This window comes from Nonomuraea sp. 10N515B (assembly GCF_052245915.1).
GTDB lineage: Bacteria > Actinomycetota > Actinomycetes > Streptosporangiales > Streptosporangiaceae > Nonomuraea.
The window spans coordinates 1-43,800 of sequence record NZ_JBQQBQ010000071.1 but is presented as its reverse complement, the minus strand read 5'-3'; the positions used below and the strand labels follow the sequence as shown (position 1 = coordinate 43,800).

Annotated in this window: 50 protein-coding genes and 2 pseudogenes; 27 read left to right on the top strand and 25 right to left on the bottom strand. The window is 70.9% G+C overall.

The window, feature by feature from the left end:
• Positions 1-202 precede the first annotated feature (202 nt).
• Together ACTWQA_RS50530 and ACTWQA_RS50525 are read right to left on the bottom strand one after the other, a co-directional pair.
• Positions 203-1,240: a tyrosine-type recombinase/integrase gene (locus ACTWQA_RS50530; protein ID WP_443165977.1), complete on the bottom strand. Its 1,038-nt coding sequence runs from the start codon at positions 1,238-1,240 to the stop codon at positions 203-205.
• A gap of 161 nt (positions 1,241-1,401) precedes the next feature.
• The gene (locus tag ACTWQA_RS50525; protein WP_443165976.1) at positions 1,402-2,118 is read right to left on the bottom strand and encodes a DUF5005 domain-containing protein; all 717 of its coding nucleotides are present in this window, start codon (positions 2,116-2,118) and stop codon (positions 1,402-1,404) included.
• 370 nt (positions 2,119-2,488) lie between these two features.
• Between ACTWQA_RS50525 and ACTWQA_RS50520 the strand changes: the two genes are divergently transcribed.
• On the top strand, positions 2,489-3,547 hold the full coding sequence (locus ACTWQA_RS50520) for an amidohydrolase family protein (protein ID WP_443165975.1): 1,059 nt from the start codon (positions 2,489-2,491) through the stop codon (positions 3,545-3,547).
• 59 nt (positions 3,548-3,606) lie between these two features.
• Complete coding sequence (locus ACTWQA_RS50515) at positions 3,607-4,317, top strand: Clp protease N-terminal domain-containing protein (protein ID WP_443165974.1); 711 nt, start codon at positions 3,607-3,609, stop codon at positions 4,315-4,317.
• A 14-nt stretch (positions 4,318-4,331) separates the two neighbouring features.
• On the opposite strand, the gene ACTWQA_RS50510 is transcribed toward ACTWQA_RS50515, so the two are convergent.
• Entirely contained in the window at positions 4,332-4,994 is a 663-nt protein-coding gene (locus tag ACTWQA_RS50510; protein ID WP_443165973.1) for a response regulator, read from the bottom strand.
• Positions 4,991-6,118 (bottom strand): sensor histidine kinase, encoded by a 1,128-nt coding sequence (locus ACTWQA_RS50505; protein WP_443165972.1) that lies wholly within the window; start codon positions 6,116-6,118, stop codon positions 4,991-4,993. Before ACTWQA_RS50505 ends, ACTWQA_RS50510 begins: the two co-directional genes overlap by 4 nt.
• A gap of 221 nt (positions 6,119-6,339) precedes the next feature.
• On the opposite strand from ACTWQA_RS50505, the gene ACTWQA_RS50500 reads away from it, so the two are divergent.
• Together ACTWQA_RS50500 and ACTWQA_RS50495 are read left to right on the top strand one after the other, a co-directional pair.
• Positions 6,340-6,807 (top strand): DUF6223 family protein, encoded by a 468-nt coding sequence (locus ACTWQA_RS50500; RefSeq protein WP_443165971.1) that lies wholly within the window; start codon positions 6,340-6,342, stop codon positions 6,805-6,807.
• Positions 6,808-6,987: 180 nt separating this feature from the next.
• Positions 6,988-7,233 (top strand): hypothetical protein, encoded by a 246-nt coding sequence (locus tag ACTWQA_RS50495; protein WP_443165970.1) that lies wholly within the window; start codon positions 6,988-6,990, stop codon positions 7,231-7,233.
• On the opposite strand, the gene ACTWQA_RS50490 is transcribed toward ACTWQA_RS50495, so the two are convergent.
• Together ACTWQA_RS50490 and ACTWQA_RS50485 are read right to left on the bottom strand one after the other, a co-directional pair.
• Positions 7,194-8,402 (bottom strand): cytochrome P450, encoded by a 1,209-nt coding sequence (locus ACTWQA_RS50490; protein WP_443165969.1) that lies wholly within the window; start codon positions 8,400-8,402, stop codon positions 7,194-7,196. The genes ACTWQA_RS50495 and ACTWQA_RS50490 overlap by 40 nt on opposite strands.
• 158 nt (positions 8,403-8,560) lie before the next feature.
• Complete coding sequence (locus ACTWQA_RS50485; protein ID WP_443165968.1) at positions 8,561-9,058, bottom strand: FBP domain-containing protein; 498 nt, start codon at positions 9,056-9,058, stop codon at positions 8,561-8,563.
• Between the two features lie 72 nt (positions 9,059-9,130).
• Here ACTWQA_RS50485 and ACTWQA_RS50480 point away from each other — a divergent pair, with 72 nt between their 5' ends.
• Positions 9,131-9,709, top strand: a complete 579-nt coding sequence (locus ACTWQA_RS50480) for a TetR/AcrR family transcriptional regulator (RefSeq protein WP_443165967.1) — start codon at positions 9,131-9,133, stop codon at positions 9,707-9,709.
• Positions 9,710-9,753: 44 nt separating this feature from the next.
• Here the strand turns inward: ACTWQA_RS50480 and ACTWQA_RS50475 are convergent, their stop codons facing one another.
• Positions 9,754-10,656 carry a LysR family transcriptional regulator gene (locus tag ACTWQA_RS50475; RefSeq protein ID WP_443165966.1) on the bottom strand — a complete coding sequence of 301 codons (903 nt, stop codon included), beginning with the start codon at positions 10,654-10,656 and terminating at the stop codon, positions 9,754-9,756.
• A gap of 70 nt (positions 10,657-10,726) precedes the next feature.
• Between ACTWQA_RS50475 and ACTWQA_RS50470 the strand changes: the two genes are divergently transcribed.
• Positions 10,727-11,443 (top strand): CTP synthase C-terminal region-related (seleno)protein, encoded by a 717-nt coding sequence (locus ACTWQA_RS50470; RefSeq protein ID WP_443165965.1) that lies wholly within the window; start codon positions 10,727-10,729, stop codon positions 11,441-11,443.
• A gap of 58 nt (positions 11,444-11,501) precedes the next feature.
• Here ACTWQA_RS50470 and ACTWQA_RS50465 read toward each other — a convergent pair whose 3' ends face one another.
• The 3 genes and pseudogenes from ACTWQA_RS50465 to ACTWQA_RS50455 form a co-directional block, all read right to left on the bottom strand.
• Positions 11,502-11,936, bottom strand: a complete 435-nt coding sequence (locus ACTWQA_RS50465; RefSeq protein WP_443165964.1) for an SRPBCC family protein — start codon at positions 11,934-11,936, stop codon at positions 11,502-11,504.
• A gap of 53 nt (positions 11,937-11,989) precedes the next feature.
• Positions 11,990-12,682, bottom strand: a complete 693-nt coding sequence (locus tag ACTWQA_RS50460; protein WP_443165963.1) for a hypothetical protein — start codon at positions 12,680-12,682, stop codon at positions 11,990-11,992.
• A 5-nt stretch (positions 12,683-12,687) separates the two neighbouring features.
• Positions 12,688-12,864 (bottom strand): annotated as a pseudogene (locus ACTWQA_RS50455) (transposase); the annotation flags it as partial.
• 525 nt (positions 12,865-13,389) lie between these two features.
• Between ACTWQA_RS50455 and ACTWQA_RS50450 the strand changes: the two are divergent.
• A complete protein-coding gene (locus tag ACTWQA_RS50450) occupies positions 13,390-13,992 on the top strand; it encodes a TIGR03086 family metal-binding protein (RefSeq protein WP_443165978.1) in 603 nt (200 codons plus the stop codon).
• Positions 13,993-14,286: 294 nt separating this feature from the next.
• On the opposite strand, the gene ACTWQA_RS50445 is transcribed toward ACTWQA_RS50450, so the two are convergent.
• Positions 14,287-14,982: a GntR family transcriptional regulator gene (locus ACTWQA_RS50445; RefSeq protein ID WP_443165962.1), complete on the bottom strand. Its 696-nt coding sequence runs from the start codon at positions 14,980-14,982 to the stop codon at positions 14,287-14,289.
• An 86-nt stretch (positions 14,983-15,068) separates the two neighbouring features.
• Between ACTWQA_RS50445 and ACTWQA_RS50440 the strand changes: the two genes are divergently transcribed.
• The 12 genes from ACTWQA_RS50440 to ACTWQA_RS50385 all read left to right on the top strand — a co-directional run bounded on the left by ACTWQA_RS50440 (position 15,069) and on the right by ACTWQA_RS50385 (position 26,098).
• Positions 15,069-15,608: a YbhB/YbcL family Raf kinase inhibitor-like protein gene (locus tag ACTWQA_RS50440; protein WP_443165961.1), complete on the top strand. Its 540-nt coding sequence runs from the start codon at positions 15,069-15,071 to the stop codon at positions 15,606-15,608.
• Positions 15,609-15,663: 55 nt separating this feature from the next.
• Positions 15,664-15,945, top strand: a complete 282-nt coding sequence (locus ACTWQA_RS50435; protein WP_443165960.1) for a hypothetical protein — start codon at positions 15,664-15,666, stop codon at positions 15,943-15,945.
• Between the two features lie 69 nt (positions 15,946-16,014).
• Entirely contained in the window at positions 16,015-17,316 is a 1,302-nt protein-coding gene (locus ACTWQA_RS50430; protein WP_443165959.1) for an extracellular solute-binding protein, read from the top strand.
• Positions 17,317-17,323: 7 nt separating this feature from the next.
• Complete coding sequence (locus ACTWQA_RS50425) at positions 17,324-18,244, top strand: carbohydrate ABC transporter permease (RefSeq protein ID WP_443165958.1); 921 nt, start codon at positions 17,324-17,326, stop codon at positions 18,242-18,244.
• Positions 18,241-19,122, top strand: a complete 882-nt coding sequence (locus ACTWQA_RS50420; protein ID WP_443165957.1) for a carbohydrate ABC transporter permease — start codon at positions 18,241-18,243, stop codon at positions 19,120-19,122. The genes ACTWQA_RS50425 and ACTWQA_RS50420 overlap by 4 nt, the downstream gene beginning before the upstream one ends.
• Positions 19,123-19,140: 18 nt before the next feature.
• Complete coding sequence (locus tag ACTWQA_RS50415; RefSeq protein WP_443165956.1) at positions 19,141-20,523, top strand: carboxylesterase family protein; 1,383 nt, start codon at positions 19,141-19,143, stop codon at positions 20,521-20,523.
• Positions 20,523-21,662, top strand: coding sequence for an ROK family protein (locus ACTWQA_RS50410; RefSeq protein ID WP_443165955.1), 1,140 nt, complete (start codon positions 20,523-20,525; stop codon positions 21,660-21,662). The genes ACTWQA_RS50415 and ACTWQA_RS50410 overlap by 1 nt, the downstream gene beginning before the upstream one ends.
• A 59-nt stretch (positions 21,663-21,721) precedes the next feature.
• Positions 21,722-23,266, top strand: coding sequence for a GMC oxidoreductase (locus ACTWQA_RS50405; RefSeq protein ID WP_443165954.1), 1,545 nt, complete (start codon positions 21,722-21,724; stop codon positions 23,264-23,266).
• Positions 23,263-23,871, top strand: coding sequence for a hypothetical protein (locus ACTWQA_RS50400; protein WP_443165953.1), 609 nt, complete (start codon positions 23,263-23,265; stop codon positions 23,869-23,871). Before ACTWQA_RS50405 ends, ACTWQA_RS50400 begins: the two co-directional genes overlap by 4 nt.
• Positions 23,868-24,812 carry a sugar phosphate isomerase/epimerase family protein gene (locus ACTWQA_RS50395; protein WP_443165952.1) on the top strand — a complete coding sequence of 315 codons (945 nt, stop codon included), beginning with the start codon at positions 23,868-23,870 and terminating at the stop codon, positions 24,810-24,812. The genes ACTWQA_RS50400 and ACTWQA_RS50395 overlap by 4 nt, the downstream gene beginning before the upstream one ends.
• Positions 24,809-25,864 (top strand): isopenicillin N synthase family dioxygenase, encoded by a 1,056-nt coding sequence (locus tag ACTWQA_RS50390; protein ID WP_443165951.1) that lies wholly within the window; start codon positions 24,809-24,811, stop codon positions 25,862-25,864. The genes ACTWQA_RS50395 and ACTWQA_RS50390 overlap by 4 nt, the downstream gene beginning before the upstream one ends.
• A 24-nt stretch (positions 25,865-25,888) precedes the next feature.
• Positions 25,889-26,098 carry a hypothetical protein gene (locus ACTWQA_RS50385; RefSeq protein ID WP_443165950.1) on the top strand — a complete coding sequence of 70 codons (210 nt, stop codon included), beginning with the start codon at positions 25,889-25,891 and terminating at the stop codon, positions 26,096-26,098.
• Here the strand turns inward: ACTWQA_RS50385 and ACTWQA_RS50380 are convergent.
• The 3 genes and pseudogenes from ACTWQA_RS50380 to ACTWQA_RS50370 form a co-directional block, all read right to left on the bottom strand.
• Complete coding sequence (locus ACTWQA_RS50380) at positions 26,095-26,430, bottom strand: nitrilase-related carbon-nitrogen hydrolase (RefSeq protein ID WP_443165949.1); 336 nt, start codon at positions 26,428-26,430, stop codon at positions 26,095-26,097. The two genes, ACTWQA_RS50385 and ACTWQA_RS50380, sit on opposite strands and share 4 nt — an antisense overlap.
• Positions 26,431-26,497: 67 nt before the next feature.
• A pseudogene (locus tag ACTWQA_RS50375) lies at positions 26,498-26,881 on the bottom strand (carbon-nitrogen hydrolase family protein); the annotation flags it as partial.
• A 4-nt stretch (positions 26,882-26,885) separates the two neighbouring features.
• Positions 26,886-27,035 (bottom strand): hypothetical protein, encoded by a 150-nt coding sequence (locus ACTWQA_RS50370; protein WP_443165948.1) that lies wholly within the window; start codon positions 27,033-27,035, stop codon positions 26,886-26,888.
• Between the two features lie 95 nt (positions 27,036-27,130).
• Here ACTWQA_RS50370 and ACTWQA_RS50365 point away from each other — a divergent pair, with 95 nt between their 5' ends.
• Both ACTWQA_RS50365 and ACTWQA_RS50360 read left to right on the top strand, forming a co-directional pair.
• Entirely contained in the window at positions 27,131-28,234 is a 1,104-nt protein-coding gene (locus ACTWQA_RS50365) for an epoxide hydrolase family protein (protein ID WP_443165947.1), read from the top strand.
• Positions 28,235-28,316: 82 nt separating this feature from the next.
• The gene (locus ACTWQA_RS50360) at positions 28,317-28,784 is read left to right on the top strand and encodes a nitroreductase family deazaflavin-dependent oxidoreductase (protein WP_443165946.1); all 468 of its coding nucleotides are present in this window, start codon (positions 28,317-28,319) and stop codon (positions 28,782-28,784) included.
• 83 nt (positions 28,785-28,867) lie between these two features.
• On the opposite strand, the gene ACTWQA_RS50355 is transcribed toward ACTWQA_RS50360, so the two are convergent.
• The 3 genes from ACTWQA_RS50355 to ACTWQA_RS50345 are packed head-to-tail and all read right to left on the bottom strand — an operon-like array spanning position 28,868 to position 31,204.
• On the bottom strand, positions 28,868-29,512 hold the full coding sequence (locus tag ACTWQA_RS50355) for a response regulator (protein ID WP_443165945.1): 645 nt from the start codon (positions 29,510-29,512) through the stop codon (positions 28,868-28,870).
• Positions 29,503-30,603, bottom strand: a complete 1,101-nt coding sequence (locus ACTWQA_RS50350; protein WP_443165944.1) for a sensor histidine kinase — start codon at positions 30,601-30,603, stop codon at positions 29,503-29,505. The genes ACTWQA_RS50355 and ACTWQA_RS50350 overlap by 10 nt, the downstream gene beginning before the upstream one ends.
• A complete protein-coding gene (locus ACTWQA_RS50345) occupies positions 30,587-31,204 on the bottom strand; it encodes a DedA family protein (RefSeq protein ID WP_443165943.1) in 618 nt (205 codons plus the stop codon). Before ACTWQA_RS50345 ends, ACTWQA_RS50350 begins: the two co-directional genes overlap by 17 nt.
• 101 nt (positions 31,205-31,305) lie before the next feature.
• On the opposite strand from ACTWQA_RS50345, the gene ACTWQA_RS50340 reads away from it, so the two are divergent.
• Together ACTWQA_RS50340 and ACTWQA_RS50335 are read left to right on the top strand one after the other, a co-directional pair.
• The gene (locus ACTWQA_RS50340) at positions 31,306-34,053 is read left to right on the top strand and encodes a DEAD/DEAH box helicase (RefSeq protein ID WP_443165942.1); all 2,748 of its coding nucleotides are present in this window, start codon (positions 31,306-31,308) and stop codon (positions 34,051-34,053) included.
• Positions 34,050-35,177 carry an SWIM zinc finger family protein gene (locus ACTWQA_RS50335; RefSeq protein WP_443165941.1) on the top strand — a complete coding sequence of 376 codons (1,128 nt, stop codon included), beginning with the start codon at positions 34,050-34,052 and terminating at the stop codon, positions 35,175-35,177. The genes ACTWQA_RS50340 and ACTWQA_RS50335 overlap by 4 nt, the downstream gene beginning before the upstream one ends.
• Here the strand turns inward: ACTWQA_RS50335 and ACTWQA_RS50330 are convergent.
• Positions 35,165-36,109 carry a helix-turn-helix transcriptional regulator gene (locus ACTWQA_RS50330; protein ID WP_443165940.1) on the bottom strand — a complete coding sequence of 315 codons (945 nt, stop codon included), beginning with the start codon at positions 36,107-36,109 and terminating at the stop codon, positions 35,165-35,167. The genes ACTWQA_RS50335 and ACTWQA_RS50330 overlap by 13 nt on opposite strands.
• Positions 36,110-36,171: 62 nt before the next feature.
• Here ACTWQA_RS50330 and ACTWQA_RS50325 point away from each other — a divergent pair, with 62 nt between their 5' ends.
• Both ACTWQA_RS50325 and ACTWQA_RS50320 read left to right on the top strand, forming a co-directional pair.
• Positions 36,172-36,546, top strand: a complete 375-nt coding sequence (locus tag ACTWQA_RS50325; RefSeq protein ID WP_327581770.1) for a YdeI/OmpD-associated family protein — start codon at positions 36,172-36,174, stop codon at positions 36,544-36,546.
• Positions 36,547-36,567: 21 nt separating this feature from the next.
• Entirely contained in the window at positions 36,568-36,900 is a 333-nt protein-coding gene (locus tag ACTWQA_RS50320; RefSeq protein WP_305918625.1) for a YnfA family protein, read from the top strand.
• Between the two features lie 7 nt (positions 36,901-36,907).
• Here the strand turns inward: ACTWQA_RS50320 and ACTWQA_RS50315 are convergent, their stop codons facing one another.
• Positions 36,908-37,546, bottom strand: coding sequence for an NAD(P)-dependent oxidoreductase (locus ACTWQA_RS50315; RefSeq protein ID WP_443165939.1), 639 nt, complete (start codon positions 37,544-37,546; stop codon positions 36,908-36,910).
• A 23-nt stretch (positions 37,547-37,569) separates the two neighbouring features.
• Here ACTWQA_RS50315 and ACTWQA_RS50310 point away from each other — a divergent pair, with 23 nt between their 5' ends.
• Positions 37,570-38,004: a recombinase family protein gene (locus ACTWQA_RS50310; RefSeq protein WP_443165938.1), complete on the top strand. Its 435-nt coding sequence runs from the start codon at positions 37,570-37,572 to the stop codon at positions 38,002-38,004.
• Positions 38,005-38,190: 186 nt separating this feature from the next.
• Positions 38,191-38,691 carry a hypothetical protein gene (locus tag ACTWQA_RS50305; protein WP_443165937.1) on the top strand — a complete coding sequence of 167 codons (501 nt, stop codon included), beginning with the start codon at positions 38,191-38,193 and terminating at the stop codon, positions 38,689-38,691.
• 373 nt (positions 38,692-39,064) lie between these two features.
• Here ACTWQA_RS50305 and ACTWQA_RS50300 read toward each other — a convergent pair whose 3' ends face one another.
• The 6 genes from ACTWQA_RS50300 to ACTWQA_RS50275 all read right to left on the bottom strand — a co-directional run.
• The gene (locus ACTWQA_RS50300) at positions 39,065-39,682 is read right to left on the bottom strand and encodes an SRPBCC family protein (RefSeq protein ID WP_443165936.1); all 618 of its coding nucleotides are present in this window, start codon (positions 39,680-39,682) and stop codon (positions 39,065-39,067) included.
• Positions 39,682-40,032 carry an ArsR/SmtB family transcription factor gene (locus ACTWQA_RS50295; RefSeq protein WP_305918622.1) on the bottom strand — a complete coding sequence of 117 codons (351 nt, stop codon included), beginning with the start codon at positions 40,030-40,032 and terminating at the stop codon, positions 39,682-39,684. Before ACTWQA_RS50295 ends, ACTWQA_RS50300 begins: the two co-directional genes overlap by 1 nt.
• Positions 40,033-40,083: 51 nt before the next feature.
• Complete coding sequence (locus ACTWQA_RS50290; RefSeq protein WP_443165935.1) at positions 40,084-40,689, bottom strand: energy-coupling factor transporter transmembrane component T family protein; 606 nt, start codon at positions 40,687-40,689, stop codon at positions 40,084-40,086.
• Entirely contained in the window at positions 40,686-41,360 is a 675-nt protein-coding gene (locus ACTWQA_RS50285; RefSeq protein WP_443165934.1) for an energy-coupling factor ABC transporter ATP-binding protein, read from the bottom strand. Before ACTWQA_RS50285 ends, ACTWQA_RS50290 begins: the two co-directional genes overlap by 4 nt.
• A 57-nt stretch (positions 41,361-41,417) precedes the next feature.
• Positions 41,418-42,581 carry a thiolase family protein gene (locus tag ACTWQA_RS50280; protein ID WP_443165933.1) on the bottom strand — a complete coding sequence of 388 codons (1,164 nt, stop codon included), beginning with the start codon at positions 42,579-42,581 and terminating at the stop codon, positions 41,418-41,420.
• Position 42,582: 1 nt separating this feature from the next.
• Positions 42,583-43,800: AMP-binding protein (locus ACTWQA_RS50275; RefSeq protein WP_443165932.1), on the bottom strand; the 1,218-nt coding region annotated here is incomplete at its 5' end.

The window sequence follows — 43,800 nt, the reverse complement described above, 5'->3', positions numbered from 1 at the left end:
ACGCCATCCGCACGCTGTATAACGAGGTACGCCTGCACGAGGGCATCGGCTACGTCACCCCTGACGATGAGCACCACGGCCGCGGCGAGGCCATCCGGGCCGCCCGTCGCGCGGGGCTGAAGGACGCGCACGAGGCCCGGGTTGCAGCCCGGCGAGAACTACGCCAGGATCCCCTATAACCCCTCCCGCGACTGATGGGTATTTAAGACCCGATCTGGTGCATTTTCTCTGACACACCTCGGACGTGGATGTATCTGGCCGTGGTGCCGGTCCAGGCGTGGCCGAGCAGTTCCTGGACCGCGAACAGATTCATCCCGGCCAAGTAGAGCTGGGAGGCGCAAAAGTGCCGCAGCACGTGCGGCGTTAGCCGCCCCGACCAGGTCGGCAGATGGCGGTCGACGGCGTCGATCAAGGCTCGGCGAAACACGTCCGCCGTGGCGCGGGCGCAGGTGCCGTCGGCGTTCTTCCGCTCGGAGGGGAACAGCGGGGTGCGGTGGCTGGACAGGTTGAGTTCGAACAGCCCGAGGACGTCCTCGATGAACCAGCGCAGGCTGCGATCGGCGCCGTTGATCAGGGGCACCAGCCGTGGCTTGGGCCCTTTGCGGCGAGATCCCTTCCCGTGGCGGACGTTCAGCTTGCCAAACCGGCCCAGCTCCCAGCGCACGTCGTCCAGGTCCAGCATCCGGGCCTCGTTGATCCGTAACCCGACATCGGAGATCAGCCGGGCCACGGCGTAGTTGCGGGCCGCCGGAGCGAACTTGCGGCAGCTCAGCAGCTCTTCGCGCCACCCGGCGAACAGCTGCTCGATCTCCTCGACGGTCGGCGGGACGCGCAGCTGCGGATCCACGGACAGCCATGGACGGTTGACCTCATCGAGCGGACACTCCACGACTCGGCCGGTGAGGTTATGCAGCTCAAGCTTGTATCTGAGCTCCAGAAACCGGAAGAACACCGTCAGCGCGGCCGCTCGGCCGGTGCGAGTGGAGGGCTTGGCCTCTCGCAGCACCTTGCCGAAGTAGACATCGCCGTCTTCAGGCTGCATCTCCCACAGTGGCCGGCCGAACCAGTCCCGGATCAGCTCCAGATGATTGGCGTCGTTGCGGATGGTGCTGTCGGTCAGCCCGGCCGACGCGCGAGCCAGCACGAACCCCGCCAGGACGTCCGTTTCGAAGGCAACAAGGTCTTCCTCGCTGCCAAGGGCTCGCTGATCGCGTAGATCTCGTACGACTCCCAGCGCCAACCCACACCTCCCGGCTTCATTAGCGCTGCCGTTCCATCAATCCCGTGACAGAAGCTTCACGGTGAGTGAAGGTACTTCGATGGGTGCTGATCGATCCGGCAAACGGGAGAAGACGCAGTTCGCAGGCAGTGAGCGTGCAGAGTGAGGAGGATCCAAAGCCCTCAACTCAAGAACTGTTGCTTACCCAACTTGGCGCCCTCTGCGTACTCGCTGCCGTAGATGTAGCTGTAGCCGCCGTCCTCCATCAGCGCCGAGCCCCAGGTCATGGAGTCGCTGACGGGCATCTGCCGGACCGAGGTCACCCGTAGGTCGGGCAGGCTGAAGGTGGCCAGCACGGTGCCCTGGCGTTTGAACCCGAGCGGGGTGCCGTCGTTGGTGCTGAGGTAGCGGCCGTAGATGACCTTGAGGGTGTTGCCCTCGACCGTGCCGTCGCCCACCCAGTAGAAGTCGTCGGCCGACAGGTCGGTGTCGATCAGCGAGGTCGGCGCGGCGGCGGTGCCCCCGTGCAGCGTTGGGCCGAGGTTCGAACCGCTCTGGATGACCATCGAGTTGTGCAGGAACGGGGCGTCCTGGGGACGGGAGTAGTCGGGGTTGACGGCGCCGAGGAAGGAGTCGGAGAAGATCCAGGCGATGCGGCCGTCGGGGAGCGGGATGGAGACGGTGGCGTCGCCGCCGGTCCAGTGGCCGCCGGCGTTGCCGTACCGGCCCCACATCTCGGCCAGGTCGAGGGGCGGCGTGAGAACGGTGGCGGAAGCTGAGGTAGCGGTGGCGGAGGCGGCCGTGGGGGGCGCTTGGAGCAGCCCCATCATGACGATCAGCGACAGGGCTGCAGTGAGTAACCGGGATAACGCCCGGCTGCTGCGAGATCTGGTGATCACGCCAGGATATTAAGTCATTAGATGACTTCTTACTATATGTCTGACACAGCGTGGAGGACCATCGCAGGTCAGAGCGCCAGCCGCGTTCCTTCGCCCGGATGGCCGCCGAGAAGCGGGTGGCGGCGCCGGTTCGCCAGTTTTGCGAGGCATCTACACGTCGCGGAAACGATCTCGACTCCTCCATCGACCCAGCATCGCCGCAGCTCAGAGCTGTATGTGTTGGATTCTTCGACAGGACTACTGGGACCCCACAAGTCCACCGTGCCAGCGCCGATCGGTGTGATGAATCAACGATAACGCTGATATGTTTACATTGATGTTATCCTTGATGCCGTTAAAGAGGAATCGACGGAAACAGAAGGAGCATGGCATGTCAGAGAAGGTGCGCATCGTAGGTCTCGAAGAACACGTGGTTCTGCCAGTCCTGCTCGATGCGTGGGCGAAGGCCGGGGTCCCGCGGATCCCGCAGCTCGGTTACGGCGACGAGCCGTTCGCTCGGCGGCTACGAGAGACCGGCGACCAGCGCCTGGCCGACATGGACGATCAGGGCCTGGACGTGGCGGTGCTGTCGCTGGCCACACCAGGCGTACAAAACCTCGAGGCGGCGGACGCCGTGCGCGTCGCGCGGGACGCCAATGACGCGCTCGCCGAGATCGTCGACGCGAACGCGGACCGGTTCCAGGCGCTCGCGGCCATCCCGACGCCGTCCCCCGAGGCCGCCGCCGAGGAGCTGGAGCGCGCCGTCACGCACCTCGGCTTTCGCGGCGCGATGTTGTACGGGCGCACTGGCGCCAAGCCGGCCGACGCGCCGGAGTTCGACGACCTCTACGCCACCGCCGAGCGGCTCCGCGTGCCGCTGCACTTCCACCCGCAGACCCCGGTGCAGGCGGTTCAGGAGGCGTATTACTCAGGACTGCCCAACGGAGTGGGCCCCATGCTCGCGACCGCCGGACTGGGCTGGTACTACGACCTCGGCGTCCAGTATCTGCGGATGATCTTCTCCGGCGTGTTCGACCGTCATCCCGATCTGCAGGTGATCGCGGGGCACTGGGGCGAGGTCGTCCTGTTCTACCTGGACCACATCGGAATCCTGCAGAACGCGGCAAAGCTGGAGCGGCCCCTGGCCAACTACTTCCGCCAGAACTTCTGGGTGGCCGGCAGCGGCACGGTGAGCGAGCGCTACCTGCGGTGGACGGCGGAGGTGGTCGGGACCGACCGCATGTTGTACTCGACCGACTATCCGTACACCTTCGGGACGCGGCCCGGCGGCTTTCCCTTCCTGGACACCGGTGGCGGGGTCGCCCGGTCCTTCCTGGAGCGGGCGCCGTTCACCGAGGAGGAGAAGGCCGCGATCGGGTCCGGCAACTGGGAGCGGCTGACCGGTCACGTGGCCGGCCTCCGCGGACGACACGACGCCACGCTCGGGTAGCCGCCCACAATCGTCAACCTGAGGTTGACGATTGTCTATCGTCAACCTATGGTTGACGTATGGATCAGATCGTACGCCTCGACGACCTCATCAACGCGATCAAGAGCCGGCACTCCGGCAGCGACCCCCTGGAGCAGCTCTCCGACGCCGTGACGCTGGGCGAGCACCTGGGCGAAGTGGCCGATCACCTCATCGGCCACTTCGTCGACCAGGCCCGCCATTCCGGCGCCTCCTGGACCGAGATCGGCCGCAGCATGGGCGTCACCAAGCAGGCGGCCCAGAAGCGGTTCGTGCTCAAGGAGGGAGGGCTGGCCGCGGAGCTGGCCTCCTACGGCCGCTTCACCCCTCGTGCCCGCAACGTGGTCGTGGCGGCGGAGAAGGAGGCCAGGGAGGCCGGCAGCGAGACCGTCGAGCCGGAGCACCTCGTTCTCGGCCTGTTGCACGAGCCGGAGGCGCTGGCGGCCAAGGCCATGGTGACGCTCGGCGCGCCGCTCGACCAGGTCAAGGACGTCATGAAGGCCATGCTGCGCCCCGGCGGCCAGGCCGCGCCCGACCTGCTGCCGCTCGCCCCGCAGACCAGGAAGGCCCTGGAGCTGACGCTGCGCGAGGCGCTCCGGCTCGGCCACAACTATGTCGGCACCGAGCACATTCTGCTCGGCCTGCTGGCCCTCGGCGAAGGGGCGGTCGTGGCCGCGCTCAACGGGCTCGGCCTGACCACGGAGACCGCGGAGAGGGAGATCAAGCGCATGCTCCACACCCTGGCCGGCTAGCCCTACCGGGGAGGTCAGGAGGTGCGGGGGACTACCAGGCCCGATTCGTAGGCGAGGACCACGAGTTGGGCACGGTCACGGGCATGGAGTTTGGCCATGGCCCGGTTGATGTGGGTCTTCGCGGTCAGTGAGCTGATCATCATGCGGTCGGCGATCTGGTCGTTGGACAGGCCCTGCGCGACCAGCGTGACGGCCTCGCGTTCGCGGTTGGTCAGTTCTTTCAGCCCCGTGCCGGCGCCGGTGCGGAGCGGCTGGGTGACGTACCGGTTGATCAGCTTGCGGGTGATCGACGGTGCGAGCAGGGCGTCACCGCGCGCCGCGACGCGTACGGCGTGGAGGAAGTCCTCCGGCACGATGTCTTTGACGAGGAATCCGGCCGCGCCGGCACGCAGCGCGTTGAAGACGTATTCGTCCAAGCCGTAGTTGGTCAGGATGACGACGTGCACCCCGGCCAGGGCCGGGTCCGCGGCGATGCGCCGGGTCGCCTCGATGCCGTCCACGACCGGCATCTGGATGTCGATGAGCGCCACGTCGGGCAGGTGTTCCTTGACCAGGTCCAGGCCCTCCTTCCCGTCGGCGGCCTCGGCCACCACCTCGATGTCGTCCTCGAGGTCGAGGAGCGCGCGGAATCCCCTGCGAAGGAGCGGCTGGTCGTCGACCAGCAGGACGCGGATCATGACGTCCGGTCCACGGGAAGTTCGGCTTGGACGGTGAAGCCGCCCTCGCCGCGCGGTGCCGCCCGCAGGCGACCGCCGAGGGCGGTGACGCGCTCGCGCATCCCGAGCAGCCCCACGCCGGGCATCGGGGCGGCGTCCGGTGTGGCCTTGCCGTCGTCATCGATGCGGATCGCGAGGGCGTCGGGACGGTAGTCGATCCGGACCGACGCCGTCGCGGCCGCGGCGTGACGGGCGATGTTGGTGAGGGACTCCTGAACGATCCGGTAGCCGGTCCGGTCCACCGCGGCCGGCACGTCGTGTCGTTGCCCCCCGATCGTCAGCGTCGCGTCCAGGCCGGTGGACCGAGCCCGTTCCACCAGCTCCGCAACGTGGTCGAGCCCACGCGGCGGACTCGTGTCGTCCTCGCGCAGCGCCTCCAGGGTCGCGCGCAGCTCCCGGGCCGCCTCGCGTCCGGCCTCCTGGATCGCCAGCAGGGTCTCCGGCACCTGCTCACCCCGCCTGCGGGCCACGTGGACGGCGACTTCGGCCTGCAGCTTGATGATCGAGATCTGGTGAGTGAGTGAATCATGCAGCTCCCGCGCGATGTGCAGCCGCTCCTCGTCGGCGCGGCGCCGCGCGGTCTCCTCCCGGGTGCGCTCGGCCTCATCCGCCCGCCGCTCGGCCTGCCGCAGCGCTTCGCCCGCGGCGCCGGCCGCGATCAGCCAGGCCAGCTCGAGGGCGCCTCGGGCCTGCGCGAACGCCTCGCCGGTGTCGTGCAGGCCCGAGGCCAGGGCCGCGAGGGGCAGAACGGCCAGCATGATCACGCTCGCCGCCACTGTGATCGTCCGGTGTCCCGCCCGCACGGCTGCGTACACCGCGACCAGGTACGCGACGGCCGGCACGTCGAAACCGGCCGCCTGATAACCCACCGCGCACAGCCCGGTGACGGCCAGGACGGGAACCGGAGCCCGGCGGCGCTCGGCCAGCACCAGGCCGCCGGCCGTCAGGAGCACGTAGCCGAGCAGGTCGAGGAACGTGGCCGAGTGCTCACCGGACAGCCCGGTGACCAGCAGCGCCGCCGCCACGCCGACGGCGATCGCCCAGTCTGTGACACCTGCCCGGACACCGGACCGTCCTGTGCTCATGCGCGCACCCTAGCCGGATGTTCGCCCGGGGCAACACCTGCGCACGGATGACCAGCCGCCTACCGCGCACGCAGTACCTTCCGCTGCTCCTGCGGCTTCCGCAGCACGCGGGTGCGGCATCGGCGGCAGAGTGAATTGCCTGCCTCCGGGGGACGATCGGCGGCGGGTCCAGCGGACATGCTCAGGCGAGGTTCAGTCGCAGGAAGAAGAAGGAGCACCTCATGCCCGTCCGCCACCTCCTTGCCGCCGTCGCAGCCGCCCTGCTGGGAGGTCTCGGGTTCGCCACACCGGCGGCCGCGCATGTCATGGTCCCGGCGGCCGATGTCGGTGCCTACACCTTGACCGCCGGGCGTCTCTGGTCCGTGGTGGCCGCGTTGCTGGGACTGGCCGGCGTGGTCATCGGCGGGCTGGCCCTGGCCCGGTCCACTGGTCGGATCGGCACCGGCAACGGGCGAAGGGGGGCCATCGTGGCGCTCGTGGCGGGGCTGGCCGGCGCGGTCATCGGCGGGCTGGTTGTGGCCGCCGCCGACGGTGGCCCCGGTACCGGCTACGGAATAGTCGGCGGCTTCGTGGCCCTGGTGGTCGGGCTGATCGCCATGGTCCTCGGCGGGCTGGCTCTGGCCCGCTCCCGCCGCGGGCCGGGGCCGCGCTCGGCCGGCGTGCGCGCCTCGAGCTCAGCGCGTAGGTGAGGCGTCAGGACGAAGCGCGGGCCATGCGCTCGTCACTACCACCATCGGAACCCCGCTCGTCGCGTCCTTCGCCATGGTCGCCCGGGATCTGTCTATGGATCCCACTCTCGCCACCATCCTGAAGCTGTATATCTGGGAGCACGGCGGCATATCTGGGAGCACGGCGGCGGATTCTTCGGCGTGCCCCTGGTAGGGACCGCCGCGACGTTCGTCATCGCCTTCCTGACCGGCGAGCGCACCACCGTGACCGACGCTCTGGGACAGACGTGGCGTACCGGCGACATCTATGAAACGTCGATCGACCCCGGCCGGCTCCGCGACCTGAGGTGCGGAGCCGGGCGGCACGCCGGGGCAACGCCGAAGATCGGGGACCACGCCGGTACCGGTCACACGCCCCAGGTGACCGGGAGGCTCTTCACCCCGTAGATGTCCGCGGTCTCCGGACGGAGGGCAACCTCGTCGGCCGGTACGGCCAGCCGCAGCGTGGGGAAGCGGTTGATCAGCGCGGGGAGCGCGACGCGCATCTCGACGCGGGCCAGCTGCTGGCCCAGGCACTGGTGGATGCCGTGGCTGAAGGCCAGGTGGCCGCCGTCCTGCCTGTGCAGGTCGAGCGCGTGGGGGTTGGTGAAGCGTTCGGGATCGCGGTTGGCGGTGTTGAGGGACAGGATGACCGTCGTACCGGCCGTGATGGTGTGGCCGCCCAGCTCGACGTCCTCCAGCGCGACCCTGTGGAACTGCTTGGCGACGCTCAGATACCGCAGCAGCTCTTCCACGGCCTGGTCGGTGAGCGTGGGCTCGGCGCGCAGCGCGGCGAGCTGCTCCGGGTTCTGCAGCAGCGCGAAGGTGCCCAGCGCCAGCATGTTCGCGGTGGTGTCGAACCCGGCCGACAGCAGGATCAGGGCCATCCCCTGCAACTCCTCGTCGGTCAGGTCGCTGTCGAGCAGGTCGCTGAGCACGTCGTCGGTGGGGTTCGCGCGCTTGGCCACCACAAGCTCGGAGAGGTACTGCTGGGTCGCGGTGTAGGCCGCCATCAGCTCCTCGTCGCTGACCTCTCCGCCGAGGAACTTGTCGATGTTCTCCTGGAAGAAGCCCCGGTCCTCATCCGGCACCCCCAGCAGCTCACAGATCACGATGGCGGGGATCGGCTTGGCGAACGCGGTCACCAGGTCCACTGGCGTCCCGGCCTTCTCCATGGCGTCCAGGTGGTCGGCGGTGATCTGCTCGACGCGCTCGGTGAGCAGCCGCATCCGCCGGACGGTGAACTTGCCCACCAGCGGTTTGCGGTAGCGGCTGTGCTGAGGCTCGTCCATGAGCAGGAACTCGCCGGGCGGTGCCGGGGGGACCTCGATGTCGCCGTAGTCGATCAGCGGGTGGTGGCGCATGAGCTCCCTGCGCGAGCTGAACCGCGGATCGGCCAGGACCGACCGGACCAGGTCGTAGCCGGTGATCAGCCAGCCCTGGTGCCCGCTAGGGAAGGGGAATCGGCTGATCGGGCCGTGCTCGCGGGCGTCGATCAGCTCCTTGGGCGGGTCGAAGGGGCAGCCGGGCTGACGCGCCGTCGGCATCGTCGTGACGGTGTGGAGGGATTCACCCATGGCTATTCCTCATCTCGCGAAGGATGCGTTGCAATGGCCGTGCGGCGCGAGGACGCAGTCGCTGAGCCGTTCATGGCATCCACGATCGCCGACCGCTCTGATATCGGGCTGTTGCCGTGCTGACACGGCCGCTGACACGACACCGCCTCAGAAGGCCGTTACTTGATCACTTTGTCGATGAAGGCGGTCAGGTTGACCTGAGTGCGGGCGATCTTCTCCCCCACGGAGAGGGTCTCGTCAAGGTCTCCCCCGGCAGCCGGCTGCTTTTTGCCCCGGGTGTAGAGGGAGCAGGCCAGATCGCTGCATACGTACTGCCCGACCGTGTTGCCCTGGCGTCCGGCCTCACCGGTGCGGCGTGCGGTCATCAGCGCCACGCCGCCGCTGGTGTGGGTGGTCAGGCACAGCGAGCACATGCTGCGCGAGGTGAAGCCGCGCGAGGCCCCCGGGGCCGCCCGGAGCGCGATCCCGACGAGACCGCCGTCGCGTTCGGCGACCAGGTAGCCGCGTTCTGGTGCGCCAGGATCTCGCCATCCGAGGAAGTCGAGGTGGTCCCAGGGCTGCTCATCGAGGTCGCGGGGGACGCCCAGGCGCTTGGCCTCGCCCTTGGAGCAGTTGACGAAGGACCGGCGGACATCGCTCTCTGTGAGGGGTTTCATGTTCCCCGAGGCTAGCTTTCCTAATATAATTAGGCAAATCCCTTATTTAATTAGAAACGATGCGGAGGTCCCGTGGCACGCGAGGGCATCACCGGCGAACGGCTCACCCGGACAGCGGCGGAGCTGGCCGACGAGATCGGCTTCGACAAGCTGACCGGCTCGGCGGTCGCTCGCAGGCTGGGTGTCAAGGACCCGAGCCTGTACGCCCACATCCGGAATGCGCGAGAGCTGAAGGTGCGGGTGGCGCTGCTGGCCCTGGAGGAGCTGGCCGACGTGGCCGCCGCCGCGCTGGCCGGGCGTGCGGGCAAGGACGCGCTGGTCGCCTTCGCCAACGCCTACCGCGACTACGCCAAGCAGCACCCGGGCCGGTACGCCGCCGCCCGGTTCGAGCTCGACCCGGAGACCGCGGCCACCAGTGCGGGGCCCCGGCACACGGAGATGATGCGGGCGATCCTGCGCGGCTACGACCTGCCGGAGCCGGACCAGACCGACGCGGTGCGTTTCCTGGGCAGCACCTTCCACGGATACGTGAGCCTGGAAATGGCGGGCGGCTTCCGCCACACCCCGCGCGACGCCGACGCCTCCTGGGCGTGGGCTCTGGACACCCTCGACTTCGCCCTCAGAAACCGTTCACGGAAACCGGGCCGGTAGCGCGCGCAGGACAGCCGCCGGCTCGGCCGGCGCGCGGATCGCCGTCAGCTCGACAGCGCCCGCGCCAGGTCGGCGGCCGAGCCAGGAGGCAGCGCGCCATGCAGAAGCTCGACCTGGTGCACCAGACGCGGCCGGGCCAACGGCACGCCACACGCCGCCGGCGGCGCCACGGAGCCCGACGGCCCGGGCGCCCGTCCGGGCAATGCGGAGGCAGGCAGGAGGGTCAGGCCGTGGCCGGCGGCCACGAGGTTGACCACCGTGTGCACGTCGTCGCCCTGGTACTCCAGCGCCACCGGGAACCCCTCCCCCATCAGATCCCGCAGCCGCGCCAGCGGGCACAGGTCCGTCTGCAGCCAGCGCGCGTCCACCAGGTCGCCCAGCCGCAGGGCCGTCCGCCCCGCCAGCGGATGATCGACGGGCAGCGCCACCACCAGTTCCTCCTCGCTCACCCCCACGGTCGTCATCGGACCGGTGTCGGGCAGCCGCAGCGGATCGCTGGGCGCGGCGATGCCGTCGGCCAGCCCCAGATCCGCCTCTCCTTCGGCCACCAGGGCGCCGACGTGCTCGCGCCCGCACGTCACCAGCGTCACCTCCAGCCGCGGCTGAGCGGCGCGCGCCCGGGCCAGGCGGCCGGCCAGGACCGCGTTGACGGCCAGCGGTGTGGCGGCCAGGCGCAGCCGATGCCGAGGCGCGGCCGCGGCGCGCAGCACGTCGGCGCGGGCCGCGCGCAGCCGCAGCAGCAGCGGCCCGGCGTGCTCCAGCAGTCGCCGGCCCGCCGGGGTCGGCTCGACCGGGCGGCGGCTCAGCAGTGCCAGCCCCAGGTCCGCCTCGAGCGCGGCGACCTGCTGGGAGATCGCCGACTGCGTGTAGCCGAGCTCGGCGGCGGCCGCGGAGAACGAGCCGTGCCGGGCGACGGTGACGAACGTCGTCAGCAAATGAGGATCCATCAGCGTTCCTTATAGCAGGTGCAGATTTCATCGTTGGCGCTTAACTGGAGCGGGCGGCCACCATAGGGGCATGAGAATCGCCCTCGTCGGGGACCGCTCCCCCAGCGTCCGCTCGCACACCCGCATCCCGCTGCTGATGGAGGCGCTGCGTGAGCGCGACGGCATCGCGCTCGACCCGTACTGGATCCCCACCACGGACGTGGCCGGGCTGGACGCCTTCGACGGCATCTGGATCCTGCCCGGCAGCCCGTACCGCGACGAGGCGGGCGTGGTGGAGGCCGCGCGCGTCGCCCGCGAGGAGCGGATCCCTCTCTTGGGCACGTGCGCCGGGTTCCAGCACATGCTGCTGGAGTTCGCGCGGCACGTGTGCGGGCTGGACGTGGCGCACGCCGAGAACGAGCCGGGCGCCCGCGACTTCCTGCTCACGCCGCTGGCGTGCTCGCTGGCCGGCCACGAGAACCTGGTACGGCTGACCCCCGGCACGCTCATCGAGCAGATCATGGGCACGCCTGCCACCATGGAGGCCTACGTGTGCTCCTACGGGCTCAACGAGTCTTACACGCAGACGCTGGCGGCGGGCGGGCTGGTGTTCTCCGGTCACGCCGCCGACGACGGCGCGGTGCGGGCGGCCGAACTGCCCGGCCACCCGTTCTTCCTCGGCACGCTGTTCCAGCCGGAGCTGGCCGGCGACGGGCGGCGGCCGCACCCGGTGATCTCGGCGTTCGCGGCCGCGGTCGCCCGCCACGCCGGCCGGGGCGAGACAGCGCAGCGCGTCGGCACGCGTTGACGGCGTACGCGACTCGGGTCAGAAGCCGACGACCTGCGGGTCGAAGCTGCCGAGCCGGTCATCTGCGCTCGCGCTCGGCCAGCACGGCGAGTTTGCGCAGGGAACGGCGGGCGAACACGATGCCGACCAGGCGGACGATCGGCCACAGGGCCCGACCCAGCGGCCCGAACGGCGGCCGCAACTCCTCGGCCCAGACGACCCGGCTGCCGCCCGCGCGCGGAAGGACCCGGATGGCACCCCGGCCGCGCACGATCCGGCCGGTGTGCTCCACCCGCACCCATGCGGGCGGCCGCCACTGCGTGATCGTCATCGTGTCGAGGAAGCCGAACGGCCGCACCCCGGTGTAGGCCTCGATCGTGTCAGGGCCGGTCTGGACGGCGGTGGTCAGGAACATCCACTCCTGGTGCCGGGGCCAGTCGGTGATCAACGCGAACACCTGCTCCGGGGGCGCCGCCACCTGAACGGCGGCGGCCATGTACACGGGCCTGCCCATGATCCGATGCTAGCGATCTTTGGTCTCGCGTTTCTGGACGTTTGTGTCAAGTTTCACGACGCCCGAGGGAGTCGGGCTTGGGCGGCGTAGTCGTCGACGTGCCGGGTGATGGTCTTGAGCGCGGCTCGGAGTTCGGGCGGCGCTTGGGCTTGATCGGCAGCGGTCAGCGGGACGAGTAAACGGTTGTAGATCTTGGTGTAGAAGACGGTGATGCGCACGCCGTCGTCGGTCAGGACGTAGCGGTTGGAGCGGGGCAGCCGGCAAATCAGACCGTTGAGCCGTAGGCGGCGCAGGTCGTAGGTCATCTGGCCCGTGCTGTAGGCGGTGGTGCCGAGCAGTCCGGTCATCAAGACGCGAAGGTTCTTGTTGGTGAAGCCGGTCGCGGCGAGCAGCGTCTGGCACAGGGCGCCGGCCAGGGCCATGACCCGAGGATCGCCGAAGCGTAGCGCCGGGGTCCTGCGCCCCACCTCATCGGTGGTGGGGTGCGCGATCCGCTCAAAGGCTGGACTCGCAAGGACGCAACCCTGGCCGGCACGTTCGACCTCCAGTATGCGCCGATTGGCGGCGCGGGCCTTGGCCTGAAGCTCCTCCAGGTTGTGCAGGCGGGCCTGGCAGCCCAGATCACGAGGGGCGTTGACGACGGTCTCGATGCGCATCGCCCGGCCGTCCTTGAGGTATTGCTTGATCCGGGAGTGCTTGTAGAAGACGTTGACGAGGACACCACCGTTATCACGGCGGTCGATCACGGTGCGGCGTCCCAGCGCGCGGTGCGCAGCAGCCGCTGCAGGGTCTGTGGGCCGATCAGCCCGGCGTGTTCGGCCAGGTTCCAGCAGTTCTTGCGGTCGATGTCGGCCAGCAGTCCGCGCACGTAGGCGGTGGCGGTGCGGCGTGGTTCGACGCGGCCAAAGCGGCCGGCGATCCGGGCCATCAGCTCGTTGAAAATGACCATCCAGCCGTCAGGGTCTACGCTGTGGCTCGCGGCCACCGCACGATCTTTGTTGTCTTCACAAACTCCGAATGATCACGCGGTGGCCGTCGCCATGTGACCCCGATCCACCAGCGCCGGAGCCTTGCGGACGCCCCACGCAAGGGCCGCCTTGGAGTCTGCCTCCGACAGTACGCATCAGCAGGACAACGTGTAGAGCCCCAGGAACCTCGCTTGAGCCTCGCGCGTCTTCTTCATGTCACCTCTCAACGCAAGGACAATCATGAACTTAGGACTTCCAGAACTCATCCAGCTGCTTGTGATGCTGCTCATCTTCGTCGGAATTGTCGGCGGCGTGGTCCTCATCGTGCGGCTGGCAACCCGCGGCCGAAAGTAGAGGCGCTCGATCTGCGCTGGTCAGATTGGCGCCGCCGGCACCAGGCCACTGCCCGACGCTGCCACTACCAGCGAAGCTTCGAGTGCCGCCGCTGGCGCATCGCACTTTGCTGGACGAGCTCAAGGAAAGGGATGGCCGTGACGAGTGAGATCGCCGACCGCTACCGGCGCCGGGCCGACGCCTTCGAGCGCAAACTCGTGTCCGTACGCCCGGACCAGTGGTCGCATCCGTCCCCGTGCGCGAGGTGGACGGCCAGGGACGTGGTCCGGCACATCGTCGACATGCACGGGGTGATGCTGCGGCCTCTGGGCCGCTCGCTCAGCCCGGCGCCGACGGTCGACGACAATCCGGTGGCGGCCTTCCGCGCCGCCCGCGCCGACGTGGAGGCGATCCTGGGCGATCCCGCGCTCGCCGCCCTGCCCTGCGACACGCCTACCGGGCCGATGACGGCCGAGCAGCACATCGACCAGGTTGTCAGCGACGATCTCCCGCTGCACGGCTGGGACCTGGCCCGCGCGACGTCGCAGGACGACACGATGGATGCCGCCGACGTCGAACGCGCCTGGGCGGCCATGAACGCGCTGCCCGCCGAGCTCATGGACAAGTTTCGCACGCCGGGCGCGTTCGGGCCGGGCATCGAGGTGTTCGGCCCGCAGGTGCCGGTCGGCGGCGACGCGTCCCAGCAGGACAAGCTGCTCGCCTTCATCGGGCGCGACCCGCGGTGGCGGCCCTGACGATCGCGACGCCGTCGCCGGCTGTCGTCCTCCACGATGGCGCGGGGTGTTGAAGGGTGCGAACGGCTCGATGCGGCACTCCCAAAGGGCTGGGGCCATCGAAGCTCGGGGCCGCGCCCCGCCGACATCGGCCAGACCGGCGAGGAGTCCTGGCACGTCCTGGCCGACCCGGGGTCCCGCCGGCTCGCCGGCATGCCGAGTTGGCGGTGTGCCGAGAGCGGGACAGCGGTTCAAGCGGTTGAACGCGTGAACGCCCCTCGCCTGCCGCTGGATCGGGTCGAACGGCGATAGGCGTCACAATCCTTCCCTCTGTTCGTCGTTGGTGCAGGAGGTCAGGCCGGCGGCGGTCAGAGTCAGGTGCTGGGCCAGCACTTCGGTGCCGGTGTCGGCGTCGCGGGCCAGGGCCGCCTCCTCCAGCCGGCGGTGTTCGGCGGCGCCGTCGCGGTCGGGTCTGCGGTGGGCCGACCAGCGGCGGGCCAGTTCGCCGGCCGTCCACAGCCTGTCGGAGGTGTCCAGCAGCACCGGGTTGCCGCATCCCTCCAGCAGCGTCCGGTGGAAGACGCGGTGGGCCTCGGACCACGCAATGCTGTAGTACTCCCCCTCGTCCGGCACGTACGCCGGGGTGCGGACCAGCCGGTGGTGGGCCGCGCGCACCCGTGCTTCCCAGTCGACGTCGCCGCGCTCGATCGCCATGCGCAGCATGACCGGTTCGATGGTGCGGCGTGCCTCGGCGATCTCCTGCCAGCGTCGATCGGAGAAGTCGGGGACCGCGAAGCCGCGGTTGGGCAGCCGCACCGCGATGCCCTCACCGACCAGCCGCACCAGGGCCTCGCGGACGACCGCCAGGCTGACCTGGTGCTGCTGGGCCAGCTCCTGCGGCTTGAGCGCTTCGCTCGGGGCGTACTCGCCCCTCATGATCGCTTCCCGGAGCCGGGCGTGAACACGTTCGGAGAGCATCTGCTTCGTCGATGTGCCGGCCGTCTGCGTCATGCCCACAGCATAGACGATTCCATAAATAATCGATTATCTGTGTTATAGTCGATTGTGTCCCGCCATCTCCGTGAAGGAACAATGCGATGAGCGCCAATGACCCCTTTGCCCGTCTTCCCGAGGTGCCCTCCTTTATCGTCACCAGCACCACGCTGACCGACGGCGCCCCCTGGCCAGCTGAGCAGATGTCCGGCGCCTTCGGCATTCCGGGCGGCAAGGACGTCTCCCCGCACCTGTCCTGGAGCGGCGCCCCTGAGGAGACGAAGAGCTATGCCGTGACCGTGTACGACCCGGACGCGCCGACCGGCTCCGGGTTCTGGCACTGGGCCGTGGCCGACATCCCCGCCACCGTCACCGAGCTGCCTGAGGGTGCGGGCGACGAGACCGGCTCGGGCCTTCCCGAGGGCGCCTACCAGCTGCCCAACGACGCCCGCATGGCGCGCTTCATCGGCGCGGCCCCGCCGGCAGGGCACGGCCCGCACCGCTACTTCATCGTGGTGCACGCCCTCGACGTCGAGACCATCGGCGTCCCGGCCGAGGCCACCCCTGCCTACCTCGGCTTCACCATCGCCGGCCACATCCTCGGCCGCGCGGTCCTGACCGCCACCGCCGAGATCCCCGCCTGACCACCGAATCCGGCCACCCTGGGAAAGTCCTGAGTGAGCGCTTCAGCCCTGGCCCGTGCTGCGTGAACAGCTCGGCAAACCGGTCGGCCATTGGCATGAGCCGGGGCTGCGGTTCCTTCTGTCGCTTTCTGTGACTGCAGCGCTTGTCAACCACCGTCCCATCACCCGCCACCCCCTGATCGACCAGGCCGGCGAGGCGATGGTGATCGCGACGGAGAGTAGCGAACGGATTTTGCTACAAGTTCCGAAATTGTTCCGTGACGAGTCCGCCGTGCAGCCGAAACACGCCGTACATACTGTCCGTAACAGCTGCATAGGCGCCATCGGATCCGTCTGATCAAAAACGCTACTTTCGCCGAAAATCGCCTCACCATGGTCAGCGCCTTCATGTGACAGGAGCCCCCCAGTGTCCAACCTCTCCCGACGCGGTGCCCTACGGCTGACCGCCGGCATAGCTCTCACCTGCACCCTTACCCTGGCGGGCTGCGGACGCAGCAATGACACCGCCGCGTCCACAGGCACTGCCAAGCCCATCGACGCGTCCGCTGCCACCGGCACCGTCAATGTCTGGGCCGCCCAGGGCGATGCCGACGTGCTCGAGAAGGTCATCGAGCCCTTCAAGGCCGCCAACCGCGACCTCACCGTGAAGCTCACGCTGATCCCGAACGCCGAGTACTACACCAAGCTCCAGTCGGCGATCGCGGCGGGAAACGGACCCGATGTCGCCCAGTTCTTCCCCGAGTCGCAGGCGCAGTTCCTCAGTCCGTCGATCCTCCAGCCGGTTCCGGACGACCTCATCGACCCCAACGCCTTCTTCAAGAGCCTCTGGGACGCGGGCGTGGTGAAGGGCGTCGCCTACACGGTGCCCTGGTACGCCTACACCTATGCGCTCGTCTACCGCTCCGACCTGGCGAAGAAGGCGGGCGTCAAGGCGCCGGCCACGTGGGAGGAGCTGGTGCCGTTCCTCAAGGCGCTCCAGGGCGCCGGTGCCGGGCACGGCCTCGGGGCCGACATCGGCTGGGACATCTTCAACGGCCAGGATGTCGCGATGTACGCCTGGCAGGCGGGCGGCTCACTGCTCTCCTCCGACGGCAAGTGGACGCTCGACACGCCGGCGATGGTCGAAGCGCTGAAGTTCAACGCGTCGTTCTTCACGTCGGGCGTCGCCGACACCAGCGGGCCCGGGTTCCTCGACTCGCAGCCGTACTTCGTCGCCGGCAAGACCGCCTCCATGATCACAGGCCCGTGGGTGATCGGTCAGCTCGACACCGCCGCGAAGAAGACCGGCTGGACGGCGTCACATGTCGCGACCGCACCGCTGCCGGCCGGGCCGTCGGGCAGCGTCTCCTTCTCCGCGGGCGGCAGCTGGGGCGTACTGGCCACCAGCGGGAACGCGGCCGCGTCGTGGAAGCTCATCCGGCACATCTCGCAGCCGAGCACCCAGGTCGCGCAGTACAAGGCGTACAGCTCGCTGCCAGCCGTCGTGTCCGCCTGGGACGACCCGGCCATCAAGGACCAGCCGCTCCTTGACGCCTTCTTGACCCAGCTGAAGAACACCCGGTCGTTCCCGCAGGCGAGCACCTGGCAGCAGGTCGCGACCCGGCTGGGCAAGGAGATGGAAACGGTGGCCAAGGGCAAGCAGAGCGCCGAGAAGGCCGCCGCGAGCATCCAGGCGTACGCCGAGAGCCTCGGCACGGGCACGAGGTGATCATCGGATGACCCCCACCGCCGTCCCGGGGGCGGCGCGCACGGCGCGCCGATCCCGGGGCTCCCGCCGAACGGCCGTCGCCTGGCTGTTCCTCGCACCGTTCACTGTCGTCTTCCTGCTCTACACGGCGATCCCCACGGTCGCCGCGCTCGGGTTCAGCCTCACCGACCTGCGGGGCACGGATCTGCGCAATCCGTTCGCCGTCGACTTCACCGGCCTGGAGAACTATTTCCGCCTGTTCCAGGACGAAAGCTTCCTGCGGGACATCCTCACCACCGCCCTCTTCGTCGGGGTCGGTGTGCCGCTGACCATGGGGGTCGGATTCGCGCTGGCCTTCGCGCTCAACATAGGCATCCGCCGCCTGCGCCGTACCTTCCGCATCGTCTTCTTCGCCCCGGTCGTCACGAACATCGTGGCGGTCGCACTGATCTGGCAGTACGCCTTCAACGCCAACGGCACCGTCAACAAGGTGCTCGGCGCCGTCGGCTTCGCCGGACCGAACTGGCTGGACGACCCGAACCTGGCCATGCCCGTGGTCATCCTGCTCGGCGTCTGGCGCAACTTCGGCACCGCGATGGTGCTGTTCCTCGCCGGTCTGCAAGCGGTTCCGCAGGACGTGTACGAGGCCGCCTCCATCGACGGGGCCGGCCGGTGGCGGCAGCTGAGGCACATCACCCTGCCGCTGCTGCTGCCCACCACGCTCATGGTGTCGGTACTGCTGACCGTTTTCTACCTCCAGGTGTTCGACGAGCCGTACCTGCTGACGAACGGCGGCCCGCTGGGTTCCACGGAATCGGTGGCGCTGTACACCTACCACCAGTTCGGCTCCGGCGAGTTCGGGATGTCCTCGGCCGCGTCCTTCGTGATGCTCGTGCTCGTGCTGCTGGTCAGCATCGTTCAGTTCCGGCTGCTGAGGCCCCGCGCATGAGCACCGTCGCCACGGTGCGGGACACCGAAATGATCATCGACCGGGTCGCCGTGCGCCGCCGGTCCGTCACCTCGCCCCTGCTGTACGGCGCGCTGGTGCTGTGCGCGCTGCTCACCATGCTTCCCTTCGTCTGGGTGATCAGCGGCTCGCTGCGCAGCCTCGACGAGATCCGCTCCGATCCCGGCGCCTGGCTTCCGCGCGACGTCACGCTCGACAATTTCACCCGGCTGTTCGCCACCGAGGGCTTCGGCGGGTTCATGGCCAACAGCATCGTGGTCGCGATCATGGTGGTGGCCGGCAACATCGTGGCGGCGTCAGCCGCCGGCTACGCGCTCGCCAAGCTCGACTTCGCGGGCAAGCGGCTCGCGTTCGGCGCCGTCATGGCGGCGCTGATGGTGCCGTTCACCGCGGTGTTCGTCACGCAGTTCGTGATCACGGTCGACCTGGGTCTGGCGGACACCCTCGCCGGCATCGCCCTGCCGAGCGTGGCGATGCCGCTGTCGGTCTTCATCATGCGGCAGTACGCGATGTCGATCCCCGGCGACCTGCTCGAAGCGGCCCGCATCGACGGCGCCGGCGAGTTCCGGATCTTCTTTCGGATCTTCCTGCCGTTGGCCGGCCCCGCTGTGGCCACGATCACGATCATGTCGTTTCTCACCTCGTGGAACAACTTCATCTGGCCGCTCATCGTCGCTCAGAGCATGTCCAGTTACACGCTCCCGGTGGGACTGGCCGCCACCAGCCAGGCCGCGTCGCACGTCACCGACTACGGGCTGCAGCTCGCGGGTGCGATCGTCGTGATGCTGCCCGTGCTGGTGCTCTTCCTGTTCCTGCAGCGTTACTTCGTTCAGGGCATCGCCGGAACGGGAATGCGGTGACCGGTGTTGGATGATCGGATGGACTCCCTCGACGCGCCCGGCGAGCCGGTCACCGTACATGCTCCCGCAGGCACGATCATCGGCCGTCGCAGCGGCCGGGTGCGGCGCTTCCTCGGCATCCCCTACGCCGAAGCCCCCGTCGGTGCCCGGCGGTTCGCCCCGCCGGTCCCCCGTGGCCGGTTCCCCGAGCCGTTCGACGCGTCCCGGCACGGTGCCACCGCGCAGCGGGTGCCGCTGTACGCCACGACGACCATCCCGGAGCCGTCGATACCGGGCGACGACGTGCTGACCGTCGGCATCGTCGCCCCGGCCGCGGACGACGACCGCAGGCCCTTCCCCGTCCTGGTGTGGATCCACGGCGGCGGTTTCCTGGCCGGAAGCCCGGCCAGCCCGTGGTACGACGGCCGCGCCTTCACCCGTGACGGCGTCGTCTGCGTCACCGTTGGCTACCGGCTGGGTGTCGACGGATTCGCCCCGCTGGACGACGTCCTCCCCAACCTCGGGCTACGCGACCTGCTGCTCGCCCTGGACTGGGTGCAGGAGAACATCGCCGCTTTCGGCGGCGACCCTGACCGGGTCACCATCGCCGGCCAGTCGGCCGGTGGCGCGGCGGTGCTCGCGCTGCTCTCCTCACCCTCGGGCAGCGGCCGCTTCCACCGCGCGGTCAGCCTGTCCGGCGCCGTCTTCAACGTAGGCACGGGCGCCGCACGCGAGCTCCTCGAACGGCTCGGGCACAGGCTCGGCGTGCCGCCGACGCGCACAGGATTCGGCAGCCGCACCGTGGAGCAGATCCAGCAGGCTGTCCTCGACCTGCGGAGCGAGCGGAGCGACGACGCGCCGGTGCTCGTACCGTGCGCCGGCGACGACATCCTGCCGGTGCTCATAGCCGACGGACTCACCGTCCATGGGCACGACGTCCCTGTGCTGCTCGGCGCGACGGGCGACGAGTTCGACAGCGGGGCCGGGCCGGAGGCCACAGCCGCCGCCCGCGCGGCGGGCACCCGCGTGACGGACACCCTGTTCCGCTCCGCCTGCGCGCGCACGGCGGCCGCCCGCCGCCAAGCCCTCGCCGGCACCTGGCTGTACTCCTTCGAATGGCCCTCCCCCGTGCTCGGCGGCGCCGCGCACTGTGTCGACCTCCCGTTCTTCTTCGACGTGCTCGACGCACCCGGCGTCGCCCGGGCGCTCGGACCGAACCCGCCCGCCGAACTGGCCACGCTGATGCATGCCGATCTGACCGGGTTCGTACGCGGCCAGGAGCCGGCCTGGGCACGGGCGACCGGCGTGCTCGGCGATCCGGCGCGCGAATACGGCCGGCCCGGCGCAGCGCTCGCGTCCGACACCACGGGCGTGTTCGACCCTGTGGCACGGGCGATGTTCCCGGCGGCGGAGACGTGCTGATGCCCGGGATGAACCAGAGCGCCGTCCGGCGCGTCAACACCTCGGTCACCCTCCGGGCACTCGCCGTGTCCTCCGGGCCGATGACGCTGGCCGCGCTCGCCGAGCAGACCGGCCTGTCCCGCCGCACCCTCGAGCTCATCATGGACTCGCTCGTGGAGGCGGGCTGGGTGACCGAGCTGGACCGCGTGCCGACCAGCGGCAACGCCGGGCGTCCCGCCCGCCGCTACGAACTACGGGCCGAACACGCGCTGCTGGCAGCCGTGTGTATCACGACCTCGGACGTGTCCGCGGTCATCGCCGACGTGCGCGGCCGCATCGTCGGCCGGGCGCACCGGCTGCTGCGCGCCTACCAGGATCCGCACGTCACGCTCGACGACGCCGCGGCGCTGGTGCTGGAGGCGCTCGACGATGCCGGCGGGTCGACGGACCGGCTGCGCGCCGGCGCGGTCGCCAGCGGTGGCGCGATCGACGACCACGGGATCGTACGGCGCCTGGTGCACACGACGCGTTGGGAAGGCGTGCACCTGCCCGGAGAACTCAGGCGAAGGATCCAGGTGCCCTGGTTCGCCGACAACGACACCAACCTCGGTGCGCTCGCGGAGCGCTGGCGGGGCGTGGCCGGAGACCACGACAACGTCGTATGGGCGATCCTCGGGAACCGTACGGGCCTCGGCATCCTCATCCGCGGAGCCGTGCACCGCGGTCTGGACGGCGCCGCGGGTGAGATCATCGAAGCACGGTCGATACCGACAGCCTCGGTTGAGCACCGCCCAGCGGCCATGCTGACCTCACCGGAACCGGCCGAACGCAGGGTCGCGCTCGACCGCTTCGCCGCCGCTCGGGCCGGCGATACGACCGCGCTCGCGGAGGTCGACGAACTCGTGGAGAACATCGCCTCGATCCTCACCACGTTGTCGTGGACCATCGCGCCGTCGCTCATCGTGCTCGGCGGCGGCCTGGAAGACGCGGCCGATGTGCTGCTGCCCCGGGTGCGCGCGGCGTTGCGCGAGGCTCGGACCCCCGCGGTCGAGTTGCGCGCCACCGTCCTGGGCCGCGACGCCCCGCTCATCGGCGCCGTCAAGCTGGCCCTCGACCGCATGGACACCGAACTGTTCGGCCCACTCACCCCACGCGCGTGAACGGGCACGGACTGCCCGCGCCTTCCCATCACCCGTGGCACAAGACAGGGAGTCTCACCGTGACCGACACCTCCCGCACCGATGTCCTCATCGTGGGCAGCGGCATCATGGGATCTGTCGTGGCCCGACTACTACGAGAGGCCGATCCGGCGTTGAAGATCACGATGGTCGACGGCGGCACCGCGATCGGCGAGGCCCCCGGCCTGCACCTGCACGACCTCGACGACCCGGTCCTCTGGTCGCGCTACAACGAACAGGTCGCCACCGGCATCCAGGGCATGTACACAGGCGCCGACGTGGTGCGCGAGGTCGCCGGCAGCCTCACCGACCTGACGCCCGGCATGTTCCACGCGCTCGCCTTCGGCCAGGACGCCGAGGCGATGCCGGCGACCGCGCTCGCGTGGAACGCGGGCGGCATGGGCGTGCACTGGACCGCCGCGACGCCGTGGCCCGCCGGAGAGGAGGTGTTCGACTTCGGCGACCCGGACAGCTGGGCGGCGGACCTGGACACCGCCCGCCGGTTGCTCGCGGTCACGCCGTCCGCGATCGGCCCGACCGAGGTCGGTCGGATCGTGCTCGACGTCCTGCGCCGGCGCTTCGACGCCGTCGGGCCGGGCGACCGGCGACCACAGCCGATGCCCATGGCCGTCACCGCGACGGCATCGGGTCCCATGCCGCGCACCGCGCCGGGGACGATCTTCCCCGCGATCGCGACAGGCGGGGACCCCGGGTTCACCCTGACGACCGGCACACTTGCCACGACGCTCCTCCTCTCCGATGGCCGGGTCGCCGGGGCCCGGCTGCGCCGCATCGCCGACGGAGTCGAGGGGGAGCTCCTGGCGGACGCCGTCGTGGTGTGCGCCGATGCGCTGCGCACCCCACAGCTGCTGTTCGCCTCGGGCATCCGGCCCGCGGCACTGGGCCGCTATCTCAACGAGCACGCGTTCGTCACCGCCCGGGTGCTTCTCGACCTCGACCGGTTCGGCATCGGCCTCGACGCCCTGCCTCTGCCGCGCCCCGGCGAGTTCAGCACGGACTCGCTCTGGCTGCCCCAGAACGGAGCGGCACAGCCGTTCCATGGGCAGATCATGGACCGCACATACGTGGACGAGAACGGCCACCCCCTCGCGCACTCCGTGGGCTTGTCGCTGTACGTCCCCGTCGAGTCACGCCCGGAGAACCGGCTCGTGTTCTCGGAAACCCAGACCGACCTCGCCGGAATGCCGCGGATCACCGTCGAGTTCGGCTACTCCGACGGCGACCGCACGCTGATCGGCCGGGCGCTCGACGACGTCCGGTCGATCGCCGAGGAGTTCGGCTCCTTCGACCCGGCGACCGAGCGTGCGCTGCTGCCGCCCGGCTCGTCGCTGCACCAGACCGGCACCGTCCGGGCCGGCCTGGCCGACGACGGCACCAGCGTGTGCGGCCCGGACGGCCGGGTGTGGGGCTTCGACAACCTGTACCTCGCCGGCAACGGCGTGATTCCCACCGCGATGGCCGCCAATGTCACCTTGACCGGCGCGGTGACCGCCGTACGGGCCGCCCGCGCCGTCGCCGAACGACACGCGGCACCCGCCGCACACCGAGAGGAAGCACGACTGTGATCGACATCCCCACGGAATACCGCGTGGCGCTGCCCGCGTGGATCGGCGACGAACTGGCTGCCGTGCCGGCCTTCATCCCTGACCGCGCCGACCGGATGCGCCTCGTACACCGCCTCGCCGACCGTAACTGGCGCGAGGGCAACGGCGGCCCGTTCGCCGCACTCGTCGCCGAGCAGGACTCCGGCCGGATCGTCTCGGTCGGCGTGAACGTCGTGCTCGCCTCCGGAGTCTCCAGCGCACACGCCGAGGTCGTCGCGCTCGGACTCGCCCAGACGGCGGTCGGCGGCTGGGACCTCGGCGGCGACGGGTTGCCCGCACACGAGCTGGTCGTGAACTGGCGTCCGTGCATTCAGTGTTACGGCGCGGCCATGTGGTCCGGGATACGCGCACTCGTGGTCGCCGGCGAGGGTCCGGAACTGGAGGAGATCACCACGTTCGACGAGGGCCCGCTCGGCGCGGACTGGGCCGAGCAGTTCGAAGCACGCGGCATCAAGGTCACCCGGGACGTCCTGCGAGAGGAGGCGCTCGCCGTGTTCCGCGACTACCGCCAGGCCGTCGACGCCGGCGGCGTCACCGTCTACAACGCTCGCGGAGGTGCCGAATGACGCCGCACGACACCACCGAACCCTGCTTCGCCACCGACATCATCACCTTCTATCACCCGAAATTCTGGGGACTCGACTCCGCCGACGCCTTCCGCGACTGGGCCGTCAAGAACCCTGACCGTTTCTGGGAGCGGGTGCTGGACGCGCTGGCCGAGGCCGGTGTCAGCGGCATCGAGCTGACCTTCGCGCCCGGCGACATCGACTCGGCCCTGCGGGCCTTCGGCGACGCGCCGTCGTTCCGCCGCGAACTCCAGGCCCGGGGCCTGTCCGTCGTGAGCGCCTTCATGGCCGCCAGCGCATCACCCGACTGGCGGCGCGGCGAGAACCTGCCCGCGATCGTCGCCGAGGCCGAGCGCCACGCCGCCTTCCTCGCCGACGTGGGCGCGGACCTCCTCGTCGCCGGACTGCCCATGCGGACGACGTTCGGGACCCGCCCGCCCTTCTTCGTCGACGCCGCGTACATGACCCGGATGGCCGACATCGCCCACGTGGTCGGCGAGGCCGTCGCTCAGCAGGGCGTGAAGCTCGCCTTCCATACGGAGTCCAACAGCACCCTCTGGTACGAGAGGGACATCGACCTGTTCATGATGATGACCGATCCCCGCTACGTGTGGCTGTGCCCCGATTCCTGCCACATCGCGCTCGGGGGAGGCGACCCCGTCGCCGTCGCGCGCCGCCACACCCAGCGCATCGCACTGGCGCACTGGAAGGACGCGGTCAAGCCCATCGACGTCGAACTCACCATCGACGAAACGGTCTTCGCTCAGCAGCAGCCCTACATGACCGAACTGGGCACGGGCATCGTCGACTGGCGAGCGTGGGCCCAGGCGATGTCCCGCACGCCCGGCGCCGGCATCGTACTCATCGAGCTGGACGAGGCGGCCGATCCCATCGCCGCGCTCCGGGCGGGGACGGCCGTCGTACGGGAGGCCCGGGCATGATACGAGCGCTTGAGCACTTCGCCGTTCCGGCCGTCGACATATCCCCCTACGTGCAGGCAGGGCCCGAAGCGGAGCGCCGCAGGGTCGCACAGGAGATCGACGATGCCTGCTCCAGTGTGGGCTTCATCCAGATCCTGGGCCACGCGATCCCGGACTCGGCGATCGCCGGCCTGGCCTCGGCGATGAACGCCTTCTTCGGCCTGCCCCTCGAGACGAAGAAGACCTACCGCGTCACGGGCGCCAACCGCGGCTACAGCCCGCCCAAGAGCGAATCCCTGAGCTTGAGCCTCGGCGTCGAGTCGGCCAGCCGCATGAACGACTTCTTCGAGGCCTTCAACATCGGCGTGGAGGCCCGCTCCTTCGCCTCGCTGGAGTTGTCCGAGGAGGACTACGGGATCAACGTGTGGCCCGAGATCGGCCGTTTCACCGACGCCGTCCAGGCCTACTTCGACCACGCCGGCCGGGTCGCACGCACGCTCACCCGGATCTTCGCCGACGCCCTCCACCTGGATCCCGAGTTCTTCGCCCGGCTCACCGACCACTCCATCGACGTGCTGCGCATGAACAACTACGCCCTGCCGCAAGGAACGATCACCCTTGACGGCGACCTCGTCGGGATGGGGGAGCACACCGACTTCGGGATCGTCACCGTCCTGTGGGCCGACCAGGTCGCCGGCCTCCAGGTCCTCGGCCGGGACGAACGCTGGCACGATGTCGCGCCGGCCGACGGCGCCCTGCTGGTCAACCTCGGCGACCTCACGGCCCGCCTCACCAACGACCGATGGATGTCGACCCTGCATCGCGTCAAGCCCCCCATCGTGGACGGCACGATCAAACGCCGCCGCTCTGCCGCCTTCTTCCACGACGGCAACCCGGAAGCCGTTATCGAGACGCTGGCCAGTCACTATGACGCCTCCGGGCTGGCCTACGAACCGATCACGGTCCGGGACCACATCAAGGCCAAGCTGGCCGGGTCACGGCAGGGCAAGAAGAACCTCGCCGCCGTACGCGAAGCCGCACGCGTCCTGGCCGCCGTCGAGACTGACCTATGAATCGTTGCCGCCGCGTCGTTCGCGATGCTGGAGCAGGTCACCGAGGAGCACTTCGACGAGACCTTCGGCGTCAACGTCCGGGGCACGTTGTTCCCGGTGCAGAAGGCGCTGCCGCTGCTCAACGACGGCGCATCGGTGATCAGCGGGTCAGACACCGCCCCGAGCGGCCACGGATGGCGACAAGGCCACAGGGGCCGTCTGACCCGCGAGGGATCGGTGCCGACAGGCGGCTAGCCCCGTGACGGGATCGGGGACAGGGTGATTCGCTCACGTGGCTCAAGGGCCGGGTCGCGCAGGTCGTCCAGCATGGAGTGGGCGATGCGGGCGCGGCGCAGGCAGTCCGGGTCGAGGTCGGCGACGAGCAGTTGCCGGCCGTCGGGCCCCGCCTCGGTGACCAGGCGGCCCGTGGGGTCCCAGACGGCGCTGCTGCCGCACGTGGCCCAGCCGCCCGTGGAGCCGACGTGGTTGGACAGCACCGTGTACATGGTGTTGTCGAAGGCCCGTGACGGGAACCACATCCGGGACTCGTAGTAGCCGTTGCCGACGCTGAACAGGGCACCCACCACGTAGGCAGCCGTCGAGCGCCGCCGCGCGGGCGTGCTCGGGGAAGCCGGAGTCGTAGCAGACGCCAAGGCCCAGCCGCCAGCCGCCGACGTCGAGCGAGAGCCCGTGGCGCCCAGGACGGTAGACGTCCCGCTCGGCGCGGAAGAGCATCTGCTTGTCGTAGCGGGTGACCCACGTGCCGTCCGAGTCGATGACGAGGGCGGACACGGTCAGCGCACCGGCGTCGTGCACCGCGGTGCCGACGATGGCCACGGTTCCGGTGTCACGGCATGCCGTGAGCAGGGGGTCGAGCCGTTCGTCTCCGCCTGCCTGCACGGCGCAGCGTTCCGGGTCGGCGCGGATGAGGTCCGGCTCGTAGCCGGTGAGGAACTTCTCCGGGAAGACGACCACCTGGGCGCCCGAGTGCTCTGCGGCCTCGCGGACCATGGCCGCGGCGGTAGCGGTGTTGGCCACGATGTCACCCGGCTCTGGGCACGCCTGAGCTGCGGCGATGCGCAGGGGACGGGAGGGCGGCGGCACGGAAGCGGTCACGGCGCGACCCTATCAACAGCACGCGCGCCCGCCGGCGCAGCCGCTCCACGTCGTTGCGGATGGTGCGCGTGGTCACCTGCATCCTTCGGCTCTTGGTCTCCGATTGCGGAACGAAATGTTCCTCATTGGTCCGTAGCGTGGGATGCGTAACCCCACCCAACGGAGGATCCGATGACCATCCAGCCGTTCCGCATCGCCATCCCGCAGTCCGACGTCGACGACCTGGCCGACCGGCTGTCCAGGACGCGCTGGCCCGACGAGCTGCCCGGCGCTGGGTGGAGCCGGGGCGTGCCGCTGGAGTTCCTGAAGGAGCTGGCCGCGTACTGGGCCGACGGCTACGACTGGCGGGACGCCGAAGCCCGGCTCAACGATTTTCCGCAGTACGTCACCGAGATCGACGGGCAGCCGATCCACTTCCTGCACGTCCGCTGCGACAACCCGGGCGCCCTCCCCTTGGTGCTCACCCACGGCTACCCGAGCTTGTTCGCCGAGTTCACCAGCCTGATCGAGCACCTGAGGCAGGACTTCCACCTGGTCGTGCCGTCGCTGCCCGGCTTCGGCTTCTCCACCCCCGTCCGCGAGGCGGGCTGGGCGATGGGCCGCACCGCGCGGGCCTGGGCCGAGCTGATGAGCCGCCTCGGCTACGACCGCTACGGCGTCCACGGCGGCGACATCGGCGCCGGCGTCTCCGGCGCGGTGGCCGGCCTCGACGGCGAGCACGTCGCCGGCGTGCACGTGGTGACCGACGCCCTCACCGCGGCCAACACGGCCTCCTTCCTGCCCGGCATGGCCGACGGGCTGGACCCGGAGGACGAGGTGGACCGGCTGATCCTGGACCGGATCGCGAAGTTCCGCAGCGAGGGCAGCGGATACCTGGCGATCCAGAACAGCCGGCCCCAGACCATCGGCTACCTGCTCAACGACTCACCGGCCGGGCAGCTCGGCTGGATCGCGGAGAAGTTCGAGGAGTGGACCGACCTGCCCTACGACCGGGAGCAGCTGCTCACCATCGTGAGCCTCTACTGGTTCACCGGCTCCGGCATCTCGGCCGCCCGCTTCCTCTACGAGCAGGCCCACTCCACCGACTGGGGGGCGCCGGCGGCGGTGCCGCAGGGGGTCTCGGTCTTCGGCGCCGACGCCACGGTCCGCAGGCTGCTCAACCCGTCCGCCGACACGTACTGGGCGGAGCACGAGCGGGGCGGCCACTTCCCGGCCATGGAGGCGCCGGAGGCGGTGGCCTCGGACCTGCGGGCCTTCTTCGGCCGGCTGAAGTAGCGCCGCAGGTCGTCGCGCCCGGACGGCCGCCGGCACGGTCAGGTCGCGGAATCAGCGACGAGCCGGGCGCGTTGATCGGGGCATGTCATTGACTGGTGATTACGAGCCAAGCGCGTGGGGATGGGTCCGCGAGCACGTCGAGCAGATCATGCGCACCGGCACCACCGACGGCGTCACGATCCGTGACCTGCCCACCGTGCTGATGACCTACCGGGGCGCCAAGACCGGCAAGGTCCGCAAGACGTTGGTGATGCGTGTCGAGCACGAGGGACGCTACGCGGCTGTCGCGTCCAAGGGTGGCGCGCCGGCCAACCCGCAGTGGTACGCCAGCCTGGTCGCCGAGCCGGTCGTCGAGCTTCAGGACGGCGCGGTGACCCGGGAGTACCGGGCGCGCGAGGTGTTCGAGGACGAGAAGGCCCTGTGGTGGCGCCGGGCGGTGGCCGCATACCCGGACTATGCCGACTACCAGCGCAAGACCGACCGCCAGATCCCGGTCTTCGTGCTCGAACCGGTCAACGAGGGCACACCGGACTTGTTGCCCTTCGGGTAGGCCACCCACAGCACGCCCGGCGCGGTCAGCTGGTAGCGGTGCCGGTCGAGCAGGCTGCGGGCCGCGGCGGCGTCGGTGGACCCTCAGGACTCCAGGAAGTGCAGCACGGCCAGCACCCGCCGGCTGTATCCGTTGGTGTGCGACAGGCCCAGCTTGTCGAACAGCGAGTTGACGTGCTTTTCCACGGCGCTCTGCGACACGTGCAACGCCTGGGCGATCGAGGCGTTGGTCAGCCCCTGTGCCATCCGCTCCAGCACCTCACGCTCACGGGCGGTCAGCCGCGCCAGCGGATCCACCTGCGTGGTGCGGGCCAGCAGCTGCCGCACCACCTCCGGGTCGAACGCCGCTCCCCCCGCGCCCACCCGCTCCAGCGCGTCCAGGAAGTCGCCCACCTGCGCCACCCGGTCCTTGAGCAGGTAGCCCACGCCCTCGACGTCGGCGCTCATCAGCTCGGTGGCGTAGCGCTTCTCCACATACTGCGACAACACCAGCACCTTGACCGCAGGCCAGCGGCGCCTGATCTCCAGCGCCGCCCGCAGGCCCTCGTCTGTGTGGGTCGGCGGCATGCGCACGTCCACCACCACGACGTCCGGCTCGTCCGCCGCCACCGCCGCCACCAGGGTCTCGGCGTCGCTCACCGCGGCCGGCACCTCGTGGCCCTCCTCCAGCAGCAGCCGCACCAGGCCCTCGCGCAGCAACGTGGAGTCCTCGGCCAGGATCACCCGCACGGCAGCACCGCCGTGATCGTCGTCGGCCCGCCCGCCGGGCTGTCCACCTCGAAGGAGCCGTCCAGCGCGGCCACCCGCCTGGCCAGCCCGGACAGCCCGCCGCCCGCGGGGCTCGCGCCGCCCGCCCCGTCGTCACGCACCCGTACGATCACCGCCGGATCCTCCTCGCACACCTCGACCGTGATGAGCCCGGCGCCGGCGTGTTTGGCGGCGTTCGTCACGGCCTCGCACACCACGAAGTACGCCGCCGTCTCCACCGCCATCGGCGGCCGCCGGCGCAGGTCGCACGCTACCGTGACCGGCACGCTGGAGCGTTCGGCCACCCCCGCCAGCGCCTCTCCCAGCCCGAGCGAGTCCAGCCCGCTCGGGTAGACCCGCCAGGCCACCTCGCGCAGCTCGGCCAGTGCCTGCTGAGCCTCCTGGTGCGCCTGATCCAGCAGCTCCGGCCGCCCTCGGCGAGCGCGCCCGACGAGCATCGACAGCGCCACCAGACGCTGCTGCAGCCCGTCGTGCAGGTCCCGCTCGATGCGCCGCCGCTCGGAGTCGACCGCCGCCACGATGCCCGCCCGGCTCTCGGCCAGCTCGGCGATCCTGCGCTCCAGCACCTCGGTACGGTCCGGGCCCAGCATCCGCATCGCCAGCCGCCGCTCCAGCACATGCACCCCCGCCACGCCCGACAGGGCGACGAACAGCAGCACGCTCCCGAAGGTGCCGGTGTAGAGGGCGAGGGGTAGCGAGCGCGCCATCCCGTCGAACTCCTCACCCCACAGCCACGCCCAGGCCAGCTGGCCGCCCTGCCATGCGCCGAAGACAAGCATGATGATCACCATCCCGCCCAGCAGGCCCACGGGCGCCCGCGCGGCCAGATATCGCAGCGGCCGCCCGTCGTTCCCGGTGAGCGCGTCGAGGGCGGCGGCGTCCACGCGCAGGCGGCGCGCCTCCAGCCGGGCCAGCCGCCGCGCCGCCGCACCGGCGTGGGGATGGCCCGCGAACGGCAGCGCCGGCAGCGCGAACGCCAGGCCGCCCAGCGCGGTGACAGCGCCCAGCGTCACCGCGACCAACTGCCGCAGGCCCTCAACGACGAGACGCATGCCGACCCTTACGGCGCTCGGCCAGCCGCACGCCCACGAACACCAGCACCGCCGCCACCACCATGGCGATCACGATGTTGGTGCCGACCCCGACGTAGGCCTCGACCAGCGACCAGTTCTCACCCAGGACATAGCCGGCCAGCACGAAGATGGTGTTCCAGATCAGGCTGCCGACGGTCGTCAGCAGCGTGAACGTGGGCAGCGGCATCCGCTCCACCCCCGCCGGGACCGAGATGAGGCTGCGGAAGATGGGGATCATCCTGCCGAAGAACACCGTCTTGCGACCGTGCCGGGCGAACCAGGCCTCGGTCTTCTCGATGTCGGACACCTTCACCAGCGGCAACCGGGCGGCGATGGCCAGCACGCGCTCACGGCCCAGCAGCGCTCCCACCCAGTACAGCGCCAGCGCGCCGACCACCGAGCCCAGCGTCGTCCACACCAGCACATCCAGCAGGCCCATCTCGCCCCTGCTGGCGGTGAAGCCCGACAACGGCAGGATCACCTCGCTCGGCAGGGGCGGGAACAGGTTCTCTAACGCGATCGCGAGGCCCGCCCCCGGGGCCCCGAGAGTCTCCATCAGTCCAACGAGCCAATCAGTCATGGGCTCAAGGCTATGGAAGATCAGATATGCCCGGAATGAGGCGAGCGCCCCATCAGCACTGTGGTAAACCACACCTCTCTCGTACCGTACACTGTACGGTTATGCTGGATCTGTACCGTCACGCAGCAGTTTTCGAACCCGGCGACCCGCCCAGGTCCGGCCACGTGAGCTTCCTCGACCCCGCGGGGGGCGAGGCCGTGACCGTGGCCGAGCAGCACGACGGCAGCGTACGCGCCCGCCGGGTCGCCGCCACCCGCGTGCCCGTCGCGGCCGCGGTGGCGGCGCTGGCCAGGGCGCGCACGGACGAGCAGGCCCATCCCGCCGCCCGCTTCTGGGGTGCGGCCGCGCTGGTCGCCCTCCAGCTCGTCACCCGCGGCCGCATCCTGCCCGGCGTGACGGCAGGCGACCACGACTCCTGGCGGGCCGGCCCTTTGGACGCGGCCGACGTGCAGCGCATCCGCGACCTGGCCGCCGCCATGCCCGCCACCGCCCGCGCCATCCCCCTGCCCGCACCATCCGACGCCGCAGCACCCGACGCCGCAGCACCGGATGCCACGGAGCTCTGGCTGCCCGATGCGGAAAACCTCCTGCGGGCCTTCCTCGATGCCGTCGCCGACGCCATACCCCGCTCGCCCGGCGCTGTACGCGCCACCGGCACCACCGCCTTCGCCGCCGTCAAACCCGTCAAAGTGCCTCACTTGCGCCGCTGGGCCGAGGAGGTGTCGGCCGGCCTCGACGCCGGAGTGCGCCTGTCGCTGCGGCTGGAGACCGACGACGACATGGCGGCGGCCGAGTTCCGCGCGGTGGTCCAGCTGCACAGCCTGGCCGATCCGTCGCTGGTGGTCGACGCGGCCGAGCTGTGGCAGGGCAAGGACCCCGGGTTCGGGGCACGGGCCAGGATCGACGCCACGCTCGCCATCCGGCGGGCCGCCCGCGCCTGGCCACGGCTGGGACAGCTGCTCGACAGCGCGGTGCCGGACGAGCTCGCCCTGTCCGACGCCGACGTGGAGGACCTGCTGGCCGGGGCCGCGCAGCGGCTGGCGGCGGCCGGTGTGGAGGTCCACTGGCCCAGGTCGCTGGTACGCGGCCTGACCGCCACCGCCGTCCTCGGCGAGCGGGACGCCGCGCCCTCCGACCTGCCGTCCTTCCTCAGCGGCCCCCACCTGACCAGCTTCAACTGGCAGCTCGCCCTGGGCGGGCAGCGGCTGACCGCGGCCGAGATGGACCGGCTGGCCGAGGCACACCGGCCCGTCGTGCGGCTGCGCGACCAGTGGGTGCTGATCGACCCCGACCTGGCCCGCAAGGCCCGCCAGCGCGACCTCAAGCCGCTGACCGGGCTGGAGGCGCTCGGCGCCGCGCTGACCGGGTCGGTCGAGGTCGAGGGCGAGCAGGTGCCCGTCGAGCCCACCGCCTGGCTGCGCGAGCTGCGCGACCGGCTGGCCGAGCCGGAGGAGACCGGCCCGCCGGACGGGCTGGCCGCCACACTGCGCGACTACCAGCTGCACGGGCTGCGCTGGCTGGCCAGGATGACCTCGCTCGGGCTCGGCGGCTGCCTGGCCGACGACATGGGCCTGGGCAAGACCATCACCCTGATCGCCCTCCATCTACACAGGAACAGCGGACCGACGCTGGTGGTGTGCCCAGCGTCGCTGCTGGGCAACTGGGAACGGGAGATCGCCAGGTTCGCGCCCGGCGTTCCGGTACGCCGCTTCCACGGCGCCGGCCGCACACTGGCCGACGAGGGATTCGTCCTGACGACGTACGGCACGATGCGGCTCGACGCGGCCCGGCTGGGCGTGCACCCGTGGGGCCTGCTCGTCGCCGACGAGGCGCAGCACGTCAAGAACCCGGCCTCCGGCACCGCCAAGGCGCTGCGGGAGATCCCCGCCGCCGCCCGCGTCGCGCTGACCGGCACCCCCGTTGAGAACAACCTGACGGACCTGTGGGCCATCCTCGACTGGACTACACCGGGACTGCTCGGCCCTCTGGCCCGGTTCCGGGCGCGATGGGCCAAACCCGTCGAGTCCGGCGACAGCGAGGCGGCCGCCCGGCTGTCGCGGCTGGTGGGGCCGTTCCTGCTGCGCCGCCGCAAGAGCGACCCCGGCATCGCGCCCGAGCTGCCGCCCAAGACCGAGACCGACCGGCCGGTCGCGCTCACCCCCGAGCAGGCCGGCCTGTACGAGGCCGTCGTGCGGGAGATCATGGCGCAGATCGCGGACGCGAAGGGCATGGCCCGTCGCGGCCTGATCGTCAAGCTGCTGACCGGGCTCAAGCAAATCTGCAACCACCCCGCCCATTACCTGCACGAAAGCACCCCTAGGCTGGCCGGCCGCTCCGGCAAGCTGGAGCTGCTCGACGAGCTCGTCGACACCATCGTCGCCGAGGACGGCGCCGTGCTGATCTTCACCCAGTACGTCGCCATGGCCCGCCTCCTCGACACCCACCTGACCGACCGCGGTGTGCCCACCCAGCTGCTGCACGGCGGCACCCCCGTCACCCGTCGCGAGGAGATGGTCCGCCGCTTCCAGGACGGCCAGGCGCCGGTGTTCCTGCTGTCGCTCAAGGCCGCCGGCACCGGGCTGAACCTCACCCGCGCCGACCACGTGATCCACTACGACCGCTGGTGGAACCCCGCCGTGGAGGACCAGGCCACCGACCGCGCCTACCGCATCGGCCAGACGCGCCCCGTCCAGGTGCACCGGCTCATCGCCGAAGGCACGATCGAGGACCGCGTCGCCCAGATGCTGGCCGCCAAACGCTCGCTCGCCGAGGCCGTGCTCGCCTCGGGCGAGGGCGCCTTCACCGAGCTGACCGACGCCGAACTGGCCGCACTCGTGGAGCTGAGATGAACGCCGTACGGGGATTCGCCGCCTTCCTGCCGCAGCGCGCCGGGGCCCGCTTCGCCACCACCTGGTGGGGCCGCGCCTGGATCAAAGCCTTGGAGGACACCTCGCTCGACCAGGGCCTGCTGCGCAAGGGCCGCGCGTACGCCAAGACCGGTCTGCTCGGCCCCATCACCGTCAGCCCCGGGCGCATCGCCGCCGTGGCCGACAGCGAGTACGACACCGTCGTACGCGTCGAGCAGCTCACTGACGACGAGTGGGAGCGCTTCTGGGACCAGGTCGCCGCCAAGAGCGGGCACATTGCCGCGCTGCTCGACCGCGACATGCCGCACGAGCTGGTCGAGGCCGCCGAGGACGCCGCCGTGCCGCTGCTGCCCGCCGTCGGCGACCTGGAGCCGGAGTGCTCCTGCCCCGACTGGGGCCACCCGTGCCAGCACGCGGCCGCGCTGTGCTACCAGGCCTCCTGGCTGCTGGACGCCGACCCGTTCGTACTGCTGCTGATGCGGGGACGCGGCGAACGGCAGCTGATCGAGGCGCTCCAGCGGCGCGACGTCCCCGACACCGCCGAGGCCGCACGCGGGGTGGCGGCGGCCCAGGCGTTCGCGGCAGGCGTGCCGCCGCTGCCCGAGCCGCCGCCCTGCGACGTCCCCTTCTCCCCGCCCGCCCTGGAGCCGGGGGCCGGCGTGGATGTGGCCGCCCTGCGGGTACTGGCCGCCTCCGCCGCCTCCCGCGCCCGCGAGCTGCTGGTCCGCGGCCGCCTCCCGGAGCTGACCGAATATCAGGACCGGGTACGCCTGGCCGCCGACCACGACCTCGACCTCGGCCTCGAGACCGCCGTGGCGGCCTGGCGCCAGGGCGGCGCCGACGGCCTGGAGGTGCTGGAATCGGCCTGGACGCCGCCCCGCCGGGAGCTGGCCAGGGCGCGGACGCTGCTGGAGGCCGACTGGGAAGGCGAGCGGCCGCCCGCGATCGAGGCGTGGCGCAACCGCTGGACCCTCGGCTCCCTGCAACTGCGCTACGGCCGCGACGGACGCTGGTACCCCTTCGTCGAACGCGACGGCCACTGGTGGCCCGCCGGCCCGCCCGAACGCGACCCCTCGGCGCTCACCCACCACGCTCAGGAGGCGTAACGCGCGACCAGCTCCGCGCCGATCCTGGCCAGCTCGGCGCGGACCTGATCCGGCTCCACCACCTCGACCTGGGCGCCCCACCCGGCCAGATGCTCGGCGATCGACAACGCCATCGGCGCGGCCACCCGCACGCAGGTCCGGCCGCCGGCCTCCTGCCCGAGCACCTCGCAATGGCGGCCGAACTGATCGCGCAGCACCCGCACGTGCCGGTCGTGAACCAGCACCACCGCCGAGACCAGCGAACGCCGCCGCTCGACCTCGTTGACGACCCGCTCCCACTCCGCCGACAGGTCGAAGTCATCAGGCCGCTCGGCCGGCAGGTCCGTCACCTCGGCGCCGGCGACCCGGTCGACGCGGAACGTGCGCCGCCCGCTCTCGGTGCCGGCCAGCAGATACCACACACCGTCCTTGTCGACCAGCCCCAGCGGATCCACTAACCGCTCCGTCGAGCCGCCGCCCCTGCTGGTGTAGGCCAGCCGCACCTTCCGCCTGCCCACGACGGCTCCCTGCAGGTCCTCGACCAGAGCGGGCAGCTGCCTGCCGACCTCGCCCCACCGCGCCGAGTCCGACACCACGGCCCGGGCCGCTGCCTCGGCGTCGGCGCGGAACGTCGCGGGCAGGGCCCGCATCAGCTTGCGCAGAGCCGACGTCAGCGGGGCCGCGGCGGTCGTCGCCGGGCCCAGCAGCAGGAACAACGCCCGAGCCTCGGCCGCGGTCAAACCGCTGAGATCGGTACGGGCGCCGCCGATAAGCTGCCACCCGCCGCCGCGGCCCGGCTGCGGATACACGGGGATACCCGCGGCCGACAACGCCTCCAGATCGCGGCGGGCGGTGGCCACGGAGATCTCCAGCTCCCCGGCCAGCTCCGCGGCGGTCACCCGGCCCCGGGCCTGGAGCAGTAGCAGGGCGGCTACGAGACGATCGGCACGCATGCCCCCATCCTCCCAAACAAAGTGCTCAATTGATGAGCGCTTTGGTTGGGAGGATACAGGTCATGAACCTCTTCACCGACGCCGCCGCGTGGCGGGACTGGCTGGCCGGCCACCACGACTGCGAGAGCGAGGTGTGGCTGGTGATCGCCAAGAAGGGCACCACCGAGCCGACGACCCTCACGTACGGACAAGCCTTGGAGGAGGCGCTGTGCTACGGCTGGATCGACGGCCAGGCGCGCTCCCGCGACGCGGCGACCTACCTGCAGCGCTTCAGCCCGCGACGCGCGCGCAGCCCGTGGTCCCGGCCCAACATCGCCCGCGTCGAGCGCCTCCAGCGCGAGGGCCGGATGCGCCCGCCGGGCCTGGCGGCGGTTGAGCGCGCCAAAGCCGGCGGTCGCTGGGCCGACCTGCCTGAGGCTGATCAGCCCGTGAGGTGATCGGCCCTTAAAGTCATCCCCATGACCGTGCTGCGCTCGATCGCCCTGTTCGTTCTGGCCGCCCTCGCCGAGATCGGCGGCGCCTGGCTGGTCTGGCAGGGCTGGCGTGAGCAGCGCGGCCTGCTGTGGATCGGCGCGGGCATCCTGGCCCTGGCGGCCTACGGCTTCGTCGCCACCTTCCAGCCCGACCCGAACTTCGGCCGCGTCCTGGCCGCCTACGGAGGCGTCTTCGTCGCGGGCTCCCTGGCCTGGGGCATGGTCGCCGACGGCTTCCGCCCCGACCGCTGGGACGTCATCGGCGCACTGATCTGCCTGGCCGGCGTCGCCGTCATCATGTACGCGCCGCGCGCTTGAGCGGCCCCTAGGATGCCACCGAGATGACGTGCCGCACCGACGTGCGGTCGCCGATCAGCTCCAGCATGCAGTCGGCCACGTCGGCGCGGGTCGTGCTCAGGCCGCCCCGCACGCTGAGGTCCCTGGCCGTGCGATAACGGTTGGTACGGCCGGCGTTCGTCAGCCGCGAGGGCCGCACGATCGTCCAGTCCAGATCGGCGGCCCGCACCAGCTCTTCGGACGCGGCCAGGTCGGCGTAGGACTGGCTCAACAGCCGCTGCACGATGAGGGGCTTGAGCACGTACCGGGTGAGCGGGCCGTCGCCCGCGTCGGCCACCATGCCGCTCGCGCCCACCGTCAGCAGCCGCCGCACCCCCGCCCGCCGCATGGCCTCGATGATGGAGGCGACGCTGCCGGAGTGGACGGTGCTCGCCTCGCGTCCGCGCGGGCCGATCGCGGTGATCACGGCGTCGCCGCCCTTGACCGCCGGCGTGATGGCGTCGGGGTCCATCACGTCGGCCTCGACGACGTCGAGCCGCGCATGCAGCTCGGCGGGCAGCCGAGACGCCGAGCGCACGACGGCGGTGATCTCATGGGCCAGGTCGAGACCTTGGCGGACCACCTCCAGCCCGATGCCGCCCGTGGCGCCGAAAACGACGAGCCTCATGAGCTTTCCCCTTCCGTACAGTGGTGAGTAAGCATTCACTCACCACTGTACTCAGGGAGGCCGCCGCCCGGCCTGGCGCCTCCACCGTCCGTCAGTCTCTGGACACCCAGCTCGACGCGCTCAAGGCCGCCGACGTCACCCGCGTCTTCGCCGAGAAGATCTCCACCCGCGCCACCACGCGTCCCGAGCTCGACAAGGCCGTTACGCTGGCCCGGGAACTGCGCGCGGCGGGCGTGGCGGTCACGCTCGTGGTGCACGAGCACAAGCGGCTCGGCCTCGACCTGGCCGCCCTGGCCGAGCAGCTGCGCGCTGCCGGCATCGGGCTGGAGTTCCTCACCGGCGAGCAAGAACCTCAGCCTGCGCGACATCGCCGCCCGGCTCGTCATCACCAGCGGCGCGAAAAAGGGCCGTCACCCCTCGGCCGCGCGGCGGCAGACCGAGTCGACCGGATTCTTTGAGCTGGAGGGGTGCTTTCCCCGGTGGTCACCATCGGGCCGACGTACCTGACGGAAAACCAGCCGCTGTGTGTACTTCTTCACAGACACTGAGCCGGAGGGTCGGCAGAGTACTGAGCACGATGCGATAGCCCCCGGCGGGGAACGGACCGGGCTACGCAAACAACAAACCAGGTCCGCCGCCTGATCATGAGATTCACCACCAAGGCATCACTGCCCACCAAACTCCTCGCGAGCACGGTTCTGGCCGGAACCCTTGGCATCGCCGCGGTATCCGCGGCTCCTGCTGCGGCCGTGCAGCCGCTCGACACCGAGCGGAACGTCACCCAGCAGGGTCTCCACCGTCCGGCCGCGACCCAGCAGGACGTCACGGCCTCGACGGCGGCCGGACGACGGTTCTATGTGGCCAGCACCCGCTACGGGTGGTCGAAGGGGACCGTGAGATGGGGCAAGAGGTTCATCAGCATCAACGGCACGGTCGACGACTTCCGCAGGTTCCCGTCCGAGACTTGCGTCAGGTTGATGTGGAGAGGAACCCACAACAACAACATTCAGCTCAAGTGCGTCACCAGCAAGGGCGGCGCCCAGAAGGTCACGGGGACCTTCACCACGAACAAGATGCCGACCAAGGCTCACGTCCAGGTGTGCTCCAGGCCGACGGGCGGCAAGTGGGGATGTGACATCAGCTGAGGCCGGAAGTCGAGGCGTCGCCGGCGGAATGCCGGCGGCGCCTCGTCATGGCGTTCGACGAGGCGCCGCCCATGATGAGCACGACATCGAACGGCGTCAACGCGCCGAACGAGAGGCCGAGATCGCAGACGTTCGGGCACGCATCTCACAGACCGACAGGGAAAGGCTTCCGAGAAACAGCGGGCCAAGCGAGAAGCTGACCGGCTGCGCCGCAACGAACGAGCCCCGAGTCGCGATCATGTCGATCACGAACATCGGCATGAACGAGGACGTGCCGAAGGCGGCTGTGGAGTACGTGGCCGGCCATGTGAAGGTCGATTCGATGTTGTTCGCGCCATACCAGTGGTCGAGTCGTCAGCTCTCGCAGAACGCGTCAGGACGACTCCCCTTCGGGAGCGTAGAAGCCGGTGGTGTTGGCGACGGCGGCGGCGACCTGGTCTGGCGTGCCGCCCGCGGCCTCGTAGGCCCGGCCCCACGCCTGGCTGCTCTCGATGATGACGCGCCGGCCCTCGTCGGTCAGGTGGAAGGTGTTCTCGTCGAACTGCGGCAGGCCCGCCAGGTGCAGGCTCAGGCCCAGCAGCCCGAGATCCCAGCCCACCCCGACCGAACCGGGACCACCCATCGCCCAGAACTCGGGCGGAACCTCGGCGGTGTGGCGCAGCTCGAACAGGGTGCCGTCGTCCTCGGCGGACAGGTGCACCTCCACCTCGGAGAAGCCGGGGTTGTCGCCGAACAGCCAGCTGACCTTCAGCAGGCGAGGCGGCTCGCACCGCAGGATCTCGCCGCCCGCGTTGCCCTCGAACTGGTATTTCCCGCCCAGCTGCAGGTCCCCGGTCACGGGCAGGAACCAGCGGCTCAGGCGCTCGGCGTTGGTGCAGGCATCCCACACGTCCTCGACCTCGGCGTCATAACGCCGTCGCACGGTGATGACCTTGCGCTCGCCGTCGAGCAGTTCGCGATGCGCCCGGGTGATCTCGTCAAGCAAGTCCATCAGGTGTCCTTCGTCTCGCCTGTCATGCGGCGTTCGCGCTTGCCGCGAGCCAGCTCCGTGGTCAGCGCGTCCAGGCGCTGCGTCCAGAAGCCGCGGAAGAGCTCCAGCCACGCGTCGATCTCCTGCAGCGGCCCTGGCTCGACGGCGTAGAGGCGCCGCGTGCCCTGGGCCCGCACGCTGGCGAACCCGTTGTCGCGCAGCACCCGCAGGTGCTGGGAGACGGCCGGCTGGGAGATCCCGAACTCGCGCTGGATGACGGCGGTGAGCTCACCAGAGCTCTGCTCGCCGTCGGCCAGCAGCTCGAGGATCCGGCGCCGGACAGGGTCGCCGAGAACGTCGAATGCGTGCACCGCACCAGCCTTTCAGTGAATGCTTATATAAGTCAAGCCTGGGATAGGAGGTCAGTCATCCAGACCTCGGGCGCTGAGCGCCTCGCCGAGCGCGTCGGCATGCCGCAACGCGCTGACCACCATCGGCACCGCGAAGGCCCGCAGGCTGCGCTCGACGCCCCTGGCCCGCTGGGCCTCCCGCACGCGGGCGGCCAGCTCGGCCATGACGGGCACGCTGCGCACGGTGAGCGACAGCAGCAACGACAGCCGGAACGGGTCCAGCCCGGCGAACCTGGCCGGGGCCAGGCACCGTTCCAGCGCGGCCATCATGGCCGACGTGCGGGTGGTGATCGTGACCAGGCCGGCCAGCGCGACCGCGAGCACCACGCGCAGGGTCGTGGTGGCCGCGCCCGAAAGGTCCACGAAGATCCACTGCATGCCGAACAGCGCCACCGCGAACCAGCGCACCGGGCGTACCTGCGCCCAGGCCACCGCCACGCCCACCCGCGACACCGCGTAGAGCCCGGCCACGATGGCCGCCGCGCCCGCCAGGGCGAGCGGCGTGCGCAGCAGCACCAACACCGTGCACGCGAGCGCCAGCCCGGCCAGCTTGGCGCCGGCGGGCAGCCGGTGCAGCGGGGAGGTGCCGGGGACGTACGCGCCGGTGAGCCCGTTCACGACATGATCTTGCGGTAGTGGGCGATGGCCTCGCCGGGCGTGCCGTCGGCGACGACGCGGCCCTGGTCCAGCACCAGCACCCGGTCGAAATCGGCCAGCAGCGGCAGGTCGTGGCTGACCACCACGACCTGCTGGGGCAGCTCCCGCAGCAGGGTGGCGACCTGACGCGAGTGGCGCAGGTCCAGCAACGTGGTCGGCTCGTCCATGACCAGGACCTCCGGCTCCAGCACCATCACCGAGCACAGCGCGAGCAACTGCTTCTGCCCGCCGGACAGGTGGTGCGCAGGGTGGTCGGCGTGGCCGGCCAGGCCGTACCTGGCCAGGACGTCCGCCACGCGCCGCTCGACCTCCGCGCGGGGCAGGCCTTTGCGGCGCAGCGAGAAGGCCACGTCCTCGGCCACCGTCGGCATGACGATCTGCGCGTCCGGGTCGGTGAACAGGAAACCCACCCCGCGCCTGATCTTCGCGGCGTGACGGCGGGTGTCCAGGCCGAGCACGGTGACGCTGCCCGACGTCGGCACCGCCAGGCCGTTGATCAGGCGGGCCAGCGTGCTCTTGCCCGAGCCGTTGGCGCCGACCACGCCGACGCGCCGCTCGGGCAGGGAGGCGGTGATGCCGCACAGCACGTCCCGCAGGCCGAGGCGCACGTGCACGTCAGTGAACTCGATCACCTCACGCCACCACCCGCAGGCCGAGGCGCACAGGCACGCCGGCGAACTCGATCACGCTCATCCCACCACTTCGAACAGGGCGGCCACGCCGAGGCCGCCGCCGACCGCCGCCGCGGCCACGCCGAGCGTCCCCGGCGGGGCCCCGGCGCGGACGAGCCGGGTGAACAGCCTGGTCACGACGACCGCGCCGCTGGCGCCCCACGGATGACCCAGCGCCAGCGCACCGCCGTCGGGGCAGACCCGCTCGCCGTCGGCGCCCAGCGGGTCCAGCCCCAGCGCGTCGGTGACGGCCAGCACCTGCGCCGCGAACGCCTCCACGATCTCCACCGCGGCGACCCGCGCCACGTCCACCCCCGAACGCTCCAGCACCCGGCGTACCGCCGGCACCGGCCCCCAGCCGGGCAGCTCGGGATCGCACCCGACGACAGACCCGGCCACCAGCCGCATCCCCGGCAGGCCCGCGCGCGACCGCTCGGGCACGATGGCCACGGCCGCGGCGCCGTCACTGATCGGGGAGGAATTACCGGCCGTCACTGTACCGCCCGCCACGAACGCCGCCGGCAGCCGGGCCAGCGACGACGGCCGCAGCGGCCGCGGCCGCTGATCATCGGCCCGCCCGCCGACCGGGACGATCTCCTCGGCGAACCGGCCCGCCTCGCGGGCAGCCAGCGCGGCCGTATGGCTGCGGCAGGCATAGGCGTCCTGCCGCTCGCGGGTGATCCCGTGTGCCGCGGCCAGCGCCTCGGCGGCCGGCCCCATGTCGGGGTCGGGGTGGCCGGCGGGCGTGAACGGCGCGCGGGCGTACGGCTCGGCGGCCCCCCGGTGGGTACGCAGCGGCGCGGTCGAGCCGCTCTCCGCTCCGCCCGCGATCACCAGGTCCACCTCCCCGGCGCGTACGGCCTGCCCGGCCAGCAGGATCGCGGCCAGCCCGCTGCCGCACTGCCGGTCCACGGTGACGCCGGGGACGGCGTGCCCCAGCCCGGCCGCCAGCGCCGCCACCCTGGCCACGTTGCCGCCCGGACCCATGCAGTTGCCCAGCACCACGTCATCCACCTGCCGGCCGGCAACGTCGCGGGCGACGGCCTCGATCACAGGCGCCGCGAGCCGGTCCACGGTCAGGTCCTTGTACGCGTGCCCGGCCGTGCCGATGGGCGTGCGCCGAGCGGCCACGATGACCGGCTCGTCGCCGCCTGCCGGTGCGCCGGTGGAGGTGCCCGCCATGTCAGGCCAGCCGCCGCAGGTCGGGGTCGCCGGCGGCCATGCGGGCCGCGACCAGGGCACGCGCGGGCTTGCCCGCCTGGGTGCGCGGCAGACTCGGCACCGCGTACCAGCGGCGCGGCCGTTGCGCCACGTCCAGTCCGCTCCTGGCCACCGCCTCCAGCAGCGCCCGCGGCGGCGGCGCGTCCCCGTCGGCCTCCAGGATGGCCGTGATGATCGAGCCCAGTGACGGGTGGGGCGAGCCGATCACCACGATGTCCCCCACGCCGGGCACCTTCCTCAGCACCTCCTCGACGTCTTCGGGCACGACGGTGGCGCCGCCGGTCTGGATCGCGCCGTCGCCACGCCCGCGCAGCCGCAACACCTCTCCTGCCCGGTAGGGGTGCGCCACGTCGCCCACGGTCATCCAACCGTCACCGTCGCGCCGCAGGGGACCCGCCGCCTCGCCCAGGTAACCCTCGGCCAGCCAGGGCGAACGGGCCCACACCTCCCCCAGTGCGCTCCCGGGAGCGGTCCTGACCTCGATCTCGACGCCAGGAAAGGGACGCAACCCACCCCCGTCGGCGTCGGCCGCGACGAACGAGAGCTCGGTGGCCCCGTAATACGACACGATCCGCACCCCGGCCCGCGCCGCCGCCGCTCGCCACCGGGGGTCGAGCGCCGCGCCGCCGGCCACGACCGTACGCAGCGCGCCTGGCCGGGCGAGCACGGCAGGCAGCAGGTGCGGCACCAGGTGCACGACCGTGGCCTGGTCCAGGAACGCGGGCAGCGATCCTGCGGGCCAGCGGCCGGGCACGACGGCCGTCGCACCGGTGGCCAGGGCGTGTACGGCCGCGAAGGCGTACAGGGAGGACGACAGCGGACCGGGAACCAGCACGACGTCGTCGGGCCCGATCCCGGCCAGCTCGCCGAGGTGTGGGAACGACGCCGTCCACGAGGCCCGCGTGCGGACGACGGCACGCGGGCGGCCCGTGCTGCCCGAGCTGAAACACGCCCACGCCAGGTCGCCCGGCGCTGCCACGTGCTCGACGGCGGCGCCGGGCTCGTCCGGCAGCGGCGCGTCGGCCAGGAGGTCCATCGTGGTCGTGCCGGTCATCCGCGCCCACCGCCGCCGGTCCCAGGCGTGGTCGCCCACCAGCGGCGTCGCGCCGGCCAGGTCCGCGGCCAGCACGGCCACCAGCAACGCGAACGGACCGGCCACCCCGATCGTCACCCGCGCCCC

What these genes read in the sequence shown, in the direction of transcription:
- ACTWQA_RS50325 (WP_327581770.1), top strand. Translation starts at nt 36,172, where the DNA reads ATGAACCTCTTCACCGACGCCGCCGCGTGGCGGGACTGGCTGGCCGGC.
- ACTWQA_RS50365 (WP_443165947.1), top strand. Translation starts at nt 27,131, where the DNA reads ATGACCATCCAGCCGTTCCGCATCGCCATCCCGCAGTCCGACGTCGAC.
- ACTWQA_RS50300 (WP_443165936.1), bottom strand. Translation starts at nt 39,682, where the DNA reads ATGGACTTGCTTGACGAGATCACCCGGGCGCATCGCGAACTGCTCGAC.
- ACTWQA_RS50520 (WP_443165975.1), top strand. Translation starts at nt 2,489, where the DNA reads ATGTCAGAGAAGGTGCGCATCGTAGGTCTCGAAGAACACGTGGTTCTG.
- ACTWQA_RS50465 (WP_443165964.1), bottom strand. Translation starts at nt 11,936, where the DNA reads ATGGGCAGGCCCGTGTACATGGCCGCCGCCGTTCAGGTGGCGGCGCCC.
- ACTWQA_RS50385 (WP_443165950.1), top strand. Translation starts at nt 25,889, where the DNA reads ATGCTGGAGCAGGTCACCGAGGAGCACTTCGACGAGACCTTCGGCGTC.
- ACTWQA_RS50445 (WP_443165962.1), bottom strand. Translation starts at nt 14,982, where the DNA reads ATGACGCAGACGGCCGGCACATCGACGAAGCAGATGCTCTCCGAACGT.
- ACTWQA_RS50475 (WP_443165966.1), bottom strand. Translation starts at nt 10,656, where the DNA reads ATGGATCCTCATTTGCTGACGACGTTCGTCACCGTCGCCCGGCACGGC.
- ACTWQA_RS50490 (WP_443165969.1), bottom strand. Translation starts at nt 8,402, where the DNA reads ATGGGTGAATCCCTCCACACCGTCACGACGATGCCGACGGCGCGTCAG.
- ACTWQA_RS50470 (WP_443165965.1), top strand. Translation starts at nt 10,727, where the DNA reads ATGAGAATCGCCCTCGTCGGGGACCGCTCCCCCAGCGTCCGCTCGCAC.
- ACTWQA_RS50330 (WP_443165940.1), bottom strand. Translation starts at nt 36,109, where the DNA reads ATGCGTGCCGATCGTCTCGTAGCCGCCCTGCTACTGCTCCAGGCCCGG.
- ACTWQA_RS50420 (WP_443165957.1), top strand. Translation starts at nt 18,241, where the DNA reads ATGAGCACCGTCGCCACGGTGCGGGACACCGAAATGATCATCGACCGG.
- ACTWQA_RS50485 (WP_443165968.1), bottom strand. Translation starts at nt 9,058, where the DNA reads ATGAAACCCCTCACAGAGAGCGATGTCCGCCGGTCCTTCGTCAACTGC.
- ACTWQA_RS50360 (WP_443165946.1), top strand. Translation starts at nt 28,317, where the DNA reads ATGTCATTGACTGGTGATTACGAGCCAAGCGCGTGGGGATGGGTCCGC.
- ACTWQA_RS50440 (WP_443165961.1), top strand. Translation starts at nt 15,069, where the DNA reads ATGAGCGCCAATGACCCCTTTGCCCGTCTTCCCGAGGTGCCCTCCTTT.
- ACTWQA_RS50500 (WP_443165971.1), top strand. Translation starts at nt 6,340, where the DNA reads ATGCCCGTCCGCCACCTCCTTGCCGCCGTCGCAGCCGCCCTGCTGGGA.
- ACTWQA_RS50505 (WP_443165972.1), bottom strand. Translation starts at nt 6,118, where the DNA reads ATGAGCACAGGACGGTCCGGTGTCCGGGCAGGTGTCACAGACTGGGCG.
- ACTWQA_RS50450 (WP_443165978.1), top strand. Translation starts at nt 13,390, where the DNA reads ATGGCCGTGACGAGTGAGATCGCCGACCGCTACCGGCGCCGGGCCGAC.
- ACTWQA_RS50415 (WP_443165956.1), top strand. Translation starts at nt 19,141, where the DNA reads ATGGACTCCCTCGACGCGCCCGGCGAGCCGGTCACCGTACATGCTCCC.
- ACTWQA_RS50335 (WP_443165941.1), top strand. Translation starts at nt 34,050, where the DNA reads ATGAACGCCGTACGGGGATTCGCCGCCTTCCTGCCGCAGCGCGCCGGG.
- ACTWQA_RS50390 (WP_443165951.1), top strand. Translation starts at nt 24,809, where the DNA reads ATGATACGAGCGCTTGAGCACTTCGCCGTTCCGGCCGTCGACATATCC.
- ACTWQA_RS50395 (WP_443165952.1), top strand. Translation starts at nt 23,868, where the DNA reads ATGACGCCGCACGACACCACCGAACCCTGCTTCGCCACCGACATCATC.
- ACTWQA_RS50280 (WP_443165933.1), bottom strand. Translation starts at nt 42,581, where the DNA reads ATGGCGGGCACCTCCACCGGCGCACCGGCAGGCGGCGACGAGCCGGTC.
- ACTWQA_RS50320 (WP_305918625.1), top strand. Translation starts at nt 36,568, where the DNA reads ATGACCGTGCTGCGCTCGATCGCCCTGTTCGTTCTGGCCGCCCTCGCC.
- ACTWQA_RS50340 (WP_443165942.1), top strand. Translation starts at nt 31,306, where the DNA reads ATGCTGGATCTGTACCGTCACGCAGCAGTTTTCGAACCCGGCGACCCG.
- ACTWQA_RS50515 (WP_443165974.1), top strand. Translation starts at nt 3,607, where the DNA reads ATGGATCAGATCGTACGCCTCGACGACCTCATCAACGCGATCAAGAGC.
- ACTWQA_RS50425 (WP_443165958.1), top strand. Translation starts at nt 17,324, where the DNA reads ATGACCCCCACCGCCGTCCCGGGGGCGGCGCGCACGGCGCGCCGATCC.
- ACTWQA_RS50315 (WP_443165939.1), bottom strand. Translation starts at nt 37,546, where the DNA reads ATGAGGCTCGTCGTTTTCGGCGCCACGGGCGGCATCGGGCTGGAGGTG.
- ACTWQA_RS50305 (WP_443165937.1), top strand. Translation starts at nt 38,191, where the DNA reads ATGAGATTCACCACCAAGGCATCACTGCCCACCAAACTCCTCGCGAGC.
- ACTWQA_RS50350 (WP_443165944.1), bottom strand. Translation starts at nt 30,603, where the DNA reads ATGCGTCTCGTCGTTGAGGGCCTGCGGCAGTTGGTCGCGGTGACGCTG.
- ACTWQA_RS50410 (WP_443165955.1), top strand. Translation starts at nt 20,523, where the DNA reads ATGCCCGGGATGAACCAGAGCGCCGTCCGGCGCGTCAACACCTCGGTC.
- ACTWQA_RS50510 (WP_443165973.1), bottom strand. Translation starts at nt 4,994, where the DNA reads ATGATCCGCGTCCTGCTGGTCGACGACCAGCCGCTCCTTCGCAGGGGA.
- ACTWQA_RS50345 (WP_443165943.1), bottom strand. Translation starts at nt 31,204, where the DNA reads ATGACTGATTGGCTCGTTGGACTGATGGAGACTCTCGGGGCCCCGGGG.